Genomic DNA, 57,671 nt, shown 5'->3' with positions numbered 1-57,671 from the left:
GACATGTTTCGCGGCCACGCGAACCTTCAATCCGCCCAATACACTTGTCACGTCTTCTCCTCCATCGGCGGGGACCTGCCGGCCCCACCGGTACAAATATCGCCATCCGCTACCGTTCCGGCTAATCGAGCGCCTCCTTGGCCGTCGCGGCGGCCGTCCACTTGACGACCTGTTCGAGCCCGTGACGGCACAAAATCTCGGTCTCGTTGAACACGACAAATGATTTGGCGCCCGACTCCATTCCGGCCTGCATGCTTTCGATGTTCCCCAGGTCCTCGAGCATCGTATCGGTCATATGCGAGGTGAAATGCTCAAGTTGAAGACGCTCGCGCACGGTCGTCGACTTTGGTTTGTAGAAGCGCGCTTCCCACACTGTCGTATTCGCCGACGTCGGCCAGAATTCGTGAGTCCAGAACTGGTTCGCGGAAATCTGCAGATGCCAGTTGGGAAAGAACCAGTTGACATCGCTCGACCAGTTCTCGTGTTTCGTCGGATTCACCGCCTTATGCTCGACGATCGAGTTCGTCTGGCCTTCCTTGCGGGTGCCTGTAATCGTCTGACCAGACGAGAACAGCCAGCGCATGACCTTTGCCTTGTCGGATGGCGGATTGCTCTGATTGAGCCAGAGAGAAAGAGAGCGGTGCGGGCCGTACAGATTGGCGCTGATTGGCCTGCTGAACGGATTGTCTCGTCCCGTGTAGATCGTCCCCAACGTCTTCGGATGAATCGATGCGATGTGGTAAGCCTCGCTGAAGTTCTCGGCAACGGTCTTCCAGTTCGCATTGAACTCGCCGCGCAGCACAATTGGATGATCCGGATCCGGGTAATCGATATTGGCTAATGCGTCCGCCATCGGGCCCAGGAATGCTTGCAAACTGACCTCCGGAGCGGTCTGCATATTGATGAAGATCCATCCCTCCCAGACGTCCACCGCGACCGGCGTCAACCCGCATTTCTTTTTGTCCAGGTTGAAGAATCCAGCCTCGTCCGGCACATGCGCCAATTCGCCCGCGTTGCTGTATCCCCAGCTGTGATAGCGGCAGACGAAGCGCTTCGCATTGCCATTCGGGCGATGCTCGACGATGTTGGCGCGGTGAGCGCAGACGTTGTGAAACGCCCGGATCTTGCCGTCGTCCGATCGCGCCACAATAATCGACGACTTCAAAACGGCAATGTCCTTGACGAAGAAATCCCCAGCTTTGGGAATCCGCTCGACGCGCCCCACCATGAGCCACGCACGGCGAAAAATCCGTTCGCGTTCGACCTCGTAGTGCGTCGGATCGGTATAGAGACGCGTTGGCATCGGAGCGGTGGACAAACCGACCGACTCTGCCAAGCTGGGTTTGGAATCGAAGGGGTGATTCATGCCAACTCCTGACAATGAATGAGATTCGGAAGCGATCGTGGTCTATGCGATGAAGCTCAGCCGTGCGGCTGGAAACCCGTCACAATCTGCAAGGCATGAGCCGATGGAGCGTGTCGGATACTCGACGACTGATGCATCTCGACCGCCACAGAGGCGTGACACATAGCCAGCAGCAGGCGCAACAGATTCGCGGTCGGCTCCGGCATATCATTCAGCGGGAAGCGCTCCAGGTAGACGGTCGCTTCTTCTGCGCGTGCGAACATCGCGTCATAGAAGCGCACGATCTCCGGATAAGGTGTCTGCGCGCGAAGACACCATCTTTCGTGCGACGTTGCGGTACTCCAGTGATCCACGAATTGTTCGATATCCTCAAAGCCTTCCGGCAGGCGACGCGAATCGCATGTCCTATCCCTAGTCATTGTGCTCCTCCAGATTGACGGATTACCGGGCCGCCCGTATTGAACGGACAGCGACAGACAGCAGATTGTTTTAATGGCATGCCCCGGCTCCCGGATAAGTCACACGGCAAGACATGCCGTGCTTCTCCGGGGCACGGTTCAACGCGTTCGGAACGGCGCCGCTCGTGTCATCTAAACGCGGCCCGGCTTGCTGCAGCAAAGCGCATCGTCTTCCCGGGTCTCGGCGCTGCGCTGATCAAGCCTCGCCGATCCTTTTCCCACGACGAACTCCGGCCGGAACACATAGACCAGCGCCGGCATGATGAACAGCGCGCTAAATGCCGACACGAACAGCCAGATGCCCATCAGCAGACTCATCTCAGCCTGGAAGCGCAGCGTCGACAGCGACCACAACCCAACCGCGACCGTCAGCGTCAGCGCGGTGATCAGCACGCCCTTGCCGGCCGTGCGAATCGACTGCTCGATCGCCTTCTTCAAGTCGTTGTGCTTGTGCAGTTCTTCGCGAATCCCGTCGACCACATAGAATGTGTAGTCGACACCCAGACCGATGCCGAGCGCCGCGACGGGGAGCGTGCTCAGTGTCATACCGATACCCTTCCACGCCATGAAGCTGAAAGTGATCGTGTTCGACAGCATCACCGGGATCATGAAGAAGATGCCGGCACGCGCGGTGCGATAAGCGACCGCGCAGCAGATCACGAGCCAGAGCAGCGCGAGTGCGACGCTTTCGACCTGCCCTGAGAGGATCACCTCGTTCACCGCAGCCGTCACCCCGATCAAGCCGCCGGCCAGCAGATACTTGCCATGCTCCACCGGATTGTTGGCGATGAATTCCTTCAGCCGCGCCATCGCCGTGCGGATGGTGTCACCACGATGGTCCTTGAAGTAGAACGTGACCGAACCGTTTCTCACTTGCGGATCCATATAGCGGCCCGCTTCGCCCGCATCGGGGCCCCACATATAGATCAGCTCGCCGTTCTCGTTCCGGGTCTTGCCCAGTTCGTGATAGCGCGGATTGTCTTCATGCAGGATCTGCTTGACGGCCGGGAGCACGTCTGCAATCGACAGGCTGCCGCCTATCTCCGGTTGCGCGCCCATGTAACGCTGCATGGCTTCCATGCTACTCAGTACCGCCGGCTCCTTGACCGCATCCGGCCGGCTTCCCTCGAACACCGCGTACATGCGATCGGTACCCTGGAACTGCCGGTTGATCGCGGCTGAATCGACGTTGTATCGCGAGTTCTGCCAGAGGATCGGCGAACCGGCGTCGGCATCGCCGATATGCAGATTGAGCGCATACACACCTGACACGACAAACACGACCGCCGTGAGGCCAAGGATCACGTAACGGATGCGTGACGTCGCGACCCTCACGCACAGATCGAGTACGCGATCGAACAACGGCAGCACGTCGAACGGATGTGCATGACCCCGCGGCTTGCGGACCCAGGACAGCAGGATCGGTGTCATCACACAGGCGGTGAGCGCAATCGTGAGCACCCAGATCGTGCCGACGATCGCAACCTTCTGCATCAACGGAATCGGCGTGAGCACGACGACGACCATACAACCCGCATCGGCGATCACCCCAAGCATGCCCGGCTTGAAGAGTTGCAGCATCGCCGAATGCGCGGCCGCACGGCTCGAATCGACACCGCCTTCGACCTCGTCGCCGAATCGCGACACCAGTTGCACCGAGTGCGAAATTGAACGCGCGGTGATCAGGAAGGCGATCACGATCACGAGCGGATCGAAGTTGAAGCCGAACAGCTTCGCCACGCCGAGCGACCAGATCGCGCTCGTCGTACCGGCGAGCAACGGCAGCAGCGTACCGCGCCATGTGCGCATGATGACGAACAGCAGCGCCGCGAGAAACATGATCGTCAGCATGAAGATTTTCAGCGTTTCCGGCACATAGTGCGTCACCCAGCCAAACAGCATGGGCTCACCGACCACGTTGACCGTCACGCCATCACCTTGTACCGACTGCGTGAGCTTGTAGATCTGATCGTAGATCTTCTGATAGTCGAGTTCGCTTTCGTAGAAATCGACCGTGATCAACGCCGCCTTCAGGTCCGGTGACACATACGTGCCGTAGACGAGCGGGTTATTCAGGATCGACGTCTTCAATTCACTCATCTGTTCCGCCGTCTGCGGGACGTTTGGGAACATCACGGGCTTCGATTCAATCGCATCGGTCGACGCGCGAATTTCCTTGAGCTTCGGCGACGCGATCGAGATGATTTGCATAGGGTTCACGCCGTGCACCAGGGCAAGATCCGTCGTGACCTTCTTGACCTTGTCGAGCACGCTCTTCTGGAAGATGTCGCCCTTGTCGGCCCGCACCATGATGCTTACCACATTCGAGCCGCCGAATTGCTCCTTGAAGCGCTCGTGTACCTGCACGTACGGATGCGAGCGCGGCAGCAAATCATCGAAAACCGTCTTGATCTCGATGTGCGACGCAAAGAACGTCATCACAGCCGTCAGCACGACATAGATGGCCGTCACTGCTACCCGGTTTCGAATACAGAACTCAACGAATCTCTCGAGCTTCGAAAAAGTCGCGCTCTTCATACCTGCTCTCCTGCTTTTTTCGTGTTCCCTGTCAGAGTCAAGTCCGTCATCGGCAAGCTGACGAAGTGGCTGCCGGACAGAAGGTACTGGCCGTGCTCAGGTACGATCGATGTGTACCAATGCCGGTCGTCGGGTGAGATCCGCGTACCGGTCCAATGCCCGGCACCGGCATCGCCGACGGCGAAGACGCCCTTGGTCCCGGCCGCGATCCATCGTTTGCCGTCCCACGCCACACAAAGCAGGTGCTCCGTTCTCCCCTGCTCATAGAGCGTCGTTGCGCCGCCTTGCGCGGTGCCGTTGTAGGCGACGTCGTCCGGCGAGGCGAAGGGCATCTGGGCCCAACTCGCGCCGCCGTCGTGGGATACGAGAATCACGTCGTTGAGACCGACCGCGACACCATCGTTCGCGTCCTTGAACGACACCGCCATCAGGCTGCTTTTGACCGGCCCTGTCACCTCATGCCAGGACTGGCCGTTATCGGCCGAGGTCAGGATGCGCCCTCGCTCGCCGACGATCCAGCCGCGCCCGTCCTTCAGGTACACGTCATTCCACGCGATGTCTTCCTCCGGCCGGACTGACGCCCAATGCCGGCCGTAATCGGTCGACATCAGAATGGCGCCGCCTTCGCCGACGGCCACCGCGTGGCCGCCAGGTTCGGTCCTGACCCGCATCAGCTTGTTGGCGATCCTGGATTTCGGTGCGTCCACCGCCTTCCAGGATTTGCCGCCGTCTTCCGTAATCAGCACGACGCCCCCGTTACCCACCGCGACGGAGCGTTTGTCATCCCATGCCGCCACGTCCTGAAACGCCACGCTCACCGGAACGGCGGCGTATTGCCAGGAACGGGCAGCATCTGTGCTGGTCAGGATTTTTCCGTCACTACCCACGAGCAAAATCTTGCCGCCGGGTTGGACTGCGGCCCCATACAGCCGGTCGCCGCGCTCGAAGGCAGGCCGTGGCACGGCGTCGCCTTTGGGTTCGGGCTTGATGAAGAATCCCGCATAAAGCAGTCCCCCAATAATGAGCAACGGCATGGCCGAACTCACGAAGCTGGAAAGGCGTCGCAATTGCATATTTCACCCGTCGATATCAACAGTTATTTAGAGTCCGGACCTTACTGATAGGACTCCAACGCGTTCGGCGAGTAATCGCCGACGCTGCGTTCACGATCCACCACCGCGTCAGGCGTCGCGAAGAATGTCGCGTGATGAGCCTTGAAATCGACGTACGTGCCGAGCAATGCCGAGATGTACTTGATGCCCGTCCTGTTTCCCGTCAGCGGCCCGTAGTAGAAGTCGATGGCACGCCATGGCTCGCCCTTCTTGTCGGTAATTTCACCGCGGTAAATGCCATACAGCTTCGTGTCGACATACACGATCTTCTTGCCGTACGGGTGTTCGCTCGGCGGCGTGCACTCGACCACCCAGACTTCACGCGGGGTCATTGGAACGATGGCGTTCCAGTACGGCGCGTCTTTGGAATCGATCACCGGCCACTCTTCCGCCGAACCGCTCTTCGACGAGTCGCGGTGCAGCTTGGTGTCGACGCCGGCAAGGATCCAGCGCTTGCCGATCACCTTGTTGCTCAGATACTGCGACGGGCGCGAGTTGTACACGAAGAGGTCGTCGTCGAGGAAGTCGAAGCCACCGACAGGGTCCATCCATGCGTTACCCGACAGCCGACGCACGCGTCGTGCGGACTTGATGTAGACGAACTGATCCTCGAGTTTGCCCGCAACGTCATAGCGGGTTGTAAATGTCCCGGTGCCCTTGATGTCCTGGGGCGACACGCCAACGAAGATCGTCTTGGAAAGCCAGTCCCCGCCGTCGGCCGATGTCGATCCGCCCAACCGGCCCCGATTGCGGGTCCGGTCGAACACCCAGCCCTGGGACGATTCGAAACCGCTCGAGTTGAACGTCAGGAACGAGACGTTGGAGAAAAAGTCATGCGGGTACGACGGGGAACCGTAGTAGTAGTTCCACATGATCTTCTCGCCGGCGTCAGGATCGCTTTGATTGATCGTCGGGAACGGCAACCCAGCCTTGTAGCCCGTAATCTCGCGCGTCTTCGGGTCATACTTGACATCACCCGAATCCTTCTCAGTCGCCTCGCTCCACTTGGAGTCGACAACCGGCTCCGCAGATTTCACGAGCTGGAACTTGCGATTGAAGTTGTTAATCTCGGTGACTTCTCGATCTGTGAGCAGACTGGCGATCGTGTGGCCCATGAACGTGTCGTTCTTAACCTGATCCAGATTAGCCTTGCTGACGACCGTGCCGGACGGCAACTCGGCCGCCACCGCCGATGCGGTCGCCGTCATTATCGATGTGGCGAGGAGCGCCGCGAGGCAGTAAGTAATACGCCCTTTGAAGGATTGCTGCATGTTTCGTCTCCGATCTTTGGGGGTTACGACACTTAGAACTGGTAAGTTGCGCGAAGCATCAGTTGATCGTTGTTGGCAAATCCGGCAAGACCGTAAGTGCTCTGGCCAGGCTGAGGAATTGCGCTACGCGAATGACGTGCGAAGAACAGATCCGCCTCGGCGAGGAGACGCCAGTGATTGCCGATCTGATAGCCAATGCTGGGAATCACGAACCCGTCGCCCGTGCTGAGGTCGACGCCACCGGCGATGCCGGGATTCAGACGGCTGTTCATATAGTTGAGCGTCAAGAACGCCGTCATGAGCGTGTCGTGCCGCTTCGCCGGCGCGCTCCAACCGACCTGAGCAACAATGTCGTCACTCGACTTGAAGTTCTGGATCCACGTATCGAACAATTGCAGCGAGAACAGCGAAGGCGCATTCGTCCCGAGCAGCCGCTCGAGGCTCAGCTTCTGGTCGAGGCGGATTGTCGTCGTGATCACATCCTTGCGAACGACCGGACCCGTCCCCTGCTGGTTGATCGGCAGATTCGTGCCGGTGTTGAAGTAGCGGTTCGGCTGATACGCAATTTCAAGGTTCGCCACCGTGCCCGTGACCGGAATTTCACCACTCACGCTTGCATCGAACACGTTGATCGTCGGGAAGAACCAGTCACCGAGCAAACCGCTCGGCGTCTTGCCGATCGGGTTGGCAGACGGGTTGAGCACCGGATCGGGCGCGAACGTGCGCAGGTACGACATCGCGTAGTTCACCGGGCCCGCGAATCCGGTCCAGCGGGTGCCGCCAGTCACCGAACTGGTCTTGCCGTACGGATGATCGTAGTCGTAGTTGGTCAGTGAGAGAAAATCGACGCCCTTGAACGGCTGCGGAATCCAGCGCCCGCCATACAGGTCATAGTTGTTGCCGATATCCCGCTTGCGGTCGAGGCCCGGCCGTACGACCATCTGCAAGTCGCCGTTCAGTTCCGGAACGCTGACTGTCGCATTGGCCATAATTAACGGCTTTCTGAGTTCGTCACTTTCCGGCTCGAGGAATGACCGCCAGCGATAGTCATAGCCTTGAATCAGGTCAGTAGGATGGAAGAAATCTGTCTCGCCCCAGACGATCTGCTGCTTGCCGAGCCTCAGATGCACACGATCGCCGACGTCCGTGTCGACATAGAATTCGCGCAACTCGTTCTGGTCATACTGCTGCAGCATGCTGCTGCCCGGCCCCCCCGGCGTATTCTGACGAACCATGTCCTGCAGGCTCTTTTCGTAGGGTGTGAGAATTTCCCGGTCGAGTCGGCCGATTGCCGTCCACTTGAAAGGACCGGTCTTCAGGCCGGCATCGAGCTCGAGCGAACTGCGCAACATCTGCAGTTCACCCGCTCCGCCATTCGCCACCTCAGGGTGGTTCTGAAGGTTCATCGAAGCCCAGGTACGCACAAAACCACCGAGCGTCAGGTTGTCCTTCAGGCCTCCAAGGCCTGTCAATGCGTTCCATGCGGACGGGGGCTGGCTATCCGGTTGGGACTGTTGCCGGGTTTGCTCCTGATCCGCCGCCTGCACCTGATCGGCAGCCTGCGCCGCCAGCGAGTAATCAAGCGAAATCATCAAAGCAGGAATCGTGGCTAAAGAAAACATGCGATGCTTCGCGCGACGGGATAGTGTCTTCTTCTTTAGCTTTTCAAGCTCTCTCATGGTCGACGTCTCCTCTTGAAATTTAAATAGTTATACGAACTGTTTGATTCGGACCGCCCGCTAAATTCTTGTTGCCCGCTTCGCCGGTTGGAATCCGTCGCTCCAAGGGCGGATCTCTGTCCGCGTCCCTTGCAAACTTTGTTCTCGACTGCACGACTTCCGATATGCGTCTTGTCGCAGCGTAGCTAAACGGCCACGCTCAGCGTCAAGGCAAAGCTCAACCCCGATGATTGATGGATGTCAGAAGATGGGCGCGCCTCCGTAGTTCTTAGTGTCGTTCTGGGTAGGCATTAGAGGCGTTAAAAAAACACCGCGTCAATTGATCTTTCGCTTCGTTCCGTACGTTGACATTCAGCATCCTTTCGCGGAATACGACGCGTACGGGCTAGGTGCTAACACTCATGGTTTGAGGCAGATTTGTCTCTCACACTATCTAACGTTCGTATGGTGAATGGACTGAATTGCGGAAGATCGAAGTCGGTGTCGGTCGCATCCGGCACCACCACCAACAGCCAACTGGAATCTCACCACCCAGTTTTCAAAATAAAACGAGAAGCTTTAATTTCGTCAAAGGTTCTATCAACCATTGTTTGAGGAGACGTGTCAGTGAAGAAGCATCTTTTGTCGGTAGCAATCCTTGGCACATTTGCCGGCGCGGCTTATGCGCAAAGCAGTGTGACGTTATATGGCCTCGTCGACGCTGGCGTGAACTACATCAACAACGACAATGGAAAGTCCAACTGGACGATGACATTGGGTTTACTTCAGGGCAATCGTTTCGGATTGAAGGGCGCCGAGGATCTCGGCGGAGGAACGAAGGCAATCTTCCAGTTGGAGAATGGGTTCACCGGCGGTGGCGCACTGGCCCAGGGTGGCCGTTTGTTCGGACGCCAAGCGTGGGTGGGCGTCACCAACGACAGGTACGGCGCGATCACAATGGGACGCCAATACGATTCCGTCGTCGACTACGTTCAACCGCTCAGCGGCATTGTGTACACGGGCCTCGCTCATCCGTTCGACAACGACAACCTCGACAACTCTTTCCGAGTCAACAACTCCGTCAAGTTCACCAGCGCCAACTATGGCGGGTTCAAGTTCGGCGGCATGTATGCGTTCAGCAACACCAGTTCTACAGACACGGGCTCCGGCTTTGCCACCAACCGTCTGTGGAGCGCCGGTGCGAGCTATACGCAAGGTCAGGTGTCACTGGGCGCCGGCTACCTGCATCTGAATGCCCCGAACGCCAATACAACCGGTGCGATCTCCGGCGACTACATTAATGTCACGACTACGTCGCCGCTGCATGCAGCCGGTCTCGCATCTGCCGTGATTCGTGAAGACATTGCGGCGGCCGCCGCAACCTGGCAGCTGGCTGCGGTAAAGCTCGGCTTCCTGTATAGCCACTCGAAATATACTTCGGTGAACGACTCGTTGAAGTTCGACAACTATGGAATGTCTGCCAATTGGCAAATAACCCCTTTCGCCTACCTCTCGGGCAACTACACGTATACCGACGGCAAGCAGGACTCCAAGGGACTTAAGCCGAAATACCATCAGGTTGAACTCATCGGCGACTACTTCCTGTCCAAACGCACCGACGTTTATTTGCTTGGTGCGTTTCAGCGTGCGGCCGGAGACGCGACAGTAGCATCGATTGCCCCCGACACTTATGGTGCCGGCGGCTCATCGGCTCCGGACGCATCGACAAGCAGGAGCCAAGTACTGGTCCGGCTCGGCATGCGTCACAAGTTCTGATAGACGCACTGTGCAGCGTGACGAACCGCCCCCTCGCCGGGGGCGAATCAGACCATCAGGTGCTAATTGTCCCGCTCAGATCGGTGGCGATTCCGGCTCCGCCGAAAAATGATGCTGGCGGATGCGCCACTCGCCATCCTGTAACGCGATCACGAGAGTCGTGCGCAAGCGGGATCGCGACATCCGGCCGCCGCTGAGCGTGAATGAGAATTCGCCGTAGCCTTGCGCGAGAAAGCACTGAGTTCCGAGTCTGACGATCTGCTGTTCCACCAACTCCAGCGTCGCAGAGTCGATCACACCCTCATACGAAGCGAAGTACTCGCGAATCGCACCGGTTCCGACGGATTGGCCCGGTCTTCCGCCAAAGAAAAGCGCATCGGCAGTGTAGACGGCTGCCAGCGCGTCCGCATTCCAGTGTCGCGCGCCCGCATTCCACGCGGCCTGGACAATCGCTAAAGCCGGACTGGCGGCTTCGAATGTTCCATTCACGATGGTCTTCTCCTCTCTACGATAAATGGCGCTTGCGCGGGTAGCACGGCAGTTTGCGGTTACACCAGGCACCGCCCCTTCGCGCACAAATCAGTGATATGCATCATACCGCGATCTACCGGTTGTTAGGCTAGCAAACAGATTCCTTATGTCAGACGTGAACTCAACAGCGCACCAAAGCGGCACGGCCCCTGTTTCAAAGCATGGAACGATTGGTTCGGCGGGATTGTCCTCGTGCGCCCAACGGACTTACAAAAAGTGATACCGGCTTTTTTCCAATGAAGCAGCACATTTCGAGGGGCAACGGATGTCGAAAGTAATTCCCGCCGCCGGCGGCACAACGCTGCAACGCTACGACCAACTCTATATAGGCGGAGAATGGCTAACCCCCATCGACGGCGAACTCATCGAGAGCATCGATCCCGCAACCGGCAGGCCGTGGGCAATCGTGCCAATGGGTGGCACACAGGACATTGATCGCGCGGTGGCCGCCGCCCGCCAGGCTTTCAACGGCCCTTGGCGCAGGATGCCAGGTCACGAGCGGGCGACGCTGCTGCGTCGCTTCGCAGATCTGTTCCTTGCGGCAATCCCAGAACTTGCCGTGCTCGAGTCGCGAGATAACGGCGGCCTGGTTCGGGAACATCGTGTCAGCCTTGCCGCGCAGGCCCAGTGGTATCAGTGGTTCGCCTCGCTCGCTGACAAAGCGCAAGGCCGTACGATTCCGATCGACGATTCCGTGCACGCGTTCACGTCTCGCATGCCTGTCGGCGTCGTCGGCGCGGTCGTGCCGTGGAACGCGCCACTGCTTGCCACTTGCCTGAAGATCGGCGCGGCCCTTGCGGCCGGCTGCACAGTCGTCGTCAAGCCGGCCGAGCAAACGCCGGTCACCGCACTCGAGCTTGCGCGACTTATGCACAAGGCGGGGATTCCGCCTGGCGTGTTCAACGTGGTGCCCGGTTATGGGCGCACAGCGGGCGCTCACCTTGTCAAGCATCCCGATGTCAACAAAATCTCGTTCACCGGCGAAGGCAGCACTGCAAAACAGATGCTGCGCGACGGAGCCGACAACTTGAAGCGCTTCACGTTCGAGCTCGGCGGCAAGGCGCCGCACATCATCTTCGCCGATGCCGACATCGACAATGCGATCAACGCCGCGACGGCATCCGCCTGGCGGCTGTGCGGCCAAAGCTGTGCGCTCGGCTCTCGCGTGCTGGTGGAGCGGCCGATCTACGAGCACGTCGTCGATGCTTTCCGCGCGCGCGCCAAGTGCGTGCGCGTCGGCATGCCCTTCGACGACACGAATCATATGGGTCCGCAGGCGCACGAAGCGCAACTGATGAAAACGCTTTCGTATGTCGAGGCCGGACGGCAGGACGGTGCAGAACTCGTGGCCGGTGGGCACCGCATCGTGACGCGCGGGCTCGAAGAGGGCTACTTCGTTGAGCCGACGGTATTCGCAGGTGTGAATAACACGATGCGCATTGCGCGCGAGGAAATCTTCGGGCCTATCGCTTCGCTGATCCCGTTCGACGGTGAGGACGAGGCGCTAGCGATTGCAAACGATACGCCGTACGGCCTGACTGCGGGCCTATGGACACGCGACGTCGGACGCGCTCACCGCGTGTCGAGCCGTATCGAAGCCGGAATGGTATGGGTCAACACCTATTCATTTCTGCGTTGGTCGACGCCTTACGGCGGCTTCAAGGCGAGTGGATGGGGCCGGGAGAACGGTATCGACGCACTCGATCCCTACCTCGAGGACCGCACGACAGTGATTAGTACAACAGGACAGTTTCCGAACCTGTACGCGACCTGAAATGGTCCGACGGCCAAGATATTGTTAAGCTGAGTTTACATGTGTAGTAGCGCACCAGAGCTTGTCGATTGCCAAAGCAGTTCCTACCATATTTGAACCTGATCAACACGCTAACCGATGATCCTTCGCGAGTCGTCGAGTGTCCCGCGCGACACCGGCCAACGAGCGACTTGTAATACGCGACGATCCACTTTCCCTGCAATCCAGGAGGTCCCCATGCAGAAAGTCAATTTCAAGAACCTCAACGGTCAAGGCATCACCATGGCCGCTGTGATCAACTTCCCTGCTGACTTCGATCAGGGCAAGAAGTACGCAGCCATCGTCGTATCCCACCCGGGCGGCGGTGTGAAGGAGCAGACCGCTGGCGTGTACGCCAGGAAGCTGGCGGAACAAGGTTTCGTCACCATAGCGTTCGACCGCTCCTATCAGGGCGAGAGTGCGGGCGAGCCCCGCCAATTGGAGAATCCCTACGTCAGCACCGAGGACGTGAGTGCAGTCATCGACTACCTGACCACACTGCCTTATGTCGACCAAGGCAACATCGGTGCGATGGGAATTTGTGCAGGTGCTGGCTATAGCGCCAACGCCGCGATCAGCGACCGCCGCATCAAGGCGCTGGGCACCGTAAGCGCTGTGAACATCGGCCAGATGTTTCGCAACGGCTGGGAAAACACCGTCAAGGACGCCGACGCCGTCGGGCTACTGGCAGCGGGTTCCCAGGCGCGTACCCACGATGCGGGCCAGGTCGACCTTGTCACGATCCCGCTCGCACCGCTGAAGAAAGAAGACGCTCCCAATCCCGAGCTGGCCGAAGCGTGGGAGTACTACCACACCCCTCGCTGCGAGCACCCGAACGCCCCTGGCTTCACATTGGCCCGCAACCTGACCCAGATCATCTCTTACGACGCCTATAGCAAGGCCGAAGCATTCCTGACCCAGCCGATCCTGGCCGTGGCAGGCAGCGTAGCCGGCAGCAAGTGGATGAGCGACGACCTGCTGGCCCGCGCAGCCAGTCAGGACAAGCAGATGCACATCGTCGAGGGGGCAAACCACATGTCGCTATACGACGTGCCGAAGTATGTGGAGGAAGCCGTGTCCGTGCTCGCACCGTTTTTCCGGCGCACGTTGAAGTGAGTCTGCAAGAGATCATGGGCTGCACCCAAGTCACCATCTGAACTGATCGGAGTATTAAATGAGCAGGAGCAATATCAAGAGCGTTACCTACCCGAACCTGGGCTGGGATACGGCTGCTGACATCTATTTCCCACCCGGCTTTGACCAGAACAGGAAGTACCCCGCCATTGTCAGCACGCACCCGATCGGTAGCTGCAAGGAGCAAACGGCGGGCAACATCTATGCGAAGGGACTGGCGGAGGAAGGTTTTGTCGTGCTGGTACATGACGCGAGCTTCCAGGGTGCGAGCGGCGGCACGCCTCGCTTCATCGAGGATCCATCGATTCGCGTGTCGGATATCCGCTTCGCGATCGACTACCTGCAGTCTCTGCCTTATGTCGATGCCAGCCGCATCGGTGCCATCGGCGTGTGCGGTGGCGGCGCCTACACCGTTCATGCCGGTATCACCGATCACCGTATCAAGGCTCTGGTATCGATCACCGGCGTGAACTACGGTCGACTGATCCGCGAAGGCTTCGCCAACTTCAAGCCGCACGAATTCATCGAAAACATGGCCGCGATGCGTACCGCAGAAGCCCAAGGCGGCGAACGTCATGTGGCCAACCTGTTGCCCGATTCCGTGGAAGCGGGAAAGAAGGCCGGCATTGACGACATCGACGTGCTCGAAGCCACCGAATACTACAAGACCGCTCGCGGTCAACAGCCCAACGGCGCCACCAGCCAGTTGATGTCGTTCAGCAGCGCCGCGATGGGCTGGGACGCCTTCCTGAATGCGGAGGTGCTGTTGACGCAGCCGCTTCTGGTCGTCATCGGCGACAAGCCGGGTGGGTTTGGCGCCTATCGCGACGGCTGGGAGATTTACGGACGCGCCGCCTCGAAGAACAAGCAGATCGTTGTGGCCGAGGGCTGGTCGCACTACGATTTGTACGACAAACCGGAACCCGTAGGAATAGCCATGGCGAAAGTCGTGCCGTTCTTCAAGGAGACCCTGTAACGCCAGGTGCCCCACCGTCATTCACTCAGCGGGCGTGGCAAACGCCCGTTTTTTTCGTACGAAAGAATCGCTCATGAAACCACTACTTTGCGCTAGAACCGCCATCACCAACGGCGTCTACGGTGGCTTGGGCCACGCTCTTGCCAAAACATCACAACCATTGTGAAAGGAGTAGTTTTTGTGAAAAATGTCCTTATTCTGGGTGCTAACGGCCAGATTTCCCAATGGGCGATCAAGGGACTCGCGACCGACAAAGGCGTCAGTCAGACCCTGCTCGTACGTAACCCCAAAAAACTTGGGGATACGCCCTCGAATGCCAAGGTCATCATCGGCAACGTGCTCGACAAGACGCTGTTGCTGCGCGCCGTGCAAGGGCAACACATCGTCTATGCCAACCTCACGGGTGAGGATCTGGACGTACAGGCCAAGAGCGTGATCGCTGCCATGAAGGCCGCGGGTGTCAAACGCCTCGTTTTCGTCCTCTCGCTCGGCATCTATGACGAGGTGCCAGGCAAGTTCGGCGATTGGAACAACGCCATCATCGGTGAAGATCTCAAACCTTTCCGCCGCGCTGCGGATGCGATCGAGGCGTCTGATCTTCAGTACACCATCCTGCGCCCGGCCTGGTTAATGGACGAGGACGAGGTCGATTACGAACTCACTCTCAAAAGCGAACCCTTCAAGGGCACCATCGTTTCGCGCAAAAGTGTGAGCGACCTGATTCTCAAGATCATCGCGTCGCCGGAGCTTCACGCCGGAGAGAACCTGGGCATCAACAAACCGAACAGCGATGGCAACAAACCGTACTTCATGTAACGAGGTCAGCAGATGACCTTGCAGGATCTGGACGGCGAAATCGCGGTTATCACCGTCAACGATCTCAAGATGCGTCCCAGTCTGCAACTCACGCTCCAGGCAAGACAGCCGCGCCCTGGCACTTCATGAACGCTTCGTGAGAGAACCAATGTCCGCTGTCCAATGGCTATGTGCCGCAGTGGTTCTGGTGCTGCTGGGCGCCTTCAGTGTGTTGCTGTCAGTTACCTGGATCGAAAGCCGTCAAGCTCATCAACCGGCGAAAAGGCAGTTTCAGACTCCCGTCACCGATGCGCCTACATCTCGCACGGTCGTGGTTTATTTTTCTCGCTCCGGCAACACCGCGCTCGCCGCAAGCCATGTGGCGAGGCGACTCGGCGCCAGGCTCTTCACGCTGCAGGCGACCGACTATCGGCTAGGTCTCTTCGGCCTGATCCGTGCACTGCGCCACGCTTCCGTGATCAAACGCGAACCCGCGGCCCTACCGGACATTACGCCGAGCACCATCGACCTGACGCCGTTTCGCGCTGTCTGGCTGGGCTCCCCAGTCTGGCTGTACAGCCCTGCACCGCCGATCTGGGCCTTCGTCGAGCACAACCGATTCGACGGCCAGCACGTCGTGCTGTTCAACACGTACAACAGCCATTTCGGCGATGACCAGATTGCTGCTTTCAAGGCCAAGGTGATGGCTCGCGGCGCTGCCTCGTTCGAACACCGTCACGTACTGCGTGGGCGCATGACGCGACAATTGGCACCCGACGAAATGCTCCGCGCTATCGACGACCAATGGTCGGTCTCCAGCGAATCCAAGTAATGCACTTTACGTCTGACGAGCCGGCAAGGCAGCGTTGCGAAAGACATCCGCAGAGTCTGTAAATCAATGCTTAACACTGAAGTCAGTTTTAGGCCATATATTCGAATCAATTTCGTGCCTATCATCGCTACAGATCACTTCACTGCCACACACCACAGGAGTTAGCCATCATGCAGAAAGTCAACTTCAAGAACCTGAACGGCCAAGGCGTCACCCTTGCCGCAGTGATTCACGTCCCGGCAGGTTTCGACCAAAGCACCAAGTACGCGGCCGTGGTGGTCGCCCACCCTGGCGGCGGCGTGAAGGAGCAGACGGCAGGGCTGTATGCGAAGAAACTTGCCGAGAACGGTCTCGTAGCAATCGCGTTCGATGCATCGTATCAAGGCGAAAGCACGGGCGAGCCGCGCCAGCTCGAAAATCCTTACATCCGCACCGAGGACGTCAGCGCCGTGGTGGACTACCTGACCACGCTTCCGTATGTCGATGCCGACCGTATCGGCGCGATGGGCATCTGCGCGGGTGGTGGCTATGCGGCCAACGCAGCAATCAACGATCGACGCATCAAGGCGCTCGGCACGGTCAGCGCCGTCAACATCGGTTCGATGTTCCGCAACGGCTGGGAAAATACCGTAAAGGATGCCGATGCGATCCCGTTCGTCGCGCACGGCTCGCAGGCTCGCACAAACGACGCGTCCGGCGCGCAGTTGGCCACGTTGCCGCTGGCTCCGATGCGCAAGGAAGACGCGCCGAACAAGGAACTGGAAGAAGCATGGGAGTACTACCATACGCCGCGCTGCGAACACTCCAACGCTCCGGGCTTCATGACCGCCCGCAGCCTCAACCAGATCATCACTTACGACGCGTATAACAAGGCGGAAGCTTTCCTCACGCAGCCGCTGCAGATCGTGGCTGGCAGCGTCGCGGGCAGCAAGTGGATGAGTGACGACCTGTTCGCACGCGCCGCCAGCGCCGACAAGCGCTTGCACGTGGTCGAGGGCGCGAATCACATGTCGCTTTACGACGTCCCTCAGTTCGTCGACGAAGCCGTCTCCGTGCTTGCGCCGTTCTTCCAGACCAAACTGTAAAACACTCATCCGTTCAGTTCGTGCGACGGAGCACTCGCGGACAGAGTGAACAACGGACGGATCGCTTCCCCGAGGCGATCCGTTCAAGTGCATTGGTGTCGGTGTGCAAAAACTCGACCCAGGGCGCGACTGCGGGACAGTCGCAACGACGAGCGGCTGTGACTGCACCCAGAACGGGCGCCTCGCCCTTGCGATTGATTTCCGTCCCTCGGCCGTCGCGGACGGCATGACTCCCCTTTGAACTTCAAGCGGCACCGGCGCCCCGATGCCGCTGCCTGCCATGCGCTACACCGACTTCGAACCCGAGGCCGGCGTCCCATCGATTATCCGCATCCGCCTCCACATTGGTATAAACCCCAATGCCGGTCTCGCCATTTGAGCACTAATCTAACTATCAGTTGTTAGGTTAATGCCTGGCGATAAATCAGATGCCCCCCTCAACAGGTCAAGACAGTCATGACGATGCAGATGAAACCCATACGTTCCTTCCTCTTTGTTCCAGGCAACAAGCCGACCTGGATCGAAAAGTCCATCCAATCCAAGGCCGACGCTCTGATCCTGGATCTCGAGGACAGCGTGCCGCCCGCGCAAAAGGTCGAGGCGCGTGAGATCGTCAAGTCCAAGCTGGCCTGGCTGGCCGAGCAAAAGCAGCGTGTCTGGGTGCGTATCAATCGCAGCGCGCATCTGTACGACTTCGACGACATCCTCGCCATCGTCAACCCGGTGGTGGAAGGTATCGTGATTTCCAAGCCCTGCGGCCCGGAAGACATCCACACCGTCTCGTCGATGCTGGCCGAAGCCGAATACCGCGCAGGCGTCCAGGTCGGACATACCAAAGTGATCCCGCTACTCGAGACAGCTCGCTCGCTGGAACTGGCCTACGAAATCGCGCAGCACGAGCGCGTGCCGGCGATCGTCGGGGCTACGGCGAAGAATGCCGACGTCGCGCGTGCGCTGAAGACCGTCTGGTCGCTCGAAGGCCGCGAAACCCAGTACCTGAAGTCGCGCATCGTGATGGCCGCGCGCGCCGCTGGCAAGCTGCCGATCGGCGGTGTCTGGCAGCAGGTGCACGACCTCGAAGGACTCAAGGTGTCGTCTGCGAACGACCGCCAGCTTGGCATGAGCGGAGAACTCGTGCTGCACCCTTCGAACGTCGAGATCGTCAATAGGACCTACAGCCCGACCGAAGAGGAGGTGGCCTTCTATCAGGGCATGATCGACGCACTGGACACGGCTCAGGCGGAAGGTCGCGCATCGTGCATCTATGACGGCGAGCACATCGATATTGCTCACGCGAAAACGGCCCGCGAAATCATCGAGCTCGCACAGTCGTTCAACAACTGATCGCCGACACGAACAATCCAGGAGACAGAGAAATGGCAGGCCTTTACTTCGAAGAATTCAAGCCCGGCATGGTGATCGAACATGCGATCCGCCGGACCGTAACCGAGACCGACAACATTCTGTTTTCGGCCATGACATACAACTGCGCACCCCTGCATATCGACGCCGAATACAGCAAAAACACGATGTACGGCCAGCGCCTCGTGAACAGCATGTTCCTGCTTGCGCTGGTGGCCGGTATCACTGTGTACGAGACCACGCTGGGCACGACGCTGGGCAATCTTGGCTTTGGCGAAATCGCTTTCCCCAAGCCCACCTTTCACGGCGACACGATCCGTGTCGAGACCGAGATCCTCGAGACGCGCCTGTCCAAAAGCCGGAAAGACTCGGGCATCGTCACCTTCAGGCATGTTGCCAGGAATCAGCGCGACGAGATCGTGTGCACCGCTGTGCGCACGGGTCTGATGATGCTGCGCCCCGCCGTCAACGCTTGATTTCGTCCCTGCAGGAGATCTGAGAATGGACTACCAACTTAGTGCCGACCAGCAGGCGATTGTCGATGCTGCGCAAAAAATCTGCACGGACTTTCCGCTCGAGTATTGGCGTAAAAAGGACAAGAACCACGAGTTCCCCCACGAATTCTTTGAAGCTGTTGCGAGCGGTGGATGGCTAGGTATCTGCATGCCGGAGGACGTGGGCGGCGCGAACCTGGGCGTGACGGAAGCCGCACTGTTCATGCGCACAGTCGCAGAATGCGGCGGCCAGGCAGCAGCGTCGACCATCCACATGAATATCTTCGGCTTGCAGCCGGTCGTGCACTTCGGCACGGAAGCGCAGAAGAAAGCGTGGCTGCCGCCCTTCGCCCGCGGCGAGCATAAGGCATGTTTCGCGGTCACCGAACCGGACACGGGTCTGGACACGACAAAGCTGAAGGTGTTGGCGAAGAAGCAGCCCGACGGCAACTATCTGATCTCGGGCAAGAAGGTCTTCATCTCGACCGCGCAGGTCGCGGACCACATGCTGATTCTCGCGCGCACCACGCCGATCGAAGAGGTCAAGAAGCACAGCGAAGGGCTAAGCCTGTTCTACACCAAGCTCGATCGCAAGTATGTCGACATCCGCGAAATCGACAAGCTCGGCCGCGCAGCAGTCGACACCAACGAACTCTTCATCGACGACCTGCCGGTATCGAAGGACGCGCTGATCGGCGAAGAAGGCAAGGGCCTAAGCTACATATTCCACGGCATGAACGCCGAGCGCGTGCTGGTTGCCGTCGAACAGGTCGGCATCGGTCGTGCGGTGCTCAACCTCGCTACGCAGTATGCAAAGGAGCGCGTTGTGTTCGGCCGTCCGATCGGCCAGAACCAGGGCGTGCAACATCCGCTGGCACGCAACTGGGCGGAGCTGGAAGCGGCAAACCATATGATCTTTGCTGCCGCGGACCTTTACGACAGGGGGCTTGCTTGCGGCTCGGAAGCGAACGCGGCCAAGCTGCTGGCCTCCGAAGCATGCATGAATGCCTGCCAGACCTCGATCCTCACGCACGGCGGCTTCGGGTACGCGAAGGAGTATCACGTCGAACGTTTCATGCGTGAAGCGTGGATCGGCTACATTGCCCCTGTCACCCCGCAACTCATTCTGTCAAACATCGCTGAACGCAAGCTCGGATTGCCGAAATCCTACTGATCGCGGCAATTCTGTGGTGCTTGCCGGTCCGGGAAGCATCCGGAATCAAACAGAAATAAAGGGTTGTTTGCAGCAGTGCCCGGCGCATGCGAGCCAAGCATCGGCCGCACACAAGTTTTAGGAGACAAGCATGTCAGCTTCAAGACCCTTGGAAGGTATTCGTGTTCTCGATTTGACCGTGGCGCTGGCGGGCCCCTACGGATCGCTGTTGCTGGGTGGCATGGGCGCTGAAGTCATTCGTGTCGAATCGCCAGGCGGGGGCGACATTGCCCGCAACAATCCTCCTTACGTCGGCAAGAACGGCGTGCACTTCGGCGTCAAGGGCGATGACGAGGTATCGCTGACCGTCCTCAACCGCGCGCGCAACAAGAAAAGCATTACGCTCGACCTGAAGTCCGAACAAGGCAAAGCCTTATTCATGGAACTGGTCAAGCAATCCGACGTCATCATCGAAAACACCAGCGAAGGCGTCACGGCACGACTTGGCGTGGACTACGAGAGCGTGCGCAAAGTCAATCCGAAGATCGTCTATGCATCGATCAAGGCGTTTGGCGAACCGAGTCCGTACAAGAACCTGAAAGGCATGGACATCATCGTTCAGGCGTTGTCGGGAATCATGGACGTGACCGGATTCGCGGACGGCCCGCCGACGCGCTCGGGCCTGCCGATTGCCGACTTGATCGCACCGCTATACGCCGTCAACGGCATTCTGGCTGCCTTGATTCATCGCGGCCGGACCGGCGAAGGCCAGTGTGTGCAGGTATCGATGCTCGATTGCCTCTCCTCGCTGGTGGCCGAGGAGCATTTCGACGTGTTCCTCAAGCATGGTTACTCGAAGCGCTCGGGCAATTTCCAGGATCGTCTGGTGCCCTTCGGCGTATATGGCACGCGCGACGGCTACGTGGCGATGGTGGCGTTTCAGCCCGACTGGTTCCAGAGCCTGATGGAGGCCGTGGGTAAGCCCGAGATGGCCACGGATCCGCGCTATGCAACGCGCGGCCCGCGCATGAAGTACGCGACCGAGATCAACGCGATCATCGAAGAATGGACGCGCCAGCACAACACGGAAGAAGTCGTCAGCGAATTGCAGATCCGGCGCGGCATCCCCGCGGCCCCGGTACGCTCGCCGCTCGACGTGCTCAAGGATCCGGTGCTGCGGGAACGCGGTGCCGTAGTAAGGCTGGAGCACCCTGACCTTACCGACGTCGACGCAATGGGAATGGGGCTGCCGATCAAGCTCTCCAGGACGCCGGTGCAGTTTGACCAGCCTGCGCAGGAGCTCGGTGCCGCCAACGACGAGATCTACAGAGGGCTGCTCAAGCTGCCCGAGGATCGCTTGCAACAATTGCGCGACCAGGGAGTGATCTGACCATGTCCGCTGCATCATCCCGTTGCGGCCCGCTTGTGGGCATCAAGATTGTCGAGATCGCGGGCATCGGACCCGGGCCGCTGGCTGCCATGTTCCTGGCCGATCTGGGCGCAACCGTCATCCGTGTGGACCGGAAAGAACCTTCTGGGCTTGGTGCCCCGCGCCCCGTGGAATTCGATCTCGGACTGCGTAATCGCAAGTCGATCCGCGTCGATCTGAAAGATCCCGCCGCCGTCGAGATGGTCCTGCAATTGATCGCCCAGGCCGACGGGCTGATCGAAGGTTTTCGCCCTGGCGTGATGGAGCGCCTGGGTCTGGGACCCGACACATGCCTCGCGCGCAATCCGCGACTCGTCTATGGCCGCGTAACCGGGTGGGGACAGGATGGGCCCCTGTCGCAGGTGGCCGGGCACGACCTGAACTACATTTCCATCACCGGCGCTCTGCATGCAATGGGCCGTGCAGGACAGGCCCCGACGCCGCCGCTCAATGTCCTGGGTGACTACGCCGGCGGCTCGCTGTATCTGGCCTTCGGACTGCTCGCGGGCATTCTCGAAGCGCGCGGTTCCGGTAAGGGCCAGGTAGTGGATGCCGCAATGGTGGACGGAGTGGCCTCCATCATGACGGTGACGATGGGCTTGCATGCGGCCGGCATGCTCGACAAGGAGCGCGGCACCAATCTGCTCGACACCGGTGCGCCGTTCTATGACGTTTACGCGTGCGCCGATGGCAAATACATCAGCGTCGGCCCCATCGAGGGAAAGTTCTACCGGCTGCTACTCGAGAAACTCCAATTGCAAGACCATCCGCTGCTGCAGGCACAAATGGACCGCGCGCAATGGCGCGAGGCCAAGCAGATACTCGCCGCCAGATTCAAGGAACGTACGCGCGACGAATGGGCACAACTGCTCGGCCACCTCGACGTGTGCGTGGCGCCTGTACTGGATTTCGACGAAGCACCGAGCCATCCGCACGTCAAGGCACGCGGCACGTTCGTCGATCTGAACGGAGTGACACACCCGGCGCCCGGCCCGCGCTTTTCACGCACGCCTGCTGCACGGCCCGAGGCACCTGTGGCACCAACGACTGACAACGCCATCGCTGCATTGCAAGACTGGCTTTCCGACGCGCACATCGAAGCCTATCGCACGCAGGGCACTTTCATCTAAGGATGGCGGACGTGCAACGGCCGTCGGCGGATTCGCGGGCGTATTACCGATCACAGTTTTTCCCTCGTGGCCTTCGTGTTCCCGCAGAGCACGGACCGAGGAACAGGCAAGGACTCTACTGACATGACATTGCATTCTCCCGAACTCGCAGCGCTAGATCGCCTGACGAGCGGTCGCTCCACCTGCCGCGCCTACCAGCACAAGGCGCTGGACATCAAATTGATCCGCAGCATCATCGGCATGGCAGGCCGCTCGGCTTCGTGGTGCAACGTGCAACCGTGGCAATTGGTCATCACCGAGACCCTGGAGAGCACTGAGCGCTTCCGTGAGGCACTGATGCAGCGGATCAAGGTTCATCCAGAGAACGAATCGGACCTGCCCTTCCCGCCGAGCTATGACGGCATTTATGGCGAGCGTCGGCGCGGCGCCGGTATCGCGCTGTATTCGTCGCTGGGGATCGGCCCGAAGGATACCGAGCGCAGTGCCCAGCAAGCATTCCGCAATTTCCGCATGTTCGACGCGCCGCATGTGGCGATTGTCACGGTACCGGTGGAGTTGGGTCCGTATGCACTGGTGGACGCGGGCGGTTTCATCTCATCCTTCCTGCTCGCGGCCTATGCCCACGGCGTGGCCACCACGCCGCAGGGAGCGCTGGCCCGCCACGCGCATTTCGTGCGGGAGTATTTCGACATTCCCGACACGCAGCACATGATTTGCGCCATCTCGTTCGGTTACGCGGAAAACGAGCACCCGGTCAACCGGTTCCGCACCACGCGTGCCGGCGTTGACGATCTGACGCGTTTTGCCTGAACCTAGGCGCATTGCCGGGTCGCGAAGCTGGAGCGGCTAAAGCCCGTCTCCGGCACGCTAGCCAAGCCAGCGTGCATCGGGCCAATTACCCTGTTCGAACGTCGCCTTCACACAGTCGAGAAGCACGCCGACCACGCAGCGCACCGGGGCCGTTGCCTGCCGGCTGCTGGGTGCCGCCAGTACGATCGTGCGTTTGAGCCCGGGAGAGGCCAGCGGAGCCGCGCTCAGAGTGCCCCGCTCCACTTCCTGAGTCACGCCTACGGCAGGCAGAATGGTCCAGCCGTAACCTTGCGCGACCAGTTCCTTCTGCACGCTCAGTGCGTTGGTTTCGGCGAAGACCTGCAACGTCACGCCTGCCTCAGCAGCGGCGTGCTCGATCGCTGCACGCAGGCCTTGGGGTGCGGAAGGCAAGATGAATGGCTCATTCGCGACGCGCGAGAGTGCGAGCGGCCGTTTGCGCGACAGCCCGGCGGATGGCGCAGCCACGACCCACAGACTCTCTTCGATCAACGCCTTGACATGCAGCGCGGGCGTCTCCTTCTGCCCGTATAACAGAGCGGCATCCACATCCCCGGCTTCGAGCCAATCCTGCAGATGCCCCGCGTATCCGATCGTGAGTCGCAGCCGGATGTGCGGGTAACGCCGCGCCACCTCGCCCGCGAGCAGCGTGGCCAACAGGTCCGATGTGCTGGCCAGCAGGCCGATGCTCACAATGCCTGCTACGGGCCCTTCGGTCGGCTGAATCTCCGCCTTGGCACGCGCCACTTCGTTGAGGATGCGGTGCGCATATTCAAGCATGGTCTTGCCCGACGAGGTGAGTTGCATCCCGTGACGGCTGCGATCGAACAACTCCGTTCCCATGTCCTCCTCGAGAAGGCGCAACTGGCGCGAAACCGCGGGCTGCACGAGATTCAACAGGCTGGAGGCACGAGTGACATTGCCAGTTTCGGCCACGGTGACAAAGGCGCGCAGTTGCTTGAGATCCATCGCAGATACCTCGATATCGAAAACTGATGCTTCGATCAAAAAATTCTACTTTTTAACAAATCCATCAAAACTTATTATGACCATAACCCATGCCAATGACGAGACAAGATTTATGAGCGCCTCCATTTTTTCCGCCCCCGACCAGTACCAGGAAATCCGCGATGCGGTGCGCGGACTGTGCAATCAATTTCCGGCCGAATATCACCGCAAGATCGACGAGGCCCGCGGTTACCCCGAGGAATTCGTCACCGCCCTCACCCAGGCCGGCTGGCTGGCCGCACTGATTCCGCAGGACTACGGTGGTCCCGGTTTGTCGATGGCTGAGGCGTCGGTCATCATGGAAGAGATCAACCGCTCCGGTGGCAATTCAGGCGCCTGCCACGGGCAGATGTATGTGATGAACACCATCGTGTTCAGCGGCACCGAAGCGCAGAAACAACGCTATCTGCCTCGTATCGCGTCGGGTGAACTGCGCGTGCAATCGATGGGCGTGACCGAGCCCACTACGGGCAGCGATACGACGAAGCTCAAGACCACGGCAGTGAAGAAAGACGGCCGCTGGATCATCAACGGCCAGAAGGTCTGGATCTCGCGGGTTCAGCACAGCGACCTGCTGGTCCTGCTCGCGCGCACCACGCCGCTGGATCAAGTGCAGAAGAAGAGCGACGGGCTCTCGTGCTTTATCGTCGAACTGGACAAGGCCATCGGTAACGGCCTCACGGTGCGCCCCATCCTCAACATGGTCAACCACGAGACCAACGAGCTGTTCTTCGACAACCTGGAGCTTCCGGAAGACGCGCTGCTGGGCACTGAGGGCAAGGGGCTGAAAGTCATCTTTGATGGGCTGAACGCCGAGCGTACGCTGATCGCCGCCGAGTGTATCGGCGACGGCTACTGGTTCCTGGAAAAGGCCCGCGACTACGCGAGCGAGCGCAAGGTCTTCGGCCGCCCGATCGGCCAAAACCAGGGTATCCAGTTCCCGCTAGCCGAATCGTTCATCGAGCTGGAAGCCGCGAACCTGATGCGCTGGCGCGCCTGCGAAAAGATCGATGCCCGCCAGAACGCAGGCGTCGAAGCCAACATGGCCAAGTACCTCGCTGCGAAGGCAAGCTGGGAAGCCGCCAACGCCTGTCTGCAGACGCACGGCGGCTTCGGCTTTGCCTGCGAATACGACGTGGAACGCAAATTCCGCGAAACGCGCCTGTACCAGGTCGCACCGATCTCCACCAATATGATTCTGGGACATGTGGCCGAACACGTGCTGCAGCTTCCCCGTTCCTACTAACTCAGCAGGATTTCTTTCCATGAAGATTCTCATACCCGTCAAGCGCGTGGTCGACGCGAACATAAAGGTCGGCGTGAAGTCCGATCAATCTGGCGTCGACATCGCCAACGTGAAGATGTCGATGAATCCGTTCGATGAAATCGCGGTTGAAGAAGCGGTACGTCTGAAGGAAGCGGGCGTGGCGACCGAAGTGATCGCCGTGTCGGCAGGCGTGACGCAGTCGCAGGAAACGCTGCGCACGGCGCTGGCCATCGGCGCGGATCGCGCGATCCTGATCGAGTCGGCGCAGGAACTGCAGCCGCTGGCCGTGGCCAAGCTGCTGAAGGCGCTGGTCGACAAGGAACAGCCTTCGCTGGTCATTCTCGGCAAGCAGGCTATCGACGACGATTCGAACCAGACTGGTCAGATGCTCGCTGCGCTGGCTGGCCTGCCGCAAGCGACGTTTGCATCCAAGGTTGTCGTCGCGGACGGCAAGGCAACCGTTTCGCGTGAAGTCGATGGCGGCGCTGAGACGCTGTCTTTAAAGCTGCCTGCTGTCGTCACGACCGACCTGCGCCTGAACGAGCCGCGCTATGTCACGCTGCCGAACATCATGAAGGCGAAGAAGAAGCCGCTGGAAGTCCTCAAGCCGGAAGACCTTGGCGTCGATGTCACGCCGCGCCTCAAGACGCTGAAGGTCGTCGAGCCGCCGAAGCGCTCCGCCGGTGTGAAGGTGCCGGATGTGAAGACGCTGGTTGAGAAGCTGAAGACCGAAGCCAAGGTGCTATGAGGGAGACAGAGCAAATGACGAATCTGGTAATTGCAGAACACGACAACGCGTCGATCAAGGCCGCGACGCTGAACACGATTGCCGCCGCACAGAAGATTGGTGGCGACGTTCACGTGCTGGTGGCGGGCCACAACGCACAAGCCGCGGCGGATGCGGCGGCGAAGATTGCAGGCGTGTCGAAGGTCCTGCTGGCCGACGCACCGCAACTCGAAGCGGGCCTTGCGGAAAACGTCGAGGCAACGGTGCTGAACGTCGCGAAGGACTACACGCACATCCTCGCGCCGGCAACGGCCTACGGCAAGAACATCACGCCGCGTATCGCTGCAAAACTCGACGTCGCGCAGATCAGCGACATCACAGCAGTGGATTCGGCTGATACTTTTGAACGTCCGATCTACGCCGGCAACGCAATCGCAACTGTGCAATCGGCTGACCCGATCAAGGTCATCACGGTTCGCACGACCGGTTTCGATGCAGTCGCGGCCGAAGGCGGCAGCGCAACGGTCGAGAAGATCGAAGCGGCAGCGGACAGCGGCATCTCGTCTTTCGTGAGCCGTGAAGTGACGAAGCTGGATCGTCCGGAACTGACGTCGGCGAAAGTGATCGTCTCGGGCGGCCGCGGTCTGGGCAACGGCGAAAACTACACCAAGGTCCTCGAACCGCTGGCGGACAAGCTGAACGCCGCGTTGGGCGCATCGCGTGCCGCAGTCGACGCAGGCTTCGTACCGAACGATTATCAGGTGGGACAAACCGGCAAGATCGTCGCACCGCAGTTGTATATCGCAGTCGGCATCTCGGGCGCGATCCAGCATCTGGCCGGGATGAAAGACAGCAAGGTGATCGTCGCAATCAACAAGGATCCCGAAGCACCGATCTTCAGCGTCGCCGATTACGGTCTGGTGGGCGATCTGTTTGCGCTGGTGCCAGAACTGATCAAGGAACTCTGACAGGGACGGTAGCGAGTGCCTGCCATGAAAGCACTTGCAGCTTGCCAGACTCTTCAATCATCGAGTGCGAAACAACATGAGTCGTGAGAATTCCGAATCTTTTGATGCCTGGGTCGGTCGCAGCGAAGAAGGTGCGGATCGCATTACCCAAGCGCCGATCCGCCTCCTGCAGGCCACGCTGGATTACGCGAATGCATCCGCGCCGCCCGCGATCCTGCCGCCGCTGTGGCACTGGCTGTACTTTCTGCCTGGCGAGCGCCTTTCCAACATCGGCTTCGACGGTCACCCGCAGCGCGGCGGCTTCCTGCCGCCGGTCAGGCTGCCGCGCCGCATGTGGGCCGGTGGACGGCTGCAGTTTCTGCATCCGCTGGCCGTTGATGCCCCCGTGCAGCGCCGATCCACGATCAAGAACGTCCAAAGCAAGTCCGGCCGCAGCGGTCACCTGGTCTTCGTGACCCTGCTGCACGAAATCAGCGATTCCGAGGGCGTGGCCATCCGCGAAGAGCAGGACATCGTGTATCGCGACGCACCTCCGCCCGTCGCAGCCGGTGCACCGGCGCCTCAAGCGGCACCGACGGACGAACAGTATTCGCGCATCATCACACCCGATCCCGTGCTGCTGATGCGCTTTTCCGCACTCACCTTCAATGGTCACCGGATCCATTACGACCGGCCCTACGCAAGACAGGAGGAAGGCTATCCTGGCCTGGTGGTGCATGGCCCGCTGATCGCCACGCTGCTCATGGAAGAGCTGCGCCGCACGCACCCCGACAGGACCATTCGCAGCTTCGAGTTCAAGGCTGTCAGCCCGCTGTTCGACACCGCTCCGTTCACGGTGAACGGCAAGCTCGAAGGTCATACCGCGCGCCTCTGGGCACGTGGCCCTCAAGGCCAGCTGGCCATGCAGGCCAGCACCGAACTGGAATAGAGACTCGATCATGCAAGCTCAAAAAGGCCCCCTGAGCGGGATGACCGTCATCACGCTCGAACACGCAATCGCCGCACCCTTCTGCACACGCCAGCTCGCCGACCTGGGCGCTCGCGTCATCAAGATAGAACGCCCCGGCGTAGGCGATTTCGCACGCGCTTACGATCACCGGACGCGCGGTATTGCGTCGCACTTCGTCTGGACCAACCGGTCGAAGGAAAGCCTCACGCTGGATCTGAAACAACCCGCAGCGCAGGAAGTGCTGGCAGAACTCGTGGCTCAGGCCGACGTGCTGGTGCAGAACCTGGCACCTGGTGCGGCCGCGCGCATGGGCCTGTCGTTCCAGGCGCTGCACGCCAGGCATCCCCGGCTCATCGTCTGCGACATCTCAGGCTACGGCGCCGACGGTCCTTACCGGGACAAGAAGGCCTACGATCTGCTGATCCAGAGCGAGGCAGCGTTCCTGTCGATCACGGGCACGTCTGACGAACCCAGCAAGGCCGGCAATTCGATCGCCGACATCGCGGCAGGCATGTATGCCTACTCGGGTATCCTCAGTGCGCTCCTGCAACGCAGCCTCACGGGCACAGGCTCCCATGTGGAAATTTCCATGCTCGAAGCCTTGGGCGAGTGGATGGGCTTTCCCATGTATTACGCCTACGACGGCCAACAGCCGCCAGGCCGTAATGGCGCGGCGCACGCAACCATCTATCCCTATGGCCCTTTCAAGGCGGGTGACGGCCGGGTGGTGATGCTGGGCCTGCAGAACGAGCGCGAGTGGAAGGTGTTCTGCGACACCGTGCTGCTCAACCCGGCACTCGCGACCGACCCGCGCTTCAACGCCAACGTGCGCCGGGTGGAACACCGTGCCGAACTGAAGGCCGCGATCGAACATGCTTTTTCCGGCCTCACGGCGCAGGAGGTGAGTGCCCGTCTGGACGAAGCGCAAATCGCCAACGCCGCCGTCAATCAGGTTGGCGATCTCTGGACGCACCCGCAACTTCATGCACGCCAGCGTTTTCGCACCATCGGTTCGCCCGCCGGCGAGTTGCAGGCGCTCCTGCCACCCGCCACGGTCGACAGTTTTGATGTCCGCATGGATCCGGTCCCCGCACTCGGCGAACACAGCGCGGCTATTCTGCGCGAACTTGGACGCACCGAGGCCGATATCGAACAGTTACGCGCCGCCGGCGTGGTCTGAACCATGTCTACGCCCCTCACTCCCGTGCATCATGCGCGCAGCCTGCTGTTCGTACCGGCTACCCGACCCGAGCGTTTCGCCAAAGCACTCGATTCTGCGGCCGACTGCATCATCATCGACCTCGAGGACGCCGTCGGCGCGGACGGGAAGGACAGCGCGCGCGCGCAACTCGCGCGGTGCCTTCCGCTGCTGACGTCCGAGCAACGATCGCGTACTGCCGTACGCGTGAACGCCGTCGGCACGCCTTGGCACGAACCGGACATCGCGCTGCTGCGTGGCTGGGCGAAGCAAGGCGTCACCGTGATGCTGCCCAAGTCTGAAGACGCGAGCGCGCTGCGCGGCGTCGCGGAACAGCTCGGCGCGGAAGCACACCTCGTGGCCCTGATCGAATCGCTCGCCGGGCTGGATTCGGCTGACGCGCTGGCAAGCGACCCTCAGGTTGTTCGCCTCGCCTTCGGCCACCTGGATTTCCAGCTCGACCTGGGCATGCGCGCATCGCCCGACGAACCGGAGCTGGCCTTGGCGCGTAATGCGCTCGTGGCCGCCTCACGCCGCGCCCGGCTGCCTGCACCGATCGATGGTGTGACCACCCGCACCGACGACATCGAACGTCTGATGGCCGACACCAGACGAGCACGCGCTTTTGGTTTCGGCGGCAAGCTGTGCATCCACCCAGCCCAGGTCGTCGGCGTGAACGAGGCAATGGGATATTCGCAGGACGAGCAGACTTGGGCGCAACGCGTGATCGAAGAAGCCGCGAAACACGGCGGTGCTGCCTTCAGCCTGGACGGCCGCATGGTCGATCTCCCGGTCATCCGCGCGGCCGAGACAATCGTCGCAAGCATGCAAAAGTAGTTGCCACCCGCACCTGAATCAGGTTTCACCCATGACAACGATGAACAAAGAAGACTTATTGGCCCAGTACGGTCCGCGCGAATCCATGCAGTATGACGTGGTGGTCGTAGGCGGTGGTCCTGGCGGGCTGGCCACAGCCATCCGCGTCAAGCAACTGGCGGCAGAGCAAGGCCGGGATATCTCGGTGGTGGTGCTCGAAAAAGGTTCCGAGCCTGGCGCGCACATTCTCTCGGGCGCCATCATGGACCCGCGAGCCCTCTCCGAACTCTTTCCGGACTGGGAGGCCCGTGGCGCACCGCTGAACCAGCCCGTCACCGAGGATGCCTATGTATTTCTCGGTGAAAAGTCGTCCGTGCGGGTGCCCAACCTGCTCCTGCCGCCCTTCGCGCACAACCGCGGCAACTACATCATCAGCCTGGGCGCGGTGACCAGGTGGATGGCCGAACAGGCAGAGTCGCTCGGCGTTGAGATCTTTCCCGGCTTTGCTGCGGAAGAAGTACTGTACAACGAGGACGGGGCGGTCAAGGGCGTTGCCACCGGTAACATGGGCGTCGGTAAGGATGGCACGCCCACGGAAAACTTCCAGCTCGGCATGGAACTGCATGCCAGGTACACGATTTTCGCCGAGGGCGCGCGCGGCCACCTGGGCAAACAGATCATCGAACGTTATCGCCTGGACGCGGAGCGCGACCCGCAAAGCTTCGGCCTCGGTATCAAGGAACTGTGGGAAATCGATCCCGCACGTCACAAGCCAGGTCTCGTCATGCACACGGCTGGTTGGCCGATGGACAACAAAACCTACGGCGGCGCGTTCCTGTACCACCTCGACGGCAGCAGAATGGCCGTCGGTTTCGTCACGGGCCTGGGCTATGCCAACCCCTACCTGAGCCCGTTCGAGGAATTCCAGCGCTGGAAGACCCATCCCGACATTCGCCGCTACTTCGAGAACGACAAGGGCGAGATTACGGCCCGGCGTTTGTCCTATGGCGCGCGCGCGATCAACGCGAGCGGCATCAGCGCGCTACCGAGGTTCATTTTTCCGGGCGGTGCACTGGTGGGATGCGATGCGGGCTTTCTCAACGTCAGCCGCATCAAGGGTAGCCACGCCGCCATCAAGACCGGCATGCTTGCAGGCGAAGCCGTCTACGCAGCCTTGGCGGCAGGTCGTCAGCACGACGAGCTCGAGACCTATCCCGAAGCCTTTGAAGCGAGCTGGCTGCACACCGAGTTGAAGAAGGACCGCAACTTCAAGAACTGGTTCAGGTACGGACTCAAGGTGGGCACGCTCATGAACGGCTTCGAGCAACTCGTACTGCGCGGCCGCATGCCCTGGACGTTGCACCGAAACAAGCCCGACCACGCGTACCTCAAGCCCGCCAGCGAGTGCTCGCCGATCGCCTATCCGAAACCCGACGGGAAACTGACTTTCGACCGCCTCTCCAGCGTGTTCATCAGCAATACCAACCACGAGGAAAATCAGCCCGCGCATCTGACGCTCAGGAACGACCGCGTGCCGGTGAGCATCAATCTGGCCAGGTATGCGGGACCCGAGGCGCGCTACTGCCCGGCGGGCGTCTACGAATTCGTGGACGACGATGCATCAGGCGACAAGCGACTGCAAATCAACGCGCAGAACTGCGTGCATTGCAAGACCTGCGACATTAAGGATCCGACGCAGAATATCGTATGGATCGCACCCGAAGGCGGAGGCGGACCCAACTATTCCGGCATGTAACGGGTGCTGGAAAAAGTGACGGGCGACGTCCGGTTGCTGGACGCCGCCCATCGCTTTGAAACGAGGGATGCTGGCGCCTCCCTCAGACGGGTTCCATGATCAGTGTTCGACGGCCCACATGCGGGTCAGCTCGGTGGCTTTCATGGTGGGGCTCAACTCACGCAGTGTAGCCAGCAGCTTCCGGGCGCGTTCGACACCCAGCACGTCTGCGGTCAGATCCATGAACTTTGCGTCCTGCTCATGCTCCGGCATCGGGTTCGTGTCGGTGCCGATCGGGTCCCCGACGAACACGTTTTCGGCATGGCCATCCTTGAACGTAACTGTCACGTCGGCCACGAACTTGCCCGGATATTGCTTCTCCAGCGCAGGTTCCTCGCTGATTCGGATGCTGCGGGCCATTTCGATGACGGGTGCCATGTCCACTTTGCCGGCCAGGTAGTCGCGGTGGACCGGGTAACCGTTGCCCTTGCCCAGCAGCGTGAATGCAGCCTGAATCGGCAAGCTGAACTGCACGTGTTCGATATTCTTGGGTTCGTAGGCATTGGCATTGGCCGTGCCGACAACGACGTTGAAGTGCGGCGTGATCTTCAGGTGCACGTCGGCGATTTCGTTCCGGCGCGGCGCGAACGGCCGCAATGCATCGATGTAGGCGTGTGTGCAGTAGCATGCGCAGTAGGCCTTCAGCCAGACCGTGCCGATTTCGAAGGGCCGGTCCATGACAAAGCGCCGTTCGGCCGCATCGCCGGCCGGGCGTTGCAGGAAGGTGCGGAACAAGCCCTTGTTGCCGCTCAGGAACGCACGCGGCCCCGTGATGCCGGCCCGAGCCATGTCCGCTGCTGCCATCCCGTTACGCGTGCCAATGCCGGCGTGAATGCGCTTGATGGAACCGCCCGTCGAGGTGTACTCAGTAGTACCCGATACATGGCTCAGCGCAATCGCCAGTGCGTGCAGCGTCGTTTCCGCATCGAATCCGCGCAGTTTGGCTGCCACGGCCGCAGCGCCGAAATTGGACAACGTTCCGTGCGGATGATAACCACGGTGCAGCAAGTCAGGCGCCGCCAGCATACCGATGCGCGCATAAACCTCGTAGCCGGCAACCATCGCGACAACGACGTCCTCGAGCGACGAACCGAGTTCCTCGCCGATCGCGAGCGCAGCCGGAATGACACAACTGCCGGGATGGCTGTAGCTGGGCCCGTGGGCGTCGTCGTACTCGAAACCGTGGCCGTACGAACCGTTGACAAACGCGGCGTCCGCGGCGCTCATGGTCAGATCCGACGCGCTCACGCGGCTGTTGCCCGGGCGCTGCTGGGCCGTCGCATACTTGAGCAGTTGCTCGGACCAGGGCAGCTTCGAGATACCGACCTGCAACGCAATCTGATCGCGCATCAACCGGTTGACGCCGGCATGCGCGTGGGCATCGAGATGCTCATACTTCAGCTCCTGGATGAAGCGCACCACCGCTTGCTCCAGCGGCGGGCAGTTGTCCGGCACAACGGGTCGGGTCTCGTGGGTGACGGTCATAGCAGTCTCCTTGGTAATCTAAAAGTGAATGACCCGGCACGTTGGCGGGCCACATCGATTCATGCGTGGCGATAGGAGCGGTGTTGCCGCCCCAACGAAAGCGCAATGCCGGCGGCAATCAATGCGACGACGGCCATCAGCAGCAGGGCTGCCGCGTAGCCGCCCGTTTTTTCCCTGGTCACACCCAGCAAGTACGGTCCGGCGAAGCCGCCCAGGTTGCCGACGGCACCGATCCACGCGATGCTGGCCGCCGCAGCCGCACCTGACAGCAGGTCGGTGTTGATCGCCCAGAACGCAGGCAACGCGCCAAACACCCCGAACGCCACCAGGCAGAAGAAAACGAGTTTGAGCGCCGGGGCGTCGATCAGGCCGGCACCAACCAGCGCCACCGATGCAATGAGTGCCGGAATCGCAATGTTCCAGCGCCGTTCCCCCGTTCGGTCGGAGCGACGCGCCCAGAACACCAGGCTCGCGGAGCCGATCACGTAAGGAATCGCCGTGACGAGGCCAGTCTGAGCATTGGTCAGGCCGAAGGACTTGACGATTTGCGGCAGGAAGAAGCCGATGCCGTAGATCGTGAGGAATAAGCCGAACGCCATGGCCGCGAGCATCCAAACGCGCTTGTCGCTGAACACCCGCGCCACCGGAATATCGTGAGTTTCTCGACGCCGATTGTCTTCGTTCGTCATGCGAGCGGTCAGCCATTCGCGTTCGTCTGCCTGCAGCCAGTGCGCGTCACGGGGCGAACCGTTCAGGTATCGCAAGGTCACAAAGCCCAGGATGACGGCAGGCGCGGCCTCGATGATGAACATCCACTGCCAGCCCTGCAGCCCAGCCAGCCCAGGCAGTCCCAGCAGCATGCCCGAGATGGGGGAGCCGATTACCGAGGACAGGGGCGCGGCCACCAGTAGATAGCCCATGACGCGAGCGCGGTACGCCGACGGGAACCACAGCGTGAGGCAATACGCGACACCAGGAAAGAAACCCGCTTCGGCGAGGCCCAGCAGCAGGCGTACAGCATAGAAGCTCCACGGGCCGACAACGAACGCCGTGGCACCCGAGATCAGCCCCCATGTAATCAGGATGCGGGCAATCCAGACGCGGGCGCCCACGCGCACCAGCAACAGGTTGGACGGCACTTCGAACAGGAAATAGAGCAGAAAGAACAGCCCCGATCCCAGACCGTACTGCGCAGGCGTCAGGCCGATAGCGTCATTCATCTGCAAACTGGCAAAGCCGACGTTCACCCGGTCCAGAAACGAGATGAAATAGCACACCATGAAAAACGGGACCAGGCGTCGAAATACCTTGCCCATGGTGACCTGCTCAAGCGAATGCATGTGGTCTCCTGAATCATTTTTTTGAGTCACGAAGGGACCCGAATCCTTCGTCACGAATGTCCGGATCTATCCGGGCATCAGGTCTCCGACGGTGCGAGCGGATCGAGCAGCACACTGGCCACATCGTCCATTTCGTCGAGGTGCAGAATGTCGTGGATCATCCTGTCGATGGTCTGCGTTGACAGGTCGATCACGGAATACGGCACGCAGAGCCTGAATTTGGCGATGAAGTCCTCTTCCGAAAACGGGTTTCGAGGATGGCCCTTCACGTAGGTGCACTCCTTCCTCAGTTCGCGCCCGTCGTGCAGGGTGACACTGAGACGCGCGCCCCAATCGGACACTTCGGGGTTCTCCTCGGCGGTGATGCGCGTCATCAGCTCGCGCACCTCGGGTCGGGTGCGCGCCTCTTCGCTGTATGACTCGAGAAATACCTTGTCGTCGAAGGCGGCGATCGCCACCACATAAGGCAGGCTGAACTGACACTCGGGCACCGTGACAGGATTCCACTTCTTTTCCTGTGGCTCGCACACCGCACGCCAACTCGGCGTGGATGTTTCGATGTGGATGCAGGCGATATCGGTCGCGCTGAACCCGTTTTCCTTCATCAGTTCGCGGATGCCGTCGATGGAGGAATGCGAGAAATAGCAGGCACTGTAACCCTTGGTGATGATGTTCTCCATCTCCCAACGGTCGCCCAATTCATGCAGGATGAAATCGGGATCGGTCTCCCAGCGTGCCGTAGCCAGATAGCCGTTTGGCCCAAGCAACACCTCCGCACGCGGGCCGGTAATGCCGCGCTGGGCGAGCTGGCAGCACGTGATCGCACCCTGGCTCACCAGCCCGTGATGCATGCGCACCATCAGCGTCGCCGGAGAATAAATGCCCATGGTGTTGGGTTGCGTCATGGTCCGCGCGATGCCCTGGGCGTTTTCCAGTTGCTCCTGGGTCAACTCCAGCAGCTTGCCTACGGCTGCAACGGCGCCGAAGATATAGTGGCCGCCGCATTCGTGGTGTTTGATCGCCCGGTTGATGACCTTGTACGCCGTGCCGAGCCGCACGAGGGTTTCCTGCCCTACCGCCATCGCAGCAAGAAACTCTTTGCCCGACACCTTGCCGCGCAGACCGGTGGCCGCCAGCAACGTCGGCACTATGTATTCGGTGACGTGGCCCGCTTCCTCGTGCAGATCGCCGCAATCCATCGCACGCGGCATAGGGCCCATGACGAGTGCCGCCTCATGGGCCGGCACTCGACCGCCGTAGAAAGGCAGCGGCGTCTGCGGGTTGCCGCCTCGCTCCTTCACGAGCGACACGATTTCGGGAATGCCCTCCATGGCTGAGCCTCCGATGGTGACGCCCATAGCGTCGAGCAAAGTTTGTCGAGCATGGCACACCACGTCGGCAGGCAGATCTGCAAATTGTGTTTGCAGTGCCATTCGGCATAGTGTGGCCATCGGATCTTCAATGCCCTGCCGGGCAAATGTCGCCATTTTTCAATCTCCTTTGCTTCACTGAGCCGCGTTGAAACCGTGACGCGGTATCCCTCAGATCGGCGACACGGGTTGCGCGCCGCCGCATACGTCAGAACAGAAACACGCCCTTGCCGCCCGCCTGACCGTCGAACAGCCGGTAGGCCTCGTCAGCCTGTTCCAGTTTCCAGTAGTCGGTGAACAGCTTGTCGACGTCCACGCCGTGATCCGCTACGAAATGAATGCAGTCGTTCATCCCGACTTCCGAAAAGGTGTAGGACCCGATGATGGTGCGCTGCTTGCCGATCACGTCCTTCATGCCGTCGACGTTGAGGTTGCCCCCTACGGCTACCAGCGCGATGCGCCCCCACGGACGCGTGCAACGCACGGCCTGCTGTTTGGGCACGTCGCCACCCGCGCAATCCATCGCACAGGTAACGCCCAGGCCACCGGTGAGCTTGAGGATTTCCTCGATGGGGTCCTGCTGGCTGCCGTCGATGACATGGGTCGCACCGAATTCCTTCGCGCGAGCGACCCGGTCCGCAGCGATATCGACGCCGATAACTTCCACGCCCATCGCCGCAGCCAATTGCACGGCCGAAAGACCGACCGGACCCAGGCCGAACACGGCAAGCGTGTCGCGCGCACTGATATCGAGGCGCAGAAGCGCGCCCCAGGCCGTTCCGGTACCGCAGGAAATGGCGGCACCGGCGGCGTACGATACTTCGTCGGGCAGGTGGACCAGCGACGTCACGGGCACCTTCATGTAGTGCGCGTGACCGCCATGCTTGATCACCCCGTGAATATCCGCGCCATGGCTGCACATCTGTGTCCAGCCGGTACGGCAGTGGTCGCAATGCAGGCAACCTTCATAGTGAAACACCGCGACGCGATCCCCGACCTTGAAGGCGCGCGGGTCGACGGCCGAACCGACGGCGACGATCCGGCCGCAAGGCTCATGACCGCCGATGATGGGCGTGTCCTCCGACATGCCGCGCGACGCCAGATCCTTAAAGCCCAGCGACCTGATCACGTCGGCCGGCTTGTTGCGATAGAAGTGCAGGTCGCTGCCGCACATGCCCGACGCCTTCATCTCAATGACGGCATCGCCGGGGCCGGGTGTCGGATCCTCAAAATCCAGGATATCAAGCTTCTTGCCGCCTCTGAAAACTACGCCTTTCATGTTTGTCTCTCCTGACTGCCAGGGAATGGTGTCGAACAGCGAGCGCCTGACGGCTCAAACCAGATTGATATAGGTGGCCTTTGGGTACAGGAAGCTCTCGACGTGTTCTTTCCCGCCCTTCCATCCGTAGCCGCTCATCTTCGTGCCGCCGAAACCCACGGCTGGATCGATCACGCCATAGCAGTTGACCCAGACAGTGCCCGAGCGAATGCCCTGCGATACCCGGTGCGCCGTCGAAAGGCTGCTTGTCCACACGCCGCCGGCGAGACCGTACGGCGTATCGTTCGCCAGTTGCAGCGCCTCCTCCATCGTGTCGAACGGAATCACCGAAGCCACAGGGCCGAAGATTTCTTCCCGGGCGATGGTCATGTTGTTGCGAACATCGGCAAACACCGTGGGCTCGACGTAAAAACCCTTGGCCAAATCGCCGCCGAGGCGCTGACCGCCGTGCACGAGCCGAGCCTCCTTGCCGCCGATGTCCACGTAATGCATCACGCGATCGAGCTGACGCCGTGAGATGAGCGGGCCGATCTGGGTATCCGGTTCACGACCGTCGCCGATCCTGATGGTCTTCGCGAATGCCGCGATGCGTTGCACGAACTCGTCGTGGATTGAGCGCTGCACGAAGATGCGCGTGCCGGCCACGCAAACCTGGCCGGTGTTGGTGAACACGCCCATTGCCGCGCCGGGCACGGCCTTGTCCAGATCGGCATCGGCGAACACGATGTCGGGAGACTTGCCCCCGAGTTCGAGTTGGAGACGCTTCAAGTTTCCGGCCGAGGCGCGCACGATGGCCTGCGCGGTGCCCACCGAGCCCGTGAAGGCCACCCGGTCCACATCGTGGTGCTCGGCCAACGCCTGACCCACGTCCTTGCCATAGCCCGTGACGACGTTGATCACACCCTCGGGGACGCCAGCTTCCATCATCAGCCCGGACACGCGCAGCGACGACAGCGAGGCATCCTCGGCCGGCTTGAGCACAGCCGTACAGCCCGTGGCCAAAGCAGGGCCGTAGATCCACCACAACCCCATCAGCGGGCCGTTCCACGGGATGATGCCGCCGACCACGCCCACGGGCATCAACTGCTTGAGCGCCGTGAACCCGGAAGCGATTGACATCGGCGGGGTTTCTACCGCACCGGCACCGGTTTGCGATGCGTAGAACTGCAGCAGCTGCGACAGCCATTCCTTGTAGCCGCGCGTGCGTGCCAGCGGCGCGCCCATGTCGAGCGTTTCGATCAACGCGAGTTCGTCGAAGTGATCCAGAATGGCATCGTGAACGCGCAGCAGAAGCTTGCGCCGCTCGTGCGGCGTGAAGCGGCTCCAAGGTCCCTCGAACGCGCGGCGCGCAGCCGCCACGGCCCGATCCACGTCCTGTGTGTTGCCCTGCGCGATATGGCACAGCACCTCACCCGTGGCAGGATTGATGGCTTCGATATAATCGCCGCTGCTCGGCTCGACCCACTGCCCACCGATCAACAGTTTTTTGTTGCCCTGCTGCACGAACTCAGGAAGCGTCATGCTCACTGAAGTCTCCTTTGATTATGTCCGGATATCGGAAATCACATGCGGAGCATGATCGATTTGGTCTGGGTGTAGGCCTCGATCGATTCCTGGCCAAATTCGCGCCCCCAGCCCGATTGCTTGTATCCGCCGAAGGCCATGGCCGGATCTGATTCGCCGAAGGTGTTGATCCACAGGCGCCCTGCCTTGAGTGCGCGCACCACCTTGTGGGCACGCGCGACATCGCGCGTCCATACCGCAGCCGAGAGGCCGTAGGCGGTCTCGTTGGCCTGCAGCACGGCGTCGTCCTCATCCTTGAACGGGATAATCGAAAGAACGGGACCGAAGATCTCCTCCTGCGCGATCCGCATACCGTTGCGCACGTTGTCGAACACCGTGGGCTCCACGAAGTAGCCGGTGCCACTCCAGGCCTCGCCGCCAAGCCGCAACGTAGCGCCGCCCTCCTGACCCACGCCGATGTACGACCAGACACGATCGCGCTGCTTCGCCGAAATCAGCGGGCCGAGCTTCGTGTCGGAGGCAAACGGATCGCCTACCTTCCAGGAAGCAGCGACCTGCGCCACACGCTCCGCCACCTCCTCGTGGATGCTCTGCTGGACGAACAGGCGCGTACCGGCCGAGCAGACCTGACCCGAGTTGCCGCAAAAAGTCTTTACGGCCGTCTGCACGGCCTTTTCGATGTCGGCGTCAGCGAACACCACATTAGGCGCCTTCCCGCCGAGTTCCAGCGTCACCTTCTTGAGGTTCAGGGTGGCGTCGCGCGTGATCTGCTTGCCGACGGCCGTTGAACCCGTGAAGGCGATCTTGTCCACGCCCAGGTGCTGGGCCAATGCAGCGCCCGCTGTCGGGCCGAAACCGGGCAACACGTTGATGACGCCAGGCGGCAGATCCGTTTCCAGGATCAGTTCCGCCAGACGAATGGAGGTCAGGCACGCCAGTTCGGCTGGCTTGAGGATGACCGTATTGCCGCAGCACAGCGCGTTGGCGAACTTGATGGCGGCCATCAGAATCGGCACGTTCCATGGGATGATCTGGCCACATACGCCAAGCGGTTCGCGCAGCGTATAGATCAGCGTGCTGCCATCCGACGGAATCGTGGTGCCCAGCACCTTGGAACACCAGCCCGCGTAGTAGCGAACGATGTCCACCGTGGCCGTCACCGCCGCCTGCGCGAACCACAGCGGCATTCCGTTGTCGAGCGATTCGATGGCAGCCAGTTCGTCGATATTCTGCTCGATCTTATCTGCGATCTTCAGCAGCGCGCGCGTCCGGGCGTGAGGCGACAAAGCCGACCAGGACGGCGCTTCGAAAGCCTCGCGCGCCGCGGTTACGGCGGCGTCGACGTCGGCGTGGTCCGCCTCGGCCACGTGGCAAAGCAGTTGTTCGGTCGCGGGGTTGATCGTCTCAAACGTTTTGCCCGAGGCTGCATCGACCCAGCGCCCGCCGATGAGCAGGCGCTTCGTCCCTTGGTTGATCCACGCGAGTGCCTTCGCGCGAGCGGCTTGCGCGGCGTCGGTTACAGTAGTCATGAAAACTCCATGTGAAATGACGTTGTGCGTCAGGCCAGCGCAACGTCGACCCGAGTCGACAACACCGCGCTCAGCGGATTAGCGCGACGCACCTCCGGATTGAAGTCGGCAGGCGTGACACATAGAAACAGCGTGCGTCCATCTGCGCCACCCAACGCGCAGGCATAGCAGTTACGGTCACCGGTCTGGATCTCCTCGAGAATCTTTCCGCCGGGCGCCACGCGCAAAACACGCGTCTTTGTGAAATCGGCGACCCAGATCGCGCCCTCGGCATCGACCTGCGAGATGCCGTCCGGCGCTACGACGATTTCGGCCATTGACTGGATCACGTCTTCGTTCAGCGGCATCGGTCCGAACTTCGCCCAGTCGCGGCGCTCTGACAGCGAACCGTCGGCATGGATGTCGAAGGCCGACATGCGATTGCCCCAGGACTCGGACACGACCAGCGTGCGTCCGTCGATGACCGTGGCGCCGTTAGCAAAGTGCAACGGCTCGCTCACCATCGTGACCGTGCCGTCCGGATCGACGCGGGCGAGCCGCCCTGGACGACGCGGTGCGAGCTTCATCACATCGAAACCCAGATTGCCGACCCAGACACGGCCTTGCGCGTCCACCACCATGTCGTTGGGTTCGAATTCGAGGTGCGGAAACAGATCGGCATGAAGGACCACGGAGCCGTCGTGCTCGCGCCGCAACAAAGCGCGGTCGTGCATGGACACAACAATCAAACGCCCGTCAGGCAACCAGCCGATGCCGGACGGGCATTGGGGAACATGCATTTCCTCAAGCAGATCGCTGCCGTCCTCCCGAATCGAATACACCCGCTCGGTATACAGGTCGCTAAACCAGAAACGCCCGTCGTGCCAGCGCGCGGCCTCGGTATGTGTCATGCCATCGAGAAGTTTGGTAAGCTGTCTCATTTTACCGTTTGTTAGTTAGATTGACAGGTGCATCCAGATTGACGCGAGTTCTCCGACTGCTTACGACTGCGGCAGCCGGGCTGACGGAAAATCGGCTTGACGCTTGCCGCGCAATGCGGCGAGTCCCTCCTTGACGTCCGTACCCAGGAAACACAGCATCTCAAGTGCGAGCGAGTTGTCGAATACCGGACCCGCCAGGCGCATCCAATTGTTGAGCGACTTCTTGGTCGCACGGATCGCAGTCTGGCTACCGCGCGCCAGGTTGGCGGCAATCGCCAGCGATCGAGGGAGCACTTCGACGCGCGGCGTGCAAAAGCTGACCAGACCGATCCGTTCGGCTTCCTTACCATCCACGAAATCCGCCGTCATCAGGTAATACTTGGCCTTGGCCATGCCGCATAACAGGGGCCAGACAATGGCCGCGTGATCCCCTGCAGAAACGCCCAATCGCGCATGTCCGTCGGTCAGTTTCGCGTCTTCCGCCATCACGCTTACGTCCGCAAGCAAAGCCACAACGAGGCCCGCGCCAACAGCCGTGCCGTTGATGGCGGAGATGATGGGTTTGTCGCAGCCGAGCATGTTGTAAACGATGTCGGAAGCCTCTTTCATCACGCGCAGGGTTGCCTCCTGACTGCCCGACATTTCTTCCACCACGGACAGATCACCGCCGGCCGAGAAGGCTCGATCACCTGCCCCAGTCACCACAACCACCTTGACGCTGGGGTCCTCGCCGATCACGCCCCAGACCTTGGTCAGTTCCCAATGCATCCGATTGTTCGTCGCATTCATAACCTCCGGACGATTGAGTGTGACAAGCAAGACGCCGTCCGGCTGGCGATCGAACAAAAGGAACTGAAAGTCGTCGTATTTCATGCGTGGTCCGGAGATTTCTTTGAGCGGCGGGCGACATGCCACGCGCCCGCCAATGGAATGAACCTGCTTTGATTCGCGGCCCCCGGAGAAACGGAAAATGTCGTCGAGGCTTTGCCGCACCTAACTAACACTTGTTATTCTATTTTTCCTATCCAGAATTCCCATCCGGGAATCCCCGTATACCTGCGCGCCGGGTCATCGAGCGCTACAGCAGGATTTTCAAAGAGCGGAACGTTTTGAACGCAGACATTGCGTACGACGGCACGCGCATGACTAAATAGCCCGAATTTGCGTACGGCCACAATTGCACGGCGCAACTTCTCACAGACTGACTATCGGCGGGGGCTTTCGTGAACGAACAGGCAGGCCGTGTTGCACTGGTAACGGGGGCGGCAAGAGGCATTGGAAAAGCCATCTCTATGCACCTCGCCAAAGAAGGTGCGCATGTACTCGTCACCGACATCGACGCAGACGCCGCGGCACGAACGGTCGCCGAAATGAAGGCGCGCGGCCTCTCTGCTGACGCGGTGACACTCGATGTCACCGACTCGCGTGCCGAGCGCAGCATGGTCGACGAATTGCACGCGAATCACGGTCGTATCGACATCCTGGTGAGCAATGCGGGCGCGGGAAAAGCCAAGCCGTTCCTGGATGTAACGGAAGCCGAGTTGGCGTTCCAGATGTCGTTGAATTTCTCCGGCGTCTACGCCATCGCACAGGCCTGTGCCCAGAAGATGCGTGCGGCAGGCTATGGGCGCGTCGTTCTGGTGTCGTCCGTCACGGGGCTCGCCGGGCCGATCGACCTGTCGGCATACGGCTCGATGAAAGCTGGCCAGTTCGGCCTGATGCGTGCGATGGCGCTCGAACTCGCCGAGCACGGCATCACGACCAATGCGGTCGCGCCCGGTCCGATCGATACCGAATTGCTTCGTGCGGCATGGGCTGACGACATGATCGCGGATGCCGCTGACCGGATCCCGCTGCGCCGGATTGGCAAGCCCGAGGACGTTGCCTACGCGGTCGGATTCCTGGCGTCACCGCAGGCCTCGTTCCTCAACGGGGTCACGATCGCGGTCGACGGCGGATTTACCGCCGCAGGTGGTTACATGTCCGAGATCTACCGGCGGAGAAAGATGCAGAAGGACGCGCATCCCGAGCATTCCTCATGCTAACGGCAAGCGGTCGTTTCAACATCTGGAGGAATATCGCATGAGCACGAAATCCGTAGATGAATCACAGCGCGACTGGATGATCCATTCGCGCATCAAAGGCCTGGTTGCGCTGGTCGTTGGCGCTGGCAGCGGGATGGGCGAAGCCAGCGCGAAAACCTTCGCGGCAAACGGCGGGCTCGTGGCCGTGGCCGATCTGCGTGCTGACCAGGCCGAGCGTGTCGCCAAGCAGATCAAACGACAAGACGGAAATGCAATCTCGTTCGGTCTCGACGTCTCGAAACAGGCGGACATCGACGCGGCGATCGGCAAAACGATCGCGCACTTTGGCAAGCTCGACGTCGTGATCAACACTGCGGCACTCGTCCGTTCCGCGATGCTCGAAGATGTGTCGATCGACGAGTGGCGCAGCGGGTTCCAGGTCAACGTGGATGGGGCGCTCATGCTCGCTCGCAGTGCGCTTCCCCATCTGAAGAAGAGCTCGCACGCGGCCATCGTGAACACCGCCTCTCTGGCTGGCGTGCACGGATATTCTCAGGGCGGCGCCTATGGCCCCAGCAAAGCGGCACTCATCACGCTTAGCCGTCAAATGGCCCACGAGTGGGCGTCATACGGCGTGCGTGTCAACGTCGTATTGCCCGGTGTCATCGATACACCCATGGCACGCGGCTCGGTACCTCAGGAAATCCTCGACCAACTCGCGAACGTACTGCCGATGAGCCGCGTGGGCCAGCCTGGCGAGGTCGCTGATCTCATCGTGTACCTGGCATCTCCGGCCGCCGGCTATATCACCGCCCAGTCGATCGCGTGCGACGGCGGCATGTCTCACATGATGTTTGCAAAGCCCATGGGGAAATCGGCGGCCTGAGTCAAAGGCGTGGCGTCAGGATGATGCGGCCAGTTCCGCCTTGCGGCGGCCGCGCCGGGATTTCGTAGCAGGACTCACGCCTTCGAAGAACATCGTGCTGAGTTGGTCCGCGACCTTGTCCAGCGACCCCTTCTTCGGATCAAACCAGGTCTGGACGGAATTGATGCAGCCAAGAACGAATACACGGCACAGCGCGATGTCCACGTCTTCGCGCACCAGCCCCTCGGCACGCAAGTCATCGAACACCGCGGTCCAAAGCTGCTGATGCCGCTCGCGCCGCTTGATCTGGCGCTCCCGTACCTTGTCCGGAAGCTGGGTCAACAGCCTGCCGTGCGCCAGTGCATAGTCGCCGAACTTGATCAGCGCGCTCATCTGCCCGACCAGCGCAGCCTTGAAGCGCGCTTCTGCTGTCGCGTTAGGCGGCAATGCGTCGAAGTGCTCCTTGATGTGCTGCACGATGCTATCCGCACCGTGCTCCATGACGACGTCGACCAACTCTTCTTTCGACGAAAAGTGATAGTAGATGCTTGCCGCCTCAATCCCTGCCTGATCCGCGATGAAACGCATCGTCGTCGCGGCATATCCCTGCGTCGCAAAAGAGCGCGCCGCAAGCCGCAGCAAGGTTTCACGGGTATCCGCATTGGGGTTTACATTTTTCTTTCGCACGTTTGTGTCTATCAGCCGTGACTGTTGTCGAGAACGCCGCCATGCGGCACAAAACTAATGTTTGAGAGGGTATCCCATTTTCATGACGTGGGCCAGCGAACTGAGTCGCCGTCGGCAGGACGCCCCCCAGACGTTAAGGCTCGCAGTCTACGTCGCTCAGGATAGTAGACAGGGTGTTTGCCGCGGCCTTCAATTCAGGCGTCACGCGCTGGCGGATCGACGTCATGTCCGGCTCCAGTTCCACTGCTCCGCAATTCAGTGCCATCAACGTGCGGGTTCGACCAACCACGATCGGCAACGCAATGCCATATGCATTGCGTTGATATTCGCCAACCGACATGCATACCCCCGACCGCTTCAAGTCCTCGAACGCGGCGTCGAGGTTCTCACGGACCGTGTCTGCATCGTCTCCGGCTGCTTCAAGCAACTCGGCAATCAACGACTCGCGCTGCGCGTCCGGCAGCCCATACAGATAGGCGCGCCCCACTGCGGTCGATTCCATCGGCAACAGTGAACCAACGCCAAGGCGCAGCGTGGCGATCCTGGCGCTCGCACGCCAGGCGATGTACACCATGTCGAGTCGATGAGGCACCGCGAGCGCAACCGACAGGTTCAGCTTGTCGGCAAGCTTCTGCATCACTGGCGTGACTAGGCGCGTGACGGGATTCGCTTCAAGATACGCGTGACCGATGCTCAACGCGCCGGCGCTGAGTTCGAACTGACGCCCGCCGCCCACTCTGCGCAGATAGCCGATCAAGATCAGTGTCGTTGTCAGACGGGATACCGTGGCCTTTGGGAGGCCGGTGCGCCTCACCAGTTCCGCGTTGGACAAGGGTGCGCGGGCCGCACGGAACGCATGGAGTACCTCGAGCCCGCGTTCGACAGTCAGTGTGACGCCCTTTTGCATGTCGGTCCTGTTCATGTTCGCATCAGTCGACGACGACTGCCTGCTCCTGCAGGTGATGCGCCGCCGCCACCAGTCGTGGCCCGAGTTCCCGTTCGACCCGCGCCCGCCCCAGCCGGGCGCTACGCCCGATACAGGCAAGTACCAGCGGCGTGTGGTCCTGGACTACCAGAGGCACGGCGAGAATCGTCAGGTCGGGCTCCCATTCGCCCAACGACATGCAATAACCGACGTTATGCACCTGTGAAATACCTTCGCTGATCCGCCGGCGCAGATTAGGCCAGTCGCGTCCCGTTTTACGTTCGATGTTGCCGAGCAGGTAGAAGCGTTCGAGTTCAGGTAATGCAGCCAGCAAAGCCCAGCCCATCGGCGACGACGCGATGCGCAGGCGCGTTCCCGCGTGCAGTTTGAGATCGACCGATGCCGGCTTGCTCGCACACGTTTCCAGGACGATCACGTCGAGACGATCTCGTGTGCCGAGCATCACATACGTTTCGTTCGCATTCGCAAACGCCTGCATTTCCAGTCGTGCAAGCAGTTGAACGTTGGAATGGGCGATCGCGGCGTACCCGAGCGACAGCACGGGTGCCGCCAGTCGATACTTGCGGCGCTGCGGCGAATAATGAAGATATCCGAGCGCAACGAGCGAGCGCACCATCCGCGAAATCGTTGGTGCTGGGATGTCCGTTTCGTTCGCAAGTTCCTGGTTGCCGAGCCACGGCTCGTGCGGCGAAAACGCGGCCAGTATCGCCAGACTTCGCGCCAGCGGAACGACCATTGCCCCGGATGCATGCCCGCCGTCCGGACTTTGACTGCCCCCGATCGACGCATCGTGCCCATTCGCGTCTCCCTGCCCCGATAAAGGCCGCGCTGTCCAGTTTGCCTGCGGTGACATCGATTGCTCCATTTGTCTCGATTTGGCTCTGGAAACGGCCATAAACTGCCCTGATACGGATCGTTCACAGCGGAGCTGTCGCGCATGGCGGCAACACTCGCAACATGAGCCCATCCGATGCTTTGCATTACACGAGCCAATCGGGAACGAGTCAATTGTAGCGCGATCTTGTTCCGTACATTGAAAGTTAGATCAGGGACGAAATTAGGGATTTCTAGTGCGAAATGGCTCTCTCCCGGAAACTTCGACACGGGACGCATGCATCAATAGCAGCCAAAGTACGGAACATGGAGCCGCTCGGGCGTTACCGTAGCCCTGGATCGTTAGTGATTGAATGAAGCTGGCCGACATGTTCGCCATATCAGCCCACACTTGCTGTCGACGATCAGTCGCGATGCTCGAAAAGCGGCGCGTGATCCATCCAGTCGTAGTGAGCACTGCTTTCCGCCCATGCCCAGTTCACGCGATCGCGTCGTACGCCGTTCGAGTCCGATCCCATGAGAGATTCTTCGACATCCGTCGCGTCTTCGCTCAACGCTCGATCTTCACCGCACCGCTGTACTTCGGTGCATTTTCTGATGTTGGTCATATCATCACCACACTGGCGGTTTATTGAGCGTCGCGGATCATGTTGCGTGCGATCACCAGTTGCTGAATCTGGGTCGTACCTTCATAGATGCGGAACAGGCGCACATCACGGTAGAAGCGCTCGATGCCGTACTCGGCCATGTAGCCGGCACCACCGAAAATCTGCACCGCGCGGTCAGCGACACGACCGCACATCTCGGACGCAAACAGTTTCGCGCAGGATGCCTCCGTACTGACGGGAAGCCGGGCGTCGCGCCGACGCGCGGCATCCACTACCATGCAGCGGGCTGCATAGATTTCCGCCTTGCTGTCGGCCAGCATGGCCTGCACAAGCTGAAAGTCGGCGATGGGCTGGCCGAACTGCTTGCGCTCCATCGCATACGACAGCGCCATCGACAACATGCGTTCGGCCACGGCCACACATACCGCGGCAATGTGGATGCGGCCCTTGTCCAATACTTTCATTGCGGTCTTAAAACCCTGGCCTTCCTTTCCGCCGATCAGGTTGGCAGCCGGCACGCGCACGTCCTCGAAGATCACGTCGCAGGTATGGGCGCCCTTCTGTCCCATTTTCTTGTCGCGTTTGCCGAAGCTGATGCCGGGCGTTTGCGCGTCCACGATAAATGCAGAGATGCCTCCCGAGCCTTTCTCGTCCGGATTGGTGCGAGCCATCAACGTAAAGATGCCCGCATGAGGTGCGTTCGTGATGAAACGCTTGGTACCGTTGACCACGTAGTCGTCGCCGTCCTTGACGGCGGTCGTACGGAGCGAGGCCGCATCCGAGCCGGCTTCCGGTTCGGTCAGCGCAAAAGACGCGATCAGTTCACCGGTTGCAAGGCGCGGCAGGTACTTCTCCTGTTGCTCGGGAGTGCCATCGAACAGGATGCCCTGCGAACCGATGCCAACGGTCGTGCCCAGCAGCGAGCGAAATACCGGCGACGCGCGGCACAACTCGAACACCGCCAGCACCTCCTCCTCCATGGTCAGTTCCAGCCCGCCGAAACGCTCGGGAATGGTGAGGCCGAACAAGCCCATGGCCTTCATGTCGGCGACGATTTCGTCGGGAATTTCGTCGGTTTCGGCAACCAGCTCCTCGTTCGGCACGAGCCGCTCGCGCACGAATCGGGCGATGGAATCGAGCAGGCCGTTGAGCGTTTCTTGATCGCGAATCATGTCGGTACGCCTGAAAAGGTGGAGAAAACGACGAGATGCTGCGCCGACGGCCAGCACTAAACAATCGCTTTGCCGAAAATGTTCCGTAGATTGAAATCGTTTGGGCAAGGCTGGTATTGATGCCGACGACACAGGCGGCGAAGGCATCTACCAAGGTACGGAACAAAGTCCCTTGATCCGTTGACCCGCAATCGGCGCAGCTCCATCGTATGAACTCGAATCAACTGCTGCCACGTACGCCATGTCGCTCCAACCCGATCGTTTGCTATCCCGTCGCTTTCCGCCCATTGAGCATGTGTACTCGCTGCGCGATACCCAGCTTTACGCGCTTGGCCTGGGTCTCGGAACCAATCCGCTCGATGCGGGGCAATTGCGGTACGTCTACGAAGGCAAGGAGGGCCAGTCGTTGCGAGCGCTGCCAACCATGGCGAACGTGCTCGCCTACCCGGGTTTCTGGGCACGTGAGCCCGACACAGGTATCACCTGGCAAAAGATTCTGCACGCCGAGCAGGAAATCAGGATTCATGCGCCATTGCCGGCTAGCGGCCGCGTCAAGGGCACGACACGCATCACCGGGCTGTGGGACAAAGGAGAGAACAAAGGTGCGTTTCTCCAGCAGACGCGTGACATCACCGATGCCGAAACAGGCCGGCTACTCGCCACCGTCGTGCAACTGAGCTTGTTGCGTGCCGACGGCGGTTTCGGTAAAGGCGGCAGCGCCGAAGCATTGCCGACACCTCACGCGATGCCGGATGGAGCGCCGGACCATGTGTGCGAGCTGACTACGCCGGCGCAACTGGCACTGATCTATCGCTTGAGCGGTGACCTGAATCCGTTGCATGCAGATCCCGCTGTCGCCACGGCAGCGGGATTTCCTCGCCCGATTCTGCACGGCATGGCCTTGATGGGTGTGGCCGCGCATGCGGTCCTGAGAACCGTACTGGCCTACGACGACACGCGCTTTGCGGGCATGCGCGTGAGATTCACCGCGCCGGCATGGCCCGGCGACACGTTGAGTACCGAGATGTGGGTACGTGACGGCACGGTTTCACTGCGCGTCACGGCCGTGGAGCGCAACGTGGTGGTTTTGACTAATGCGCGGGTCGATCTGCGCTGATCGCAATTATTCAGGAGACACAAATGGATCTGGGTTTGACCGGCAAAGTTGCCATCGTTACCGGCTCGGCTCGCGGTTTGGGCGCCGCCACCGCGCGCCGGCTCGCGCAGGAAGGTGCCAGCGTCGTCATCACCGATATCAACGCCGAACTGGCGCAAACCACGGCCAAGGGATTGCAGGATGACGGCCTGGCAGCGCATTGCATCGTGGGCGACATCACCCGGGAAGCCGACGTGCAGCGGCTTGTCGACGAAACGGTCGCACACTTCGGCGGCGTACACATTCTGGTGAACAACGCCGGCGCGCCGCGCGACAAGTACCTGGTGAAGATGAGCGAAGACGACTGGGATTTCGTCATGACCGTGATGCTCAAGGGCGCATTCCTCGCCGCCCGGGCTGTCATGCCGCACTTCATCGAACAAGGCTGGGGCCGGCTGATCAACATCAGCTCGCGCGCGCATCTGGGCAACCCCACGCAGGCCAACTACTCCGCAGCGAAGGCCGGCCTCATCGGCATGGCCAAGGCGCTGTCGATGGAGGAAGGCCGATACGGCGTCACCTCGAACTGCGTGGCGCCCGGCTTCATGGAAACAGAAATGGTGCAGGCGCTCCCGACCTACGAAACGATCAAGGAGCGCGCAGTGGCTGCCCAACCGATCAAACGTGTCGGTCGTCCGGAAGACATTGCCGACGCGGTGGCCTTCCTGGCCAGTGAGCGCGCCGGCTTTATCAGCGGCGAAGTGCTGCACGTCACCGGCGGGCGCTACGGCTGACCTGGTGGCGGCAAAAAATGGGCGATAGCTGCCAGCTCGTAACAGGCGAGCGATGGCGGCAGAATATTGATGACATTCAAGAGGCATTCGAAATGAAACGAGCAGCCATCGTCTCCCCGCTGCGCACCCCAGTGGGCGCGTTCGGTGGAACGTTGAAAGGCGTTCCCGTCGAGGAACTCGGCGCCACCGTCGCGCGAGCCATTGTGGACCGTACCGGACTCGATCCCGCGCGCATCGACGACGTCGTGTTCGCGCAGAGCTATGCGAGCGGCGAGACCCCGTGCACCGGGCGCTGGGTGGCGCTGCAGGCAGGCTTCCCCGTTGAAGTGGCCGGCATGCAGCTGGACCGCCGTTGCGGCGGCGGCGTCCAGGCGCTGGCCACAGCAGCGATGATGGTGCAGACCGGCGCTGCTGACGTGGTGATGGCAGGCGGCGTCGAAAGCATGAGCAACGTCGAGTTCTATACCACCGACATGCGCTGGGGCAAGCGTGCGGGTTCGGTCACGATGCACGACCGGCTCGACCGGGGCCGTGAGCGTTCGCAGCCGGAAAGCCGCTTCGGCCGCATCAGTGGCATGATCGAAACCGCCGAGACGCTGGCGCGCGAGTACGACATCACGCGCGACGCCTCCGATCGCTTCGCCGCGCGCAGCCACCAGCTCGCCGCCGCCGCGCAGCAAGCCGGCTATTTCGACGCCGAGATCGTTCCTGTGTCCGTCCCGCAGCGCAAGGGCGATGCGCTGCTCGTCAAGCAGGATGAAGGCGTGCGAGGCGAAACGACGCCGGAGAGCCTGGCCCGGCTGCGCACCATCACGAAAGATGGAGTCGTCACTGCCGGCAATGCCTGCCAGCAGAACGATGCCGCCGCCGCCTGCCTTATCGTGGCCGAGGATAAGCTCGACGAACTGGGTCTCACGCCGATGGGCTGGCTTGTCGGCTGGGCTGCCGCCGGCTGCGACCCCGCGCGTATGGGGATCGGCCCCGTGCCGGCCGTGCAAAAACTGCTGGCACGAACCGGCCTGAAGTTCGACCAGATGGACCTGATCGAACTCAACGAAGCCTTCGCGTGCCAGGCGCTGGCCTGCGTCAAGGGCTGGGGCAGCTCCATGGATGCGCTGGCCGACAAGCTCAACGTGAACGGCTCGGGTATCTCGCTGGGCCACCCCGTTGGCGCGACCGGCGTACGCATCATGAGTACGCTTCTGCATGAAATGCAGCGCCGCAAGGCCCGCTACGGACTCGAGACGATGTGCATAGGCGGCGGCCAGGGCATCGCGATGATTTTCGAACGCGCCGCATGAGACATATAAGGCAGGAGACAAACATGAGCACCCATGAATCCGGTGACGCGTGGCAACCTGGCCAGCGCGAACTGCAGAACGCCGGCATCGTGAAGCTGATGCGCGCGCTGGATGTGCCGTCGTATGACGAGCTGATGCGCGTGTCGATCGCAGAGCCCGAGCGATACTGGAATATCGTGATGCGTGAATGCGCGATCGCATGGGACGAGCCGCCGACCGGCTACGTGAACCTGCAGCACGGCCCGCAGTTTCCGAGCTGGTTCCCCGGGGGCAAGCTCAACTGGGTCAACACCATCTACGCGTGGGCCCGGCATCCTGCCACGGCGCAGCAGAAAGCCGTGGTGGCCGAACGTGAGGACGGCAGCGTCAGCACGCTGACCTATGCGGAACTGGAGCAGCGCGTACACGATTTCGCTGCCGGGCTCGCACAGTACGGTGTCAAACAGGGCGACAGAATCGGCCTGCTGATGGAAAACGGCGTTGAGGCGACTATCTCGCTGCTGGCCATCGTGCACCTCGGTGCACTGGTTGTGCCGTTGTTCAGCGGCTTCGGCGTGGATGCCATCGTGGCCCGCCTCTCGGCCGCCGAAGCACGCATGGTCATCGCCTCCACCGGCTTCTCGCGCCGCACCAAGCGTGTCGACGTGCAAGGCGCACTGCGCGACGCGTGGCGCCAGTTGCCACTGGTCGAACATGTGATCTGGAAGCGCGGTGACAACGACATCGCGCAGGATACGCGCGACCTGGACTGGCAGAAAACCGCGACTGCGGCAGAGGGCCAGGGCAACGCCCCCGTGTCCGTCACCCCCGACACGCCTTTCATGGTGATCTACACCTCGGGCACCACGGGCAAGCCCAAGGGTGTGGTGCATACGCACGGCAGTTTCCCTATCAAGATCGCGCACGACTCGCTGATTCACTTCGACGTGCATCCTGGCGACGTCTATTGCTGGCCCGCCGACATGGGCTGGATCGCCGGCACGTTGGTACTGGGCTGTGCGCTGCTGCGCGGTGCGACGCTGGTGTGCTATGACGGCGCCCCCGATTACCCCGACTGGTCGCGCATGTCGCGCGTGGTGGAACGTCACCGGGTCACACACTTCGGCTCGGCCCCCACGCTGATCCGCGGGATGGCCAGCCACGAAGAACTGGCGCTTGCTGGCGATCGTTCGACCGTACGGTTACTGATTACGGCAGGCGAAGGCATCGCGCACGAGCATTTCAACTGGTTCCTGCATCGGTTCGGCGACGGCACCGCTCCCGTCATCAACTACACGGGTGGTACCGAGGCGTCAGGCGCGCTGCTCGCGAGCGTCCCGATCCGTCCGATTCCACCGAGCGGCTTCAACACCGTGTCTCCCGGCGTCGCCGCGGACGTGGTCAATGCCGATGGCCAGAGCGTGACTGGCGAGGTGGGCGAACTGGCCATCCGTGCGCCCTTCGTGGGCATGACGCATTCATTCTGGCGGGACGACGAGCGCTATCTGGAAACCTACTGGCAGACCATCCCGGGCGTCTGGGTGCATGGTGACCTGGCATTGCGCACGCCTGACGGCAACTACTTCATGATGGGCCGCTCCGACGATACGCTCAAGGTCGCCGGCAAGCGCCTGGGGCCAGCCGAGGTCGAAGAAGTCGTGCTGGAATTGCCCGACGTTGTCGAGGCGGCTGCAATCGGCGTGGCCGATGCCGACAAAGGCCAGAAGCTCGTTGTATTCGTCGTGGCCAGGCCCGACGCGAGCATCGCAGGCGCCGATCTCGAGGTCATCGTCTCGGGACACGTCGACAAGCGCCTGGGCCGCCCTTTCCGGCCGGGCCACGTGCATGTAGTCGCGCAACTGCCGAAGACACGCAGCTCCAAGATCATGCGGCGCGTGATCCGCAGCGTGTACTGCGGGCAGCCACCGGGCGATCTGTCGTCGTTGGACAATCCCGCCGCGCTTGACGAAGTGCGCGCGGCTGCGACCTCTGCCTAATATGGTGAACGAAACATGAAAGTACTCGAAGGCATCAAGGTTCTCGACTTCGGACGCTTCATTGCCGGGCCGTTCTGCTCTGCCCTGCTGGCTGACTACGGTGCCGACGTCATCCGCATCGACCGCATCGGCGGGGGCGAAGACCGCTTCATCGTGCCCGTAACCGAACAAGGCGAAGGCGCACTGTTTCTGCAGGTCAACCGCAACAAGCGCTCCATGACGCTCGATCTCGACAGTCCCGAGGGACGCGATATCGCGCGCAAGCTGGTCGCCGATGTCGATGTAGTGATCGCCAACATGCCGCCGCGCACGCTCAAGAGCCTGGGGCTGGATTACGAAAGCCTGCGGGAAATAAAGCCTGACATCATCCTCGTCGCCTCCAATGCTTTTGGAAACAGCGAGGCCGTGCGCGACCGCGTGGGTTTCGACGGCGTAGGTCAGGCCCTGAGCGGCGCCGTGTACATTGCGGGCACGCCGGATCGACCGCAAAAGGCCATGGTGCCTGTGGTGGACTTCGCCACGGCCTTTTCCTGTGCGCTCGGCGTCATGCTGGCGCTCTACGAACGCCAGCGCAGCGGCTTGGGTCAGGAAGTCAGCGCCTCGCTGCTGTGCACGGGTCTCAACCTGGCCAGCGGTGCATTGATCGAAGAAGCATTGCTTGGCCTGGATCGCCAGGCCACGCTGAACCGCGCGTCTGGCTACGCGCCTTCCGACATCTTCAAGGCCACGGATGGATGGTTCATCACCCAGGTCATTGGCAGGCCGATGTTCAAGCGCTGGACGCAGCTCGTGGACCGGCCGGAGCTACTCGACGATCCGCGTTTCGCCGACGATACGCTGCGTGGTGAAAATGGCGAGTTCCTGAGCGATCTCATGAGCAAATGGTGTGCGGACAAGACACTGGCCGAAGCGCTGAACGCGCTCGAAAAGGCGCGCATCCCGGCCAGCCCTGTCAACTCACCACGCCAGGCGCTGGAGGACGAGACCATCAAGGCTGCCGACGTGATCAGATGGATGGACTATCCCGGCGCGCCGAAGAAGGTACCCATCTTCGCCACGCCGGTTTCACTGTCGCGCACGCCTCCGGAAATCCGGACCCGGCCGCCGCTGACGGGTGAGCACACGGATGAAATCCTGGCGGGCATTGGTCTGGATGCTCAAACGGTCGCCGATCTGAGATCGCGGAGAATCGTCTGACCAACCCAGCGCACATCGTCGGGCCAGTGACGATGTGCGCGAGCGGTCCCCCTCCTCATTTCGTTCCTCACTCGGCGGGTCTTTCCTGCGCCTCGGCACGAACAGATTCGTCACGTGCACTACATCGAGAGGCCTAACCCTGCGCGCTCGCGAACCGGCGTTGAGGCTCAGAATCTCGCTGTTCAATTTCAGCCGATTTTTCTGCCCATTACGGAACGCCGAGCCGACGTCGACAGCGCCGACGCTCCGGTCGCCGCTCTGGGTCGTCGCAGAGTGAACGCCGCAACTTCACTGAATACCGGAAAATACAATTTAGACTATTGTCGTAAGACCCACTTAACAATACGACTTATGGACCCTTCTCAGCTCCCTTCACTCGCATGGTTTGTGCATATCGCTCATCATCTCAGCTTCACCCGTGCAGCCGCCGAGATGGGGGTATCACGCGCGGCGCTGTCGCAAAACCTCAAGGCGCTCGAGCGGCAGTTAAACGTGAAGCTTCTCTACCGGACGACTCGCGACATGTCGCTGACCGAGGATGGGCAACGATTGTTCGACACGCTGCGGCCGGCGTTCGGTTCGATCGATCAGGCGGTCCGCAGCCTGCACGAAGTCCGGCACGAGCCGTCGGGGCTGCTACGTGTCAACACGTCGCGGGTCGCCGCGAGAAAGCTGATCGAGCCGCATTTGGGTGAATTCATGGAACGCTACCCGCTTCTACGGGTGGAACTCGTGATGGACGACGGGCTGTCGAACATCATCGCCGACGGATACGACGCGGGTATCCGCCTCGGCGAAAGCCTTGCGGAACACATGGTTGCCGTGCCGATCACGCCGATGCTAGAAATGGCCGTGGTCGGCTCGCCAGACTATTTCGCGCGCCACGGTAAACCCGCCACGCCTGCCGACCTGATCGGGCACAACTGCCTGTGCTATCGCCACACGACGAGCGGTGCAATCTATCGTTGGGAGTTCACGTCGTCCGAAATCGAAGGCCACGCCTTCGAGGTCGAACCGCAGGGCAGTGTGGTCACGAACGACGACGACGGCATGATTCGCGCTGCACTGCAAGGTATCGGCCTGATTCAGCACCAGGACATCGCACTGCGCGAGCATCTGACCGCCGGCACACTGGTGCGTGTACTCGACGCGTGGTGTAAGCCATTTCCTGGATACTACCTGTACACGCCGTCGCGCGAACAGATGCCTGCGAAGGTGCGCGCGCTGATGGATTTCCTTGTCGAGAAACGCGAACATCTCGCCCGCGACATGGCAAAGCACGAGGTCAGATCATCCGCATTAAAGCTCCGCAAGTCACGGACCAATCGAGCATGAGAGACGGCGTGGCGCAATGCGCCGCCGCTCAACTCTTATCGCGCTGCGCAAAATCGAGCACTGATGCAACCAGCGACGGCGATTCGATGCGGTAACGGTATTGCATCCACCGCTCCATCGACAGCCCGTCGTTCAGTGGCATCTCCAGCGCGCGACGTGCCATCTGCTTCATTGCCGCAAGCGCATCGGCATCGATTCGACCGATCTCGGCGGCGAGCTGCATCGTCACCGAGTCGAGTTCGTCGCTGCTCACCGCCAGCGACACTAGTCCCATACGCTCGGCGTCGCGTCCTGTCATGCGCCGTCCAGTGATGAGGTAGTACATCGCGCGAGCGAATCCGATCTTCCTGGGCAACCGCTGCGAGCTGCCGCCGCTCGGCAGCAGATTGCGCTGCAGATGCGCATCGCCGAGTTCCGCGTTCTCGTCAGCCACCACAATGTCACATGCCAGTGCCAGTTCGAAGCCGCCGGCCAGCGCATGGCCGTTGACAGACGCGATCACGATCTGCCGCGCGCCCTCCATCGACGAGAACGTGTCCTGCATCAGGTCCTGGTGCTCCATGTGCGCGGCGGGATTCGAGAGCACGCCGCTTGCGAGCCATTTCAGGTCATTGCCGGCGCAGAATGCGCGTCCGCTGCCGCGAATCACGATTACGCGAATTTCGAGCGCGGGATCGGCGGCCGTCCGCACGGCATCGTTCAGTGCCGCGAGCGTCGGGCCGTCGAGCGCGTTCATCCGTTCGGGGCGATTCAGCGTGACAACGCGAACGCCGGACATCGAATCGTCGATAAGGAGCGAGTTCGTCATGGGCCGTTACTATGAAATGCAGTCCGGCACGAACGGACCCGTGCAGGCCCCCGATGCGACCGCGACATCTCCGACGCGAGGCGCCGCGCATCGGCGAACCGGCGCCGTTCGGGTCTCGTCCGAGGCGATACCG

51 protein-coding genes (1 of these 51 only partly in view) are annotated in these 57,671 nt (G+C 61.0%); 28 read left to right on the top strand and 23 right to left on the bottom strand.

The features are described from left to right. From ACFSNN_RS38030 to ACFSNN_RS38000, 7 genes are all read right to left on the bottom strand, one after another. Nucleotides 1-51, bottom strand: partial view of a PDR/VanB family oxidoreductase gene (locus tag ACFSNN_RS38030; RefSeq protein WP_134458582.1) — the 5' portion only. Its footprint begins 921 nt before the window's first position; only the first 51 of its 972 coding nucleotides appear in the window; its start codon is at nucleotides 49-51; its stop codon lies beyond the left edge, outside the window. 70 nt (nucleotides 52-121) lie between these two features. After that, nucleotides 122-1,366 (bottom strand): aromatic ring-hydroxylating oxygenase subunit alpha, encoded by a 1,245-nt coding sequence (locus ACFSNN_RS38025; protein WP_134458580.1) that lies wholly within the window; start codon nucleotides 1,364-1,366, stop codon nucleotides 122-124. Nucleotides 1,367-1,422: 56 nt separating this feature from the next. After that, entirely contained in the window at nucleotides 1,423-1,785 is a 363-nt protein-coding gene (locus ACFSNN_RS38020; protein WP_134458578.1) for a hypothetical protein, read from the bottom strand. A 171-nt stretch (nucleotides 1,786-1,956) separates the two neighbouring features. Continuing rightward, entirely contained in the window at nucleotides 1,957-4,362 is a 2,406-nt protein-coding gene (locus tag ACFSNN_RS38015) for an efflux RND transporter permease subunit (protein ID WP_134458576.1), read from the bottom strand. Beyond that, entirely contained in the window at nucleotides 4,359-5,396 is a 1,038-nt protein-coding gene (locus ACFSNN_RS38010; protein ID WP_377688881.1) for a WD40/YVTN/BNR-like repeat-containing protein, read from the bottom strand. Before ACFSNN_RS38010 ends, ACFSNN_RS38015 begins: the two co-directional genes overlap by 4 nt. Nucleotides 5,397-5,476: 80 nt before the next feature. Next, nucleotides 5,477-6,745 carry a DUF1329 domain-containing protein gene (locus tag ACFSNN_RS38005; RefSeq protein ID WP_134458572.1) on the bottom strand — a complete coding sequence of 423 codons (1,269 nt, stop codon included), beginning with the start codon at nucleotides 6,743-6,745 and terminating at the stop codon, nucleotides 5,477-5,479. A 32-nt stretch (nucleotides 6,746-6,777) separates the two neighbouring features. Beyond that, nucleotides 6,778-8,424 (bottom strand): DUF1302 family protein, encoded by a 1,647-nt coding sequence (locus ACFSNN_RS38000; protein ID WP_377688882.1) that lies wholly within the window; start codon nucleotides 8,422-8,424, stop codon nucleotides 6,778-6,780. Between the two features lie 606 nt (nucleotides 8,425-9,030). Here ACFSNN_RS38000 and ACFSNN_RS37995 point away from each other — a divergent pair. Further along, nucleotides 9,031-10,179 (top strand): porin, encoded by a 1,149-nt coding sequence (locus tag ACFSNN_RS37995; RefSeq protein ID WP_134458570.1) that lies wholly within the window; start codon nucleotides 9,031-9,033, stop codon nucleotides 10,177-10,179. 75 nt (nucleotides 10,180-10,254) lie between these two features. On the opposite strand, the gene ACFSNN_RS37990 is transcribed toward ACFSNN_RS37995, so the two are convergent. Further along, nucleotides 10,255-10,668, bottom strand: coding sequence for a YybH family protein (locus ACFSNN_RS37990; RefSeq protein ID WP_134458568.1), 414 nt, complete (start codon nucleotides 10,666-10,668; stop codon nucleotides 10,255-10,257). 307 nt (nucleotides 10,669-10,975) lie between these two features. Here ACFSNN_RS37990 and ACFSNN_RS37985 point away from each other — a divergent pair, with 307 nt between their 5' ends. The 12 genes from ACFSNN_RS37985 to ACFSNN_RS37930 all read left to right on the top strand — a co-directional run bounded on the left by ACFSNN_RS37985 (nucleotide 10,976) and on the right by ACFSNN_RS37930 (nucleotide 23,702). Continuing rightward, on the top strand, nucleotides 10,976-12,484 hold the full coding sequence (locus ACFSNN_RS37985) for an aldehyde dehydrogenase (RefSeq protein ID WP_134458566.1): 1,509 nt from the start codon (nucleotides 10,976-10,978) through the stop codon (nucleotides 12,482-12,484). Nucleotides 12,485-12,700: 216 nt separating this feature from the next. Next, nucleotides 12,701-13,618 carry an alpha/beta hydrolase gene (locus tag ACFSNN_RS37980; RefSeq protein ID WP_134458564.1) on the top strand — a complete coding sequence of 306 codons (918 nt, stop codon included), beginning with the start codon at nucleotides 12,701-12,703 and terminating at the stop codon, nucleotides 13,616-13,618. A gap of 58 nt (nucleotides 13,619-13,676) precedes the next feature. Beyond that, nucleotides 13,677-14,612: an alpha/beta hydrolase gene (locus tag ACFSNN_RS37975; protein ID WP_134458562.1), complete on the top strand. Its 936-nt coding sequence runs from the start codon at nucleotides 13,677-13,679 to the stop codon at nucleotides 14,610-14,612. A 180-nt stretch (nucleotides 14,613-14,792) separates the two neighbouring features. Then, nucleotides 14,793-15,428 carry an SDR family oxidoreductase gene (locus ACFSNN_RS37970; protein ID WP_134458560.1) on the top strand — a complete coding sequence of 212 codons (636 nt, stop codon included), beginning with the start codon at nucleotides 14,793-14,795 and terminating at the stop codon, nucleotides 15,426-15,428. A gap of 148 nt (nucleotides 15,429-15,576) precedes the next feature. Then, the gene (locus tag ACFSNN_RS37965) at nucleotides 15,577-16,239 is read left to right on the top strand and encodes a flavodoxin family protein (RefSeq protein WP_134458558.1); all 663 of its coding nucleotides are present in this window, start codon (nucleotides 15,577-15,579) and stop codon (nucleotides 16,237-16,239) included. Between the two features lie 170 nt (nucleotides 16,240-16,409). Next, nucleotides 16,410-17,324 carry an alpha/beta hydrolase gene (locus tag ACFSNN_RS37960; protein WP_134458556.1) on the top strand — a complete coding sequence of 305 codons (915 nt, stop codon included), beginning with the start codon at nucleotides 16,410-16,412 and terminating at the stop codon, nucleotides 17,322-17,324. A gap of 456 nt (nucleotides 17,325-17,780) precedes the next feature. Continuing rightward, a complete protein-coding gene (locus tag ACFSNN_RS37955) occupies nucleotides 17,781-18,668 on the top strand; it encodes an HpcH/HpaI aldolase/citrate lyase family protein (RefSeq protein WP_134458554.1) in 888 nt (295 codons plus the stop codon). A 32-nt stretch (nucleotides 18,669-18,700) separates the two neighbouring features. Next, on the top strand, nucleotides 18,701-19,162 hold the full coding sequence (locus ACFSNN_RS37950) for a MaoC family dehydratase (RefSeq protein WP_134458552.1): 462 nt from the start codon (nucleotides 18,701-18,703) through the stop codon (nucleotides 19,160-19,162). Between the two features lie 25 nt (nucleotides 19,163-19,187). Next, nucleotides 19,188-20,354, top strand: a complete 1,167-nt coding sequence (locus tag ACFSNN_RS37945) for an acyl-CoA dehydrogenase family protein (protein ID WP_134458550.1) — start codon at nucleotides 19,188-19,190, stop codon at nucleotides 20,352-20,354. A 130-nt stretch (nucleotides 20,355-20,484) separates the two neighbouring features. Continuing rightward, nucleotides 20,485-21,723 (top strand): CaiB/BaiF CoA transferase family protein, encoded by a 1,239-nt coding sequence (locus tag ACFSNN_RS37940; protein WP_134458548.1) that lies wholly within the window; start codon nucleotides 20,485-20,487, stop codon nucleotides 21,721-21,723. Nucleotides 21,724-21,725: 2 nt separating this feature from the next. After that, nucleotides 21,726-22,892: a CaiB/BaiF CoA transferase family protein gene (locus ACFSNN_RS37935; RefSeq protein WP_134458546.1), complete on the top strand. Its 1,167-nt coding sequence runs from the start codon at nucleotides 21,726-21,728 to the stop codon at nucleotides 22,890-22,892. 66 nt (nucleotides 22,893-22,958) lie between these two features. Continuing rightward, entirely contained in the window at nucleotides 22,959-23,702 is a 744-nt protein-coding gene (locus ACFSNN_RS37930; RefSeq protein ID WP_244322828.1) for a nitroreductase family protein, read from the top strand. Between the two features lie 57 nt (nucleotides 23,703-23,759). Here ACFSNN_RS37930 and ACFSNN_RS37925 read toward each other — a convergent pair whose 3' ends face one another. Beyond that, complete coding sequence (locus tag ACFSNN_RS37925) at nucleotides 23,760-24,689, bottom strand: LysR family transcriptional regulator (RefSeq protein WP_134458544.1); 930 nt, start codon at nucleotides 24,687-24,689, stop codon at nucleotides 23,760-23,762. Nucleotides 24,690-24,801: 112 nt separating this feature from the next. Between ACFSNN_RS37925 and ACFSNN_RS37920 the strand changes: the two genes are divergently transcribed. From ACFSNN_RS37920 to ACFSNN_RS37890, 7 genes are all read left to right on the top strand, one after another. Next, nucleotides 24,802-25,974: an acyl-CoA dehydrogenase family protein gene (locus ACFSNN_RS37920; RefSeq protein WP_134459158.1), complete on the top strand. Its 1,173-nt coding sequence runs from the start codon at nucleotides 24,802-24,804 to the stop codon at nucleotides 25,972-25,974. Nucleotides 25,975-25,993: 19 nt separating this feature from the next. Continuing rightward, nucleotides 25,994-26,743, top strand: coding sequence for an electron transfer flavoprotein subunit beta/FixA family protein (locus ACFSNN_RS37915; RefSeq protein WP_134458542.1), 750 nt, complete (start codon nucleotides 25,994-25,996; stop codon nucleotides 26,741-26,743). Nucleotides 26,744-26,757: 14 nt separating this feature from the next. Beyond that, nucleotides 26,758-27,690, top strand: a complete 933-nt coding sequence (locus tag ACFSNN_RS37910; protein WP_134458540.1) for an electron transfer flavoprotein subunit alpha/FixB family protein — start codon at nucleotides 26,758-26,760, stop codon at nucleotides 27,688-27,690. 76 nt (nucleotides 27,691-27,766) lie between these two features. After that, on the top strand, nucleotides 27,767-28,618 hold the full coding sequence (locus tag ACFSNN_RS37905) for an HTD2 family dehydratase (RefSeq protein WP_134458538.1): 852 nt from the start codon (nucleotides 27,767-27,769) through the stop codon (nucleotides 28,616-28,618). Nucleotides 28,619-28,628: 10 nt separating this feature from the next. After that, nucleotides 28,629-29,819, top strand: coding sequence for a CaiB/BaiF CoA transferase family protein (locus tag ACFSNN_RS37900; RefSeq protein WP_134458536.1), 1,191 nt, complete (start codon nucleotides 28,629-28,631; stop codon nucleotides 29,817-29,819). Nucleotides 29,820-29,822: 3 nt separating this feature from the next. Further along, nucleotides 29,823-30,674 (top strand): HpcH/HpaI aldolase/citrate lyase family protein, encoded by an 852-nt coding sequence (locus tag ACFSNN_RS37895; protein WP_134458534.1) that lies wholly within the window; start codon nucleotides 29,823-29,825, stop codon nucleotides 30,672-30,674. Nucleotides 30,675-30,714: 40 nt separating this feature from the next. Continuing rightward, nucleotides 30,715-32,409, top strand: a complete 1,695-nt coding sequence (locus ACFSNN_RS37890; RefSeq protein WP_134459156.1) for an electron transfer flavoprotein-ubiquinone oxidoreductase — start codon at nucleotides 30,715-30,717, stop codon at nucleotides 32,407-32,409. A gap of 99 nt (nucleotides 32,410-32,508) precedes the next feature. Here the strand turns inward: ACFSNN_RS37890 and ACFSNN_RS37885 are convergent, their stop codons facing one another. The 8 genes from ACFSNN_RS37885 to ACFSNN_RS37850 all read right to left on the bottom strand — a co-directional run bounded on the left by ACFSNN_RS37885 (nucleotide 32,509) and on the right by ACFSNN_RS37850 (nucleotide 42,768). Next, nucleotides 32,509-33,933, bottom strand: coding sequence for an MmgE/PrpD family protein (locus ACFSNN_RS37885; protein WP_377688817.1), 1,425 nt, complete (start codon nucleotides 33,931-33,933; stop codon nucleotides 32,509-32,511). A 59-nt stretch (nucleotides 33,934-33,992) separates the two neighbouring features. Continuing rightward, on the bottom strand, nucleotides 33,993-35,273 hold the full coding sequence (locus tag ACFSNN_RS37880; RefSeq protein WP_134458532.1) for an MFS transporter: 1,281 nt from the start codon (nucleotides 35,271-35,273) through the stop codon (nucleotides 33,993-33,995). A 77-nt stretch (nucleotides 35,274-35,350) separates the two neighbouring features. Further along, the gene (locus ACFSNN_RS37875; RefSeq protein ID WP_134458530.1) at nucleotides 35,351-36,760 is read right to left on the bottom strand and encodes an MmgE/PrpD family protein; all 1,410 of its coding nucleotides are present in this window, start codon (nucleotides 36,758-36,760) and stop codon (nucleotides 35,351-35,353) included. A 91-nt stretch (nucleotides 36,761-36,851) separates the two neighbouring features. Beyond that, the gene (locus tag ACFSNN_RS37870; protein ID WP_134458528.1) at nucleotides 36,852-37,922 is read right to left on the bottom strand and encodes a zinc-dependent alcohol dehydrogenase family protein; all 1,071 of its coding nucleotides are present in this window, start codon (nucleotides 37,920-37,922) and stop codon (nucleotides 36,852-36,854) included. Between the two features lie 54 nt (nucleotides 37,923-37,976). Beyond that, nucleotides 37,977-39,443 (bottom strand): aldehyde dehydrogenase family protein, encoded by a 1,467-nt coding sequence (locus ACFSNN_RS37865; RefSeq protein WP_134459154.1) that lies wholly within the window; start codon nucleotides 39,441-39,443, stop codon nucleotides 37,977-37,979. Nucleotides 39,444-39,484: 41 nt separating this feature from the next. Then, nucleotides 39,485-40,975 carry an aldehyde dehydrogenase family protein gene (locus tag ACFSNN_RS37860; protein ID WP_134458526.1) on the bottom strand — a complete coding sequence of 497 codons (1,491 nt, stop codon included), beginning with the start codon at nucleotides 40,973-40,975 and terminating at the stop codon, nucleotides 39,485-39,487. Nucleotides 40,976-41,004: 29 nt separating this feature from the next. Further along, nucleotides 41,005-41,895 (bottom strand): SMP-30/gluconolactonase/LRE family protein, encoded by an 891-nt coding sequence (locus tag ACFSNN_RS37855; protein ID WP_134458522.1) that lies wholly within the window; start codon nucleotides 41,893-41,895, stop codon nucleotides 41,005-41,007. Between the two features lie 60 nt (nucleotides 41,896-41,955). Next, complete coding sequence (locus ACFSNN_RS37850) at nucleotides 41,956-42,768, bottom strand: enoyl-CoA hydratase/isomerase family protein (protein WP_134458520.1); 813 nt, start codon at nucleotides 42,766-42,768, stop codon at nucleotides 41,956-41,958. A gap of 350 nt (nucleotides 42,769-43,118) precedes the next feature. On the opposite strand from ACFSNN_RS37850, the gene ACFSNN_RS37845 reads away from it, so the two are divergent. Both ACFSNN_RS37845 and ACFSNN_RS37840 read left to right on the top strand, forming a co-directional pair. Then, complete coding sequence (locus ACFSNN_RS37845) at nucleotides 43,119-43,940, top strand: SDR family NAD(P)-dependent oxidoreductase (RefSeq protein ID WP_134458518.1); 822 nt, start codon at nucleotides 43,119-43,121, stop codon at nucleotides 43,938-43,940. Between the two features lie 37 nt (nucleotides 43,941-43,977). After that, the gene (locus ACFSNN_RS37840; RefSeq protein ID WP_134458516.1) at nucleotides 43,978-44,805 is read left to right on the top strand and encodes an SDR family NAD(P)-dependent oxidoreductase; all 828 of its coding nucleotides are present in this window, start codon (nucleotides 43,978-43,980) and stop codon (nucleotides 44,803-44,805) included. A gap of 15 nt (nucleotides 44,806-44,820) precedes the next feature. On the opposite strand, the gene ACFSNN_RS37835 is transcribed toward ACFSNN_RS37840, so the two are convergent. From ACFSNN_RS37835 to ACFSNN_RS37815, 5 genes are all read right to left on the bottom strand, one after another. After that, nucleotides 44,821-45,471 (bottom strand): TetR/AcrR family transcriptional regulator, encoded by a 651-nt coding sequence (locus ACFSNN_RS37835; protein WP_166799284.1) that lies wholly within the window; start codon nucleotides 45,469-45,471, stop codon nucleotides 44,821-44,823. 133 nt (nucleotides 45,472-45,604) lie between these two features. Next, nucleotides 45,605-46,393 (bottom strand): IclR family transcriptional regulator, encoded by a 789-nt coding sequence (locus ACFSNN_RS37830; protein WP_134458514.1) that lies wholly within the window; start codon nucleotides 46,391-46,393, stop codon nucleotides 45,605-45,607. Nucleotides 46,394-46,400: 7 nt separating this feature from the next. Beyond that, nucleotides 46,401-47,270: an IclR family transcriptional regulator gene (locus ACFSNN_RS37825; protein WP_134458512.1), complete on the bottom strand. Its 870-nt coding sequence runs from the start codon at nucleotides 47,268-47,270 to the stop codon at nucleotides 46,401-46,403. Nucleotides 47,271-47,655: 385 nt separating this feature from the next. After that, nucleotides 47,656-47,859, bottom strand: a complete 204-nt coding sequence (locus ACFSNN_RS37820) for a hypothetical protein (protein WP_134458510.1) — start codon at nucleotides 47,857-47,859, stop codon at nucleotides 47,656-47,658. A 20-nt stretch (nucleotides 47,860-47,879) separates the two neighbouring features. Further along, nucleotides 47,880-49,031: an acyl-CoA dehydrogenase family protein gene (locus tag ACFSNN_RS37815; RefSeq protein ID WP_134458508.1), complete on the bottom strand. Its 1,152-nt coding sequence runs from the start codon at nucleotides 49,029-49,031 to the stop codon at nucleotides 47,880-47,882. 241 nt (nucleotides 49,032-49,272) lie between these two features. Between ACFSNN_RS37815 and ACFSNN_RS37810 the strand changes: the two genes are divergently transcribed. The 6 genes from ACFSNN_RS37810 to ACFSNN_RS37785 all read left to right on the top strand — a co-directional run bounded on the left by ACFSNN_RS37810 (nucleotide 49,273) and on the right by ACFSNN_RS37785 (nucleotide 56,730). Next, nucleotides 49,273-50,148, top strand: coding sequence for a MaoC/PaaZ C-terminal domain-containing protein (locus tag ACFSNN_RS37810; protein ID WP_134458506.1), 876 nt, complete (start codon nucleotides 49,273-49,275; stop codon nucleotides 50,146-50,148). A gap of 23 nt (nucleotides 50,149-50,171) precedes the next feature. Further along, nucleotides 50,172-50,921, top strand: coding sequence for an SDR family NAD(P)-dependent oxidoreductase (locus ACFSNN_RS37805; protein WP_134458504.1), 750 nt, complete (start codon nucleotides 50,172-50,174; stop codon nucleotides 50,919-50,921). Between the two features lie 92 nt (nucleotides 50,922-51,013). After that, nucleotides 51,014-52,222, top strand: coding sequence for an acetyl-CoA C-acetyltransferase (locus tag ACFSNN_RS37800; protein WP_134458502.1), 1,209 nt, complete (start codon nucleotides 51,014-51,016; stop codon nucleotides 52,220-52,222). Between the two features lie 23 nt (nucleotides 52,223-52,245). After that, nucleotides 52,246-54,198 (top strand): AMP-binding protein, encoded by a 1,953-nt coding sequence (locus ACFSNN_RS37795; RefSeq protein WP_134458500.1) that lies wholly within the window; start codon nucleotides 52,246-52,248, stop codon nucleotides 54,196-54,198. A gap of 15 nt (nucleotides 54,199-54,213) precedes the next feature. Beyond that, nucleotides 54,214-55,395, top strand: coding sequence for a CaiB/BaiF CoA transferase family protein (locus tag ACFSNN_RS37790; RefSeq protein WP_134458498.1), 1,182 nt, complete (start codon nucleotides 54,214-54,216; stop codon nucleotides 55,393-55,395). A 114-nt stretch (nucleotides 55,396-55,509) separates the two neighbouring features. Beyond that, on the top strand, nucleotides 55,510-56,730 hold the full coding sequence (locus tag ACFSNN_RS37785) for a LysR family transcriptional regulator (RefSeq protein WP_244322826.1): 1,221 nt from the start codon (nucleotides 55,510-55,512) through the stop codon (nucleotides 56,728-56,730). Between the two features lie 28 nt (nucleotides 56,731-56,758). On the opposite strand, the gene ACFSNN_RS37780 is transcribed toward ACFSNN_RS37785, so the two are convergent. Next, the gene (locus ACFSNN_RS37780; protein WP_134458496.1) at nucleotides 56,759-57,538 is read right to left on the bottom strand and encodes an enoyl-CoA hydratase/isomerase family protein; all 780 of its coding nucleotides are present in this window, start codon (nucleotides 57,536-57,538) and stop codon (nucleotides 56,759-56,761) included. Nucleotides 57,539-57,671: the final 133 nt, after the last annotated feature.

Source organism: Paraburkholderia dipogonis, assembly GCF_042680985.1.
In the GTDB taxonomy this organism is placed as follows: domain Bacteria; phylum Pseudomonadota; class Gammaproteobacteria; order Burkholderiales; family Burkholderiaceae; genus Paraburkholderia; species Paraburkholderia phytofirmans.
Note: the sequence above shows the minus strand (reverse complement) of the source record. Positions and strands in the feature narration are given on the sequence as shown.

Excerpts from the sequence above, each read along its gene's own strand:
- ACFSNN_RS37905 (WP_134458538.1), top strand. The coding sequence starts at position 27,767 with ATGAGTCGTGAGAATTCCGAATCTTTTGATGCCTGGGTCGGTCGCAGC.
- ACFSNN_RS38005 (WP_134458572.1), bottom strand. The coding sequence starts at position 6,745 with ATGCAGCAATCCTTCAAAGGGCGTATTACTTACTGCCTCGCGGCGCTC.
- ACFSNN_RS37875 (WP_134458530.1), bottom strand. The coding sequence starts at position 36,760 with ATGGCGACATTTGCCCGGCAGGGCATTGAAGATCCGATGGCCACACTA.
- ACFSNN_RS37805 (WP_134458504.1), top strand. The coding sequence starts at position 50,172 with ATGGATCTGGGTTTGACCGGCAAAGTTGCCATCGTTACCGGCTCGGCT.
- ACFSNN_RS37780 (WP_134458496.1), bottom strand. The coding sequence starts at position 57,538 with ATGACGAACTCGCTCCTTATCGACGATTCGATGTCCGGCGTTCGCGTT.
- ACFSNN_RS37900 (WP_134458536.1), top strand. The coding sequence starts at position 28,629 with ATGCAAGCTCAAAAAGGCCCCCTGAGCGGGATGACCGTCATCACGCTC.
- ACFSNN_RS37840 (WP_134458516.1), top strand. The coding sequence starts at position 43,978 with ATGAGCACGAAATCCGTAGATGAATCACAGCGCGACTGGATGATCCAT.
- ACFSNN_RS37975 (WP_134458562.1), top strand. The coding sequence starts at position 13,677 with ATGAGCAGGAGCAATATCAAGAGCGTTACCTACCCGAACCTGGGCTGG.
- ACFSNN_RS37810 (WP_134458506.1), top strand. The coding sequence starts at position 49,273 with ATGTCGCTCCAACCCGATCGTTTGCTATCCCGTCGCTTTCCGCCCATT.
- ACFSNN_RS37850 (WP_134458520.1), bottom strand. The coding sequence starts at position 42,768 with ATGAAATACGACGACTTTCAGTTCCTTTTGTTCGATCGCCAGCCGGAC.
- ACFSNN_RS37880 (WP_134458532.1), bottom strand. The coding sequence starts at position 35,273 with ATGCATTCGCTTGAGCAGGTCACCATGGGCAAGGTATTTCGACGCCTG.
- ACFSNN_RS37895 (WP_134458534.1), top strand. The coding sequence starts at position 29,823 with ATGTCTACGCCCCTCACTCCCGTGCATCATGCGCGCAGCCTGCTGTTC.
- ACFSNN_RS37790 (WP_134458498.1), top strand. The coding sequence starts at position 54,214 with ATGAAAGTACTCGAAGGCATCAAGGTTCTCGACTTCGGACGCTTCATT.
- ACFSNN_RS37890 (WP_134459156.1), top strand. The coding sequence starts at position 30,715 with ATGAACAAAGAAGACTTATTGGCCCAGTACGGTCCGCGCGAATCCATG.
- ACFSNN_RS37860 (WP_134458526.1), bottom strand. The coding sequence starts at position 40,975 with ATGACTACTGTAACCGACGCCGCGCAAGCCGCTCGCGCGAAGGCACTC.
- ACFSNN_RS37830 (WP_134458514.1), bottom strand. The coding sequence starts at position 46,393 with ATGAACAGGACCGACATGCAAAAGGGCGTCACACTGACTGTCGAACGC.
- ACFSNN_RS37885 (WP_377688817.1), bottom strand. The coding sequence starts at position 33,933 with ATGACCGTCACCCACGAGACCCGACCCGTTGTGCCGGACAACTGCCCG.
- ACFSNN_RS38025 (WP_134458580.1), bottom strand. The coding sequence starts at position 1,366 with ATGAATCACCCCTTCGATTCCAAACCCAGCTTGGCAGAGTCGGTCGGT.
- ACFSNN_RS37795 (WP_134458500.1), top strand. The coding sequence starts at position 52,246 with ATGAGCACCCATGAATCCGGTGACGCGTGGCAACCTGGCCAGCGCGAA.
- ACFSNN_RS37920 (WP_134459158.1), top strand. The coding sequence starts at position 24,802 with ATGAGCGCCTCCATTTTTTCCGCCCCCGACCAGTACCAGGAAATCCGC.
- ACFSNN_RS37820 (WP_134458510.1), bottom strand. The coding sequence starts at position 47,859 with ATGACCAACATCAGAAAATGCACCGAAGTACAGCGGTGCGGTGAAGAT.
- ACFSNN_RS37985 (WP_134458566.1), top strand. The coding sequence starts at position 10,976 with ATGTCGAAAGTAATTCCCGCCGCCGGCGGCACAACGCTGCAACGCTAC.
- ACFSNN_RS37865 (WP_134459154.1), bottom strand. The coding sequence starts at position 39,443 with ATGACGCTTCCTGAGTTCGTGCAGCAGGGCAACAAAAAACTGTTGATC.
- ACFSNN_RS37870 (WP_134458528.1), bottom strand. The coding sequence starts at position 37,922 with ATGAAAGGCGTAGTTTTCAGAGGCGGCAAGAAGCTTGATATCCTGGAT.
- ACFSNN_RS37965 (WP_134458558.1), top strand. The coding sequence starts at position 15,577 with ATGTCCGCTGTCCAATGGCTATGTGCCGCAGTGGTTCTGGTGCTGCTG.
- ACFSNN_RS37955 (WP_134458554.1), top strand. The coding sequence starts at position 17,781 with ATGACGATGCAGATGAAACCCATACGTTCCTTCCTCTTTGTTCCAGGC.
- ACFSNN_RS37915 (WP_134458542.1), top strand. The coding sequence starts at position 25,994 with ATGAAGATTCTCATACCCGTCAAGCGCGTGGTCGACGCGAACATAAAG.
- ACFSNN_RS37825 (WP_134458512.1), bottom strand. The coding sequence starts at position 47,270 with ATGTCACCGCAGGCAAACTGGACAGCGCGGCCTTTATCGGGGCAGGGA.
- ACFSNN_RS37940 (WP_134458548.1), top strand. The coding sequence starts at position 20,485 with ATGTCAGCTTCAAGACCCTTGGAAGGTATTCGTGTTCTCGATTTGACC.
- ACFSNN_RS37980 (WP_134458564.1), top strand. The coding sequence starts at position 12,701 with ATGCAGAAAGTCAATTTCAAGAACCTCAACGGTCAAGGCATCACCATG.
- ACFSNN_RS37950 (WP_134458552.1), top strand. The coding sequence starts at position 18,701 with ATGGCAGGCCTTTACTTCGAAGAATTCAAGCCCGGCATGGTGATCGAA.
- ACFSNN_RS37945 (WP_134458550.1), top strand. The coding sequence starts at position 19,188 with ATGGACTACCAACTTAGTGCCGACCAGCAGGCGATTGTCGATGCTGCG.
- ACFSNN_RS38010 (WP_377688881.1), bottom strand. The coding sequence starts at position 5,396 with ATGCCGTTGCTCATTATTGGGGGACTGCTTTATGCGGGATTCTTCATC.
- ACFSNN_RS38020 (WP_134458578.1), bottom strand. The coding sequence starts at position 1,785 with ATGACTAGGGATAGGACATGCGATTCGCGTCGCCTGCCGGAAGGCTTT.
- ACFSNN_RS37960 (WP_134458556.1), top strand. The coding sequence starts at position 16,410 with ATGCAGAAAGTCAACTTCAAGAACCTGAACGGCCAAGGCGTCACCCTT.
- ACFSNN_RS37855 (WP_134458522.1), bottom strand. The coding sequence starts at position 41,895 with ATGAGACAGCTTACCAAACTTCTCGATGGCATGACACATACCGAGGCC.
- ACFSNN_RS37800 (WP_134458502.1), top strand. The coding sequence starts at position 51,014 with ATGAAACGAGCAGCCATCGTCTCCCCGCTGCGCACCCCAGTGGGCGCG.
- ACFSNN_RS37935 (WP_134458546.1), top strand. The coding sequence starts at position 21,726 with ATGTCCGCTGCATCATCCCGTTGCGGCCCGCTTGTGGGCATCAAGATT.
- ACFSNN_RS37815 (WP_134458508.1), bottom strand. The coding sequence starts at position 49,031 with ATGATTCGCGATCAAGAAACGCTCAACGGCCTGCTCGATTCCATCGCC.
- ACFSNN_RS37910 (WP_134458540.1), top strand. The coding sequence starts at position 26,758 with ATGACGAATCTGGTAATTGCAGAACACGACAACGCGTCGATCAAGGCC.
- ACFSNN_RS38015 (WP_134458576.1), bottom strand. The coding sequence starts at position 4,362 with ATGAAGAGCGCGACTTTTTCGAAGCTCGAGAGATTCGTTGAGTTCTGT.
- ACFSNN_RS37925 (WP_134458544.1), bottom strand. The coding sequence starts at position 24,689 with ATGGATCTCAAGCAACTGCGCGCCTTTGTCACCGTGGCCGAAACTGGC.
- ACFSNN_RS38000 (WP_377688882.1), bottom strand. The coding sequence starts at position 8,424 with ATGAGAGAGCTTGAAAAGCTAAAGAAGAAGACACTATCCCGTCGCGCG.